The organism is Gordonibacter sp. RACS_AR68 (genome assembly GCF_030418485.1).
Classification (GTDB): domain Bacteria; phylum Actinomycetota; class Coriobacteriia; order Coriobacteriales; family Eggerthellaceae; genus Gordonibacter; species Gordonibacter urolithinfaciens.
Map to the genome: position 1 here is coordinate 115,033 of NZ_JAIPUP010000005.1, position 56,461 is coordinate 171,493.

The following is a 56,461-nucleotide window of genomic DNA, read 5'->3' on the forward strand; positions in this document are numbered from 1 at the left end:
CAGGGGAGATCTATGGAAGGCGAATTCGCTCTCGGCGCGCAAAGGACGCGCGCCTACCTTGCACGCCTCGGGCTCGAGCGGCCCGAACGTCCCACGCGGGAGGCGCTCGACGAACTCGTCTACGCGCACCAGTGCTCCATCCCGTTCGAGACCATCGACATGTACCGCTGCACCGAGCCGCCCGACCTGGAGCCGGCCCGGGTGTTCGACAAGCTGGTCGCGCAACGCCGCGGCGGCTACTGCTTCGAGCTGAACGCCTTGTTCGAGGCGCTGCTGGCAAGCCTGGGCTACCGGGTGCGTCCGTGCCTGTGCCGCGCCGTATGCGGGGCCAAGGTGAAAGATCCCATCAACCACCGCGCCGTGCTCGTGGAGCTGGACGGCAAAGAGGTCCTCGTGGACGTGGGCTTCGGCGGGCCGCTGCCCTCGGCCTCGCTCTCGCTCGCGGACGGACAGGAGCAGATCATCCGCGGCGAGTCGTTCACCGCGCGCCGCATCGACGCGTACTGGTGGGCCGTGGACCGCGTGACCGGGGCGAAGAAGGATCTCTACGGCATCGAGGGGCCCTCTCGCATGCAGACCGAGCTGGAGCTGTGCCTGGCAACCGTGATGGACAGGGACTTCGACGCGCTCAACCTTGCCTGCTCCCGTCCGGGCACGGAGTTCCACGACCACCGCATAGCGAACCTGCGCACGCCGAACGGCTACTTCGCCATCTGGGACGACATGCTCACCGTGCGAAAAGACGGCAAGAAGGAGCGCATCCCCCTGCCCGACGAGGCGGCCTTCGCCGACGCCTGCGAGCAGTACTTCGGCTTCCGACCGCACGGGGCGTGAGAAGGCGCGAAAACGGGATCGCATATTGTCGTAGCAAGTCAGCGAGGCCGGACGCGGTGCCCGAGATTGGCGCGATCCCGGAGGCGAAGCGTACTGCGGTACGCGAGCCTCCGGGATCGCGGCAAGATCGGGCACCACGGCCGGCCGCAGCGTCGGCAGGTTCCGGCGGCCGGGAGGCCGCCGGAACCCCTAAGCGTTGATGTACACGTAGATGATGCGGATGGTGTCGGCCAGGTTGCCGGACATGTTCGCGGTGGTGTAGTTATAGGACAGCACCGCGGACCACTCGTGGGGCGCGCCGTTCAGGTCGACCGTGCCCGAGAACGAGCAGTTCTCCTTCACGAGGGTCGTGCCGTCGGTGTCGTAGGTGGAGTAGGCCGTCTTGTCCTCGGGCAGCACGGCCGCGCCCTCGACTACCGGTATGCCGGCTTCCTGCAGCGTCTTCTCCACCACGTGCTCGTTCTTGACGGCATCGGCGAAGCTGAGCGTGCCGTAGCCGAGCGCGGCGGTGGAGGCGGAATAGCCCGCCTGCACGACCTTGCCCTCCTCGTTGAGGCCCAGGTACACCGTGGGCGTGCCCGTGCGCGTGTCGGCCGGCTCGTCAGTCAAAGCCACCGTCACGTCCTTCTTGATGGGGTTGCCCTCCTCGTTCACGTCCTTCGAGGCGGTTACCTGGGCGCCATGGGCGAGCGCAGCCAGGGCCTCGTCCTGGCCGAGTCCCAGCACGGCGGCGAGGTTCGGCGCCTCGGTCTTCTTCGTGGTCTCGGTGGAGGCGTCCTTCGTCTCCTCCTGCTGGATGGCGGTCACCTCCTGCGCGTCCTGCTGCTGCTGCGTCTGCTGGGCGGCCAGCGTCTGGCTCTCGGTGACGAGGCGCCAGGTGAGGTAGCCCAGAACGCCGATGAGCACCACCAGCAGCACGATAACCACGATGAGCACGCGGCGCATGCGGCGCGACTTGCGCATATGCGGGGGCACGTCCGTCTTGTCCTTCTTGCCGTGGAGGCCCTTCGGCGGCTCGGGCTCCAGGGGCGCCTCGTCGTCGAGCAGCAGCGACGGCGTGTCGCGCGGCTCGAGGCTGTCGAAGGCGTCCGGGTACTCGTCGTCGGTGTCGCCCTTGTAGCTGAAGCCGCCGGCATGCGCCGGGCCGCTCGGAGCACCGTCCACCGGGGCGAACGCCTGAGTGAGGCCGATGGCGTTGTCCCGGCCGTCGGCAGGAGCCTCGGGCGCTGCGGCCGCCGGGTCGGCGCCGACGGGCGCGAACGCCTCCGTCAGGCCAATGCGCTCGTCGCGGTCGTCTGCGGCAGGGCCGCCGGCATCGGGAGTGCGATCGGGATCCGATGGGGCCCCGGATGGTTTGCTTGCAGCGTGTTTTGGCATCGTTCGACCTTCCTGCCTTTGAGGAGAGCGCATCAGCGCATGAAGAAGAAGTAGTATGCGGCGAACCCTACGATGAGCAGCAGCGCCGTAGCCAGCACGGCCTTCTGGGCCTTGGGCATGGGTGCTCCCGAAAGATCTTCGAGCCGCTGCTCGCGACAGGGCTCCTCCGAGGACCGCGGCATCTCGCCCGAGCGGCTGGAAGACGGGTTGCCGGATACGTCCTCTTCCGCGGCGGCCTCGCCGGACGCAGGTTCCTCGGCAACGGGCGCGCAATCGGGCTCCGGCACGGGTACGGGGACCGGGCGCGAAACCGCGCGGGCGCCCGCCTGGATGACGACGTCGTCATCATCGTCGGTGGTAACCGTAATATGGGAAAACGCCTTCTCGTCAGCCACGGTGCATTCCTTTCGCGTCTTGCCGATTATAAGGTACGGCCTATCCGCGCAGGCCCTTGTCCAAATAATATCCATCGGGGGCGAAGCGGCGGCGGTACGTGAGATAGCTCGCCATGACGATGGCGATGGTGTTGGCCGCCGAAAGCATGAGCATGACCACGATCTGGTACTTGGCCGCGGCCAGCGGGTCGGCGCCCGCGAGCAGCTGGCCGGTCATCATGCCGGGGAACGTCACGATGCCCGCCGCCGACATGTTGGCGAGCACCGGCGTCATGCCCGCCCCGATGGCGGCCTTGAGCGAGGGGGCGGCCGCCTCGTGCGGCGTCGCCCCCAGCGCCACGAGCGAGAACATCTCGGAAGCACGGGCGTCCATGTCCGTGAACAGCCTATCGATGGCCACGGCCACGGCCGCCATGGCGTTGCCCATGATCATGCCCACGATGGGCACGAGCTGCCGCGCGTTGTACCACGGCTCGGCGTGCACGACCCCTTCCACCACGATAAGGCCGATGGCAGTGGACGACACGAAGAGCGAGACGAACACGGCGGGCACCAGCCCGGGGATGCGGCTCTTCACGCGCGACGTGGCGATCTGCGTGGCGGCGATCACCATGGCCGCCAGCACGAGCAGCACGAGCCACCACGTTTGGAACTCGAACAGGTACGTGAGCAGGAAGCCCGCGGCGAGGAGCTGCACGAAGCAGCGCACCGACGACACGGCGATGCGGCGCGTCTGCCCGAGCTCCAGCTTCCACGACACGAGGCCGGCCACGAGCATGAGGGCGCTCGCCGAGAAGAGCTCCACGTAGCCGATGTCCACCACGCCGTCGGTCACGGGCGCACCCCCTCCCCGCCCGCCGACGCGAAGGAGAGCGCGCCGTCCGCCAGCGTGAACGTGCCGGACGCGAAGCCGTCGGAGGCGCGGTGGCGGATGCGCAGGCAGGCGGTGCGCGCGTCCACGAGGCTGCGCGTGAGGCGGCCCACCGCGAGCGCGGAGTCGTCGTCGAGCGCCGCGTCCACCTCGTCGAGCAGCAGCACGCGGGGGCGCGTGGCGAACGCGCGCAGGAGCGCCACGCGAGCGGCCTGGCCGCCGGAGAGCTGCGACACGTCGCGGGCCAGGCCCACGTCGGAGAGCTCGGCCGCGTCCAGCAGGCGCGCGAGCCCGTCGTCGGCGGGCGGCTGCGTGCCGGCGTTCACCTTGAGCCTCCACGGGAGCACCAGGTTGTCGCGCACCGTGCCCGCCACGAGCGCGGCTTGCTGCGGCACGAGGCACACCTGGCGGCGCCACTCGGTCGGCTTGAACGCCGAGGAGGGCCGTCCGTCCAGGTAGAGCTCGCCGGAGTCGCGCCCCAGCATGAGCCCGCACGCACGCAGGAGCGTCGACTTCCCCGCACCCGAGGGCCCCACGAGGTCGCAGATCGCGCCCGCCTCGAGCGAGAGCGACGCGTCGCGCAGAAGCGGCACGGCTTCGCCGCCGCGACGGTAGGACAGGGCGATATGCTCGGCACGGAAAAGGCTCATGGAACCATGGTAGCACCGTTTCGCCTCATGAGGCGAAACGGTTGCCGGCTAGGATGCAGACGCGCGCCCGAGCAGGCGCGCCGCAGCGGGGCGGACGGGCGAAGCCTAGCGAAGCCCCGCCTGATGGACCCGCTGCACGGCGGGTGAATCCCCGTTCGCAGCGCGCCAGGGGACGCTGCCGGAACCGCAGGCCGCCCTCGCGCGCCTGAAAGGCCGGGATCTGCCGCCGATTCCGGCCCTTCCTGTCAAAAAAGAGCCGGTTTGGCAATCGACAGCGTAACGCTCAAAAAGGCGACCTGGCCTTTCTCGAGGCGACCTGTCGAAAGGCGCCTCGAAACGCGCTTCTCTATTGCCAAACCGGCTCTTTTTTGACAGGAAGGACGGTTTCGCGTGACAAAAACACCGGCCTATGCGGAGACAGCCATCACCTGCGCGGCGCAGCTCCCTACCCGGGGCGGCGCCCCTGCGCTTTACGGAGCTCCCGCTCGGTGCGATCCCCGTGCAGTGCGGCGTCCCCCGTGCGAAGCTCGAGCGCAGGGCTCCCGCGTAACGCGACGCAGCTCCCAGCCCAGGCGACCCGCTCGCATGGTGTGGCGCCCCCGACAGGCATCGCGCCCGTTGCCAAGCGGGGAGCGCGGCCGCGGCCGGGTGGCCGGGGGGGGGGACGCCCCTCCTCCGGCCTCGGCCGAGGGCCGCCTCCTACTGCAGGCCCTCGATGTGCGGGATGGTGGCGAAGCCGGCTTCCAGTTCCTCGTCGGTGGGCTCGTGGTCGACCATCTCGCCCTTGTTGAAGGCGTCGTAGGCCTTCATGTCGAAGTAGCCGGTGCCGGTGAGGCCGAACAGGATGGTCTTGGCCTCCCCCGTCTCGGCGCAGCGGCGCGCCTCCTCCATGGCCTGGTAGATGGCGTGCGCGCTCTCGGGCGCGGGCAGGATGGTCTCCACGCGCGCGAACTCCACGGCGGCGGCGAACACGTCGGTCTGCCTCACGGCCACGGCCTCCAGGTAGCCGTCGTGCTTCAACTTCGACACGATGGGGCTCATGCCGTGATAGCGCAGGCCGCCGGCGTGGTCGGCGCTGGGCTGGAAGCCGTTGCCGAGCGTGTACATCTTGGCAAGCGGGCACGTCTGGCCCGTGTCGGCGAAGTCGTAGGCGTAGCGCCCGCGCGTGAGCGAGGGGCAGCTCGCGGGCTCCACGGCCACGAAGCGCGTGTCGGGACGCTCGCCGCGCAGCGTGTCGCGCATGAACGGCGCGATGAGGCCGCCCAGGTTCGACCCGCCGCCCGCGCAGCCTATCACCACGTCCGGGTACTCGCCCAGCTCTTGAAAAGCGGCGTAGCTCTCCAACCCGATGACCGACTGGTGCAGCACCACCTGGTTGAGCACGCTGCCCAGCGTGTAGCGCCCCTTGTTCTCGGGGATGTTCAGCGCGCGCTCCACCGCCTCGGAGATGGCCGTGCCGAGCGATCCCGTGGAATCGGGATGCTCGGAGAGCATCTTGCGGCCGATGGCCGTGGTGTCCGACGGCGAGGGCGTGACGTTGGCCTTGAACGTCTCCATGATGTTGCGGCGGAACGGCTTCTGCTCGTAGGAGCACTTCACCATGAACACGTCCAGGTTGAGTCCGAAGTGGTCGGCGGCCTCGGCGAGCGCCGTGCCCCACTGGCCCGCACCCGTCTCGGTGGTGATGCCCGTGAGCTCCTGGGCCTTGGCGTAGTAGGCCTGCGCGATGGCCGAGTTCAGCTTGTGGGAGCCGGACGTGTTGTTGCCCTCGAACTTGTAGTAGATCTTCGCGGGCGTGCCCAGGGCGCGCTCCAGGTTGTACGCGCGGCACAGCGGCGAGGGCCGGTAGATGCGGTACATCTCCCGCACGGGCTCGGGGATGTCGAAGTAGGCCGTGTCGTCGTCGAGCTCCTGCGCCACCAGCTCGTCGCAGAACACGGGCGCGAGGTCCTCGGGGCGCGCCACGGCGCCGTTCGGCAGCCGGATGGGCTCGGGCTTCTCCGGCATGTCGGCCCGCAGGTTGTACCACTGCGCGGGGATCTGGTCTTCTCGCAGGTACAGGCGGTGCGGCGCGTTCTCGGTCATGATGGTTCCTTTCACGTTGCTGCGGCGTCCCCGCCGCGGTTCATCCTCCGTCCGCGCAAACAAAAAGAGCCCCCGGATCTCCGAGGGCTCTTCTGTGTATGCATGCGCGGAACAGAAGCCTATGCGAGACCCGGGATCAATGCCTTCTCTTCCACCACCACGCGCCGACGGGCAACGTGTTAAGCACGCTGTCGGCGAAAGCTGCGGTGTGGGCGGTTGAGGGCATTGCGGCCTTTCTTCGGTCGGGCTTTCCGGGTCGGACGAAGCATAGCACCAACCGGGCGGCCTTGGGAAGGGGGCAATCCCGATCGCGGCAAGCCGCTCGGCGCGCAGGCCCTCTTGCGGCCCTACCGCGAGCGGGCTGGCAGAGCAGGCTCCGCAGGCGCGCCCTCGCGTAAGCGGCCGGCCCGGCAGCGGGGCCCTCCGCCCGCCGCCCCTTCCGCTGCCTTTCGGGGGCCAATTGGTGCGCTCGGCAGATTAATATCGCGTTTCGGGCGGTTTTGTTGCGCTTCCTTACGCTTTATTGTAATAAAGTATACGGATACGCGACGGTCGCCGCAGGATGCGACGTACCGCGCGCGAGCTGAAAGCTCGAAGGAGGGCCCCGCGACGCGCGGGGTTTGAGGGAAGGAGACATACCCCTATGGAAAGCAAGAGTGCGTTCAGCAGGCGTCAGTTCATGGAGCTGCTCGGCGTGTCGGCGGCAGGCTTCGGCCTCGTCAGCATGGCAGGCTGCGGCGGTGGCGACGACGCCAAGAAGGACGAGGGCGCGGACGCCCCCGCCGGCGGCGGCACGGCCGACACCATCACGTACAGCCTGACGGCCGACCCGCGCGCGGTCGACCCGGCGTACTTCGACGACGGCGAGTCCGCCGTGGTGTCCTGCAACATGTACGAGGGCCTGTACCAGTACGGCAAGACCGACGCGAAGGTGTCGCCCTGCCTGGCCAAGGACCTGCCCGAGATCTCCGACGACGGCCTGGTGTACACCATCAAGCTCAACGAGGGCATCAAGTTCCATGACGGCACCGACTTCAACGCCGAGGCCGTGAAGGCCTCCATCGAGCGTCAGCTCGAGCCCAACCGCAACTCCGACATGCCCTACGCGTCGTTCGTGTTCGGCGAGGAAGAGGCGGGCAACGGCGTCGCGAGCGTCGAGGCCGTTGACGACTACACCGTGAAGATCACGATGCGCGCGGCTTCCGCCCCGTTCGTGAAGAACCTCGCCATGGCCCTGGCCTCCCCCATCGTGGCGCCGAGCGCCATCGAGGCGGCCACCGACGGCCAGGCCATCACCAACCCCGTGGGCACCGGCCCCTACAAGTTCGTCGACTGGACGAAGGGCGCTTCGGTCACCCTCGTTGCCAACGAGGACTACTGGGGCGAGGCTCCCAAGACGAAGAACCTCGTGTTCAAGATCATCGCCGAGGGCAACACGCGCCTGACCTCGCTCATCAACGGCGAGTGCGACATCATCTCCAGCGTCGACCCCGCATCGGCCGACCAGATCGTCGACAACGGCTTCGAGCTGTTCTCCGAGGACGGCATGACCATCAACTACATGGCGTTCAACACCGAGACCGGCAAGTGCACGGACCAGGAGGTCCGCAAGGCCGTGGCCCAGGCCATCAACGTCGAGGAGATGGTGAAGTCCATCTACGGCGACTACGCCACCGTGGCGAACTCGGTCATGCCCACCTGGATGGCCCCCTACACCAAGGACGTCAAGCAGACGGCCTACGATCCCGAGGCCGCCAAGAAGACGCTGGCCGACAAGGGCATCACGTCGCTGCAGTGCATCACCTACACCACCGCCCGCCCCTACAACCAGAAGGGCGGCAGCGACCTGGCCAACATGATCCAGGGCTACCTGTCCGCCGTGGGCGTGGAGCTGAGCATCACGCAGTACGACTGGACCACCTACAAGACGAAGGTGCAGACGGACCCGTACGACATCTGCTTCTACGGCTGGACGGGCGATAACGGCGACCCGGACAATTTCATGAACCTGCTCGCCGACACGAACTGGTCCATGAACGTGGCCCACTGGCAGGACGACGAGTACAAGGCGCTCATCGCCGAGGGCCTGAAGACCCCCGATGGCGACGCGCGCGACGCCATCTACCTGCAGTGCGAGGAAATGGTTGCCGAGAAGCAGCCGTGGGTGCTCATCTCCCACTCCAAGAACCTGCTGGGCTACAGCCCCAAGGTCAAGGACTTCTACTACCATCCGACGGGAGTCGTGTTCTTCAAGGGCGTCTCGAAGGAAGCGTAAAGGCTGTTCCCCGGCGCCCGCGAGGGCGCCGGGTTTTCCCTGTGCGGCCCGCACGTCGTATTCTCGTCGCGTGCGGGCCGCACTTGCGCTACACTGTCATCCGGTCGTAAACGATCTGATGATCTGCACGCCAAGGACGGTTTGGCGTGCCCGAAGCCGGGGGCCACGGGTCTTCGGCTTCGTTCCTGTATTCGTTCGGATAACGGAGCAGGACAGGTAAGAAAGGGGCTTTATGCTCAAGTACATCCTCAAGAGAATCCTCATGGTGATTCCCGTTTTGCTGGGTGTTACGATCATCATCTTCCTCATCACGCGCGTGTTGGCCCCGGACCCGGCTCCGGTGGTTCTGGGCGAGCACGCAACACCCGAGGCGATGGCGGCGTGGCGCGCGGACAACGGGTTGGACGATCCCATCTGGATGCAGTACATCAACTTCATCGTGGGCGCCGTGCAGGGCGACCTCGGAACGTCCTACTACACGCACCAGCCGGTCACGGCCGAGATCGCCGCGCGCTTCCCCGCCACGGCCGAGCTCGCCATCTGCGCCATCATCGTGGCATCGCTTTTGGGCGTGGCCCTCGGCGTGCTGGCGGCGGTGAAGAAGAACAAGCTTGCCGACAACGTGAGCATGGTGGTGGCCCTCGTGGGCGTCTCCATGCCAATCTTCTGGTCGGGCATCCTGCTCATCCTGCTGTTCGCCGGCATCCTGCACGTGCTGCCTTCGAGCGGGCGCGTGACGCCCCTGCTCCAACCCACCGGGGGGACGGGCTTCTTCATACTCGACACCATCATGCGGGGCGACTGGAAGGCGCTGGGCGACGTGCTCGTGCACCTCATCCTGCCCACGGTGGCGCTGTCGCTGTACTCCATGGCCATCATCACGCGCATGACGCGCTCGAGCATGCTCGAGACGCTGAACGCGGACTACATCCGCACCGCGCGCGCCAAGGGCCTGAAGAAGGGCACCGTGAACATCAAGCACGCGCTGCGCAACGCCATGCTGCCCATCTCCACGGTCATCGGCCTGCAGTTCGGCAGCCTCCTAGGCGGCGCGCTGCTCACCGAGACGGTGTTCGCCTGGCCGGGCATCGGCAAGTTCGCCGTCGACTGCGTGCTGAAGAGCGACTTCCCCGTCGTCCAGGGCATCGTGCTCTTGGTGGCGGTCATCTTCGTTATCATGAACCTTGTCGTCGATATCGTGTACGCCTACCTTGATCCCCGCATCAAGTACGGCGCGAAGGAAGAGGGGTGATATCGATGGGAAAGAAGCAGAAGCTCGCAACCGAGCCCGCCGCCGAGATCGTCTTGAACGGCGGGCCGGCCAAGGAGAAGCGCGAGAGCATCTGGAAGGACGTGTTCGCCGGCATCGTGTCGAACAAGGCGTCGCTCGTGAGCGGTATCTTCATCCTGCTGCTCATCATCATCGCGCTGGTCACGAAGTTCGTGCCGAGCGTGCTGCCCTACGACCCGTACGCGCAGAACCTGAGCGAGTCCTTGCTCGGGCCCTCGGCGCAGCATTGGTTCGGCACCGACATCCAGGGCCGCGACATCTTCTGCCGCGTGCTCGTCGGAACGCAGATCACGCTGACCGTGGGCCTGGCCGCCGTGGCCATCTCGCTGACGGTGGGCGTGCTCCTGGGCTCCATCGCCGGCTACAAGGGCGGCAAGGCGGATACGATCATCATGCGCATCATGGACATGATGCTGGCCATCCCCTCCATCCTGCTGGCCATCGCCATCATGGCGGCCCTCGGGCCCGGCATCGAGAAGGCGGTCGTGGCCATCGGCCTGGTGTCCATTCCCGAGTACGCGCGCATCGTGCGCTCGGAGATACTCTCCATCAAGGAGAACGACTACGTGGCCGCGGCGCGCGTCGTGGGCGACTCCAACGCCGCCATCATCTTCCGCCACGTGCTGCCGAACGTGCTGCCGTCCATCATCGTGCGCGCGACGCTCGGCATCTCCACCGCCATCCTGGATGCGGCGGCGCTCGGCTTCCTGGGCCTGGGCGTGCAGCCTCCGGCGGCCGAGTGGGGCGACATGCTGGGACGCGGCCGCAACGAGCTGTTCCGCGCGCCGTGGCTCATGATCTTCCCCGGCATGGCCATCACGCTGACCGTGCTGGCGTTCAACCTGCTGGGCGACGGCATCCGCGACGGCCTGGACCCCAAAGCAAGGAAGAGGTGATCGCATGCTGTTATCGGTGAAGAACCTCTCCACGGAGTTTCCCGTCAAGAAGGGCATCGTCAAGGCCGTCGAGGACGTGAGCTTCGACGTGGACGCCGGCGAGATCCTGGCCATCGTGGGCGAGTCGGGCTCCGGCAAGTCCGTGACCAGCCTCTCGGTCATGGGCCTTCTGGCCGAGCCGGGGCACGTGGCCGGCGGCTCGATGGAGTTCGAGGGCAAGGACCTGGTGACGCTGTCCGAACGCGAGTACCGCGAGCTGCGCGGCAACGACATGGCCATGATCTTCCAAGAGCCCATGACGTCGCTCAACCCGGTGTACCGCGTGGGCAAGCAGATCGTGGAGGCCATCCGCACGCACGAGAACGTGTCGAAGAAGGAGGCGCGCGAGCGCGCCATCGACATGCTGCGCAAGGTGGGCATCCCGAGCCCCGAGAAGCGCATCGACGACTACCCGCACCAGATGTCGGGCGGCATGCGCCAGCGCGTCATGATAGCCATGGCGCTGTCGTGCAACCCGAAGCTGCTCATCGCCGACGAGCCCACCACGGCCCTCGACGTGACCATCCAGGCGCAGATCCTGGACCTGCTGCGCCGCCTGCGCGACGATACCGGCATGGCCGTGCTGCTGATCACGCACGACCTGGGCGTGGTGTCCGAGACGGCCGACCGCGTGGTGGTCATGTACTGCGGCCAGGTGGTGGAGGAGGCCGAGGTGCGCACGCTGTTCGACCACCCGATGCATCCCTACACGCTGGGCCTGCTGAAGTCAATCCCCCGCCTGGAGGACGACGACTCGAAGCGCCTGTACATGATCAAGGGCATGGTGCCGAACCCGCTGGAGATGCCCCCGGGCTGCCACTTCTCCGACCGGTGCGACTCCTGCATGGACATCTGCCGCGAGAAGATCCCCGACCTGGTGGACGTGGGCGGCCACAAGGTGCGGTGCTTCCTGTACGAGAACGCCGAGGGCCAGGCCAAGAGCGCGGCCGCCATCGCCGAGGGCGAGGCCGAGGCGCATGCCGACGCCGAGGCGGCGCGCAACGTGGAGACGGCCGAGGCGCTGCTGGCCGGCGAGGAGATCCGCGAGGCAGAGCTAGAGGAACTTGAGAAGAGCGAGGAGGCGGGCCGATGAGCGAGAGCAACGGGAACAAGGCCGCTGCCGCCCAGCCGCAGGCGGGCGCGGACGGCACGTCCGCGCCCCAGCAGGATATCCTGCTGGACGTCCAGCACCTCACGAAGCGCTTCGCCGCCGAGACGAACTTCTTCGGCAAGGCCACTTCGCACGTGCAGGCCGTGGACGACGTGAGCTTCCAGATCCGCCGCGGCGAGGCGTTCGGCCTGGTGGGCGAGTCGGGCTGCGGCAAGACCACCGTGGGCAAGATGCTGGTGAACCTGCTGAAGCCCACGTCCGGCAAGATCATCTTCGACGGGCACGACCTCACGGCCATGAAGCCCGCGGAGCGCAAGGCCTACTGCAAGGACATCCAGCTGATCTTCCAGGACCCCTATGCGTCGCTGAACCCGCGCATGCGCATCGGCGACATCATCGCCGAGCCCATCCTCACCAACAACATCCTGCCGAAGGACCAGGTAGAGGATCGCGTGAACGAGCTGCTGGAGTGCGTGGGCCTGGCGAACTACATGCGCAACCGCTACCCCCACGAGTTCTCGGGCGGCCAGCGCCAACGCGTGGGCATCGCGCGGGCACTCGCCGTGAACCCGAAGCTCATCGTGTGCGACGAGCCGGTGTCGGCGCTCGACGTGTCCATCCAGGCTCAGGTGCTGAACCTGCTGGACGAGCTCAAGGAGCAGTTCGGCCTCACGTACCTGTTCATCGCCCACGGCCTGAACGTGGTGAAGCACGTGTCCGACCGCGTGGGCGTCATGTACCTGGGCAAGATGATGGAGATCGCCCCGAAGAAGTCGCTGTACGCCGACCCGCTGTCGCCGTACACGCAGGCGCTCCTGTCGGCCATCCCGTCGGTCGACCCGGCCACGAAGCGCGACCGCATCATTCTGGAAGGCGACGTGCCCAGCCCCATCGACCCGCCGCCCGGCTGCCGCTTCGCCGGCCGCTGCTTCGCGAAGGTCGAGGGCTGCGACGAGGTCATGCCCCCGCTGGTCGAGGTGAAGCCGAACCACCAGTGCGCCTGCCACCGCTACGACGAGGGCGGCCCGGGAACGGCGGTCATCGACTAGTCAACCGATAGTATGGAGGCCCTGCCGGGCCTCCTTTTTTTGTGCGACAATGAGCGGAAACGCAACGCTGCCACGAGGAAAGCGAGCCACCCATGGAACTCTCACCTAACGACCAGCTGCACGGGTTCACCGTGCTCACGCGCGAGGAGCTGCCCGAGATCGACGGGACGGCATACGTTCTCTCCCACCGGAAGAGCGGCGCGCGACTGCTCTACCTGGCGAACGACGACGCCAACAAGGCGTTCTCCATCGCGTTCAAGACGCCGCCCGCCGACGACACGGGCGTGTTCCACATACTGGAGCACTCCGTGCTGTGCGGCTCGGACAAGTTCCCCGTCAAGGAGCCGTTCGTGGACCTGCTGAAGAGCTCCATGCAGACGTTCCTGAACGCCATGACGTTCCCCGACAAGACCCTGTATCCCGTGGCAAGCACGAACGACCAGGACCTGCTGAACCTCGCGGACGTGTACCTGGACGCGGTGCTGCACCCGGCCATCTACCATAAGCGCGCCATCTTCGAGCAGGAGGGCTGGCACTACGAACTGGCCGCCGACGCGGAGGCCGACGAGGGCGACTCCATCGCGGGCGACCTCGTGGCGGCGACCGAGGCCGAGGACGGCCAGGCGGAGCTCGTGCTCAACGGCGTGGTGTACAACGAGATGAAGGGCGCGCTCTCCGACGCCAACTCCGTGCTCTACGACGAGCTGCAGGCGGCGCTGTTCCCCGACGCGGCCTACCGCTTCGAGTCGGGCGGTACGCCGCGCGCCATCCCCGACCTGACCTATGAGCAGTTCCTGGACGAGCACGCGCGCCACTACCGGCTGGACAACAGCTACCTCACGCTGTACGGCGACGTGGATCTGGATCGCATGCTGGCGTTCTTGGACCGGGAGTACCTCTCCCCCGTGGCCGACGAGGAGGCCGCCCGCGCTGCCGAGCGCACGGCAGCCGGCAGGGCGCCGCTCGAGCCGCACGCCCTGGAGGCCCAGGCGCCCGTGGTGGCCGAGCACGTGGTGCGCGACATGGACACGGCCCCCGAGAACGCCTGCGCGGGCCTGGGCTACGTCATAGGCGACGCTGCCGAGCGCACGCGCCTCGTGGCGGTGGACATCCTGCTGGACGCGCTCATGGGCAGCAACGAGGCGCCCGTGAAGCGCGCGCTGCTGGACGCCGGCCTGGCCGACGACGTGCAGGCATTCGTGGCCGACGGGATGCTGCAGCCGTTCGCCGTCGTGCAGCTGCGCGGGTCGAAGCCCGGGGCCGCCGGACGCTTCCGCGCCGCCTTCGAGGATGCCCTGCGCGCCGTGGCCGAGCAGGGCATCGACCGCACGCTCGTGGAGGCGTCGCTCTCGCGGGCCGAGTTCGTCATGCGCGAGCGCGACTTCGGCATGGCCGACGGCGTGGCGCTGTCCATGACGGCGCTGTCCGGCTGGCTCTACGACGACGAGATGGCCACGACCTACCTGCGCTACGAGGACGACTTCGCCCTGCTGCGCCGCGAGCTGGGCACGGGCTACTTCGAGCGCCTGATGATCGACGTGTTCCTGGAGAGCGGCCACTGGGCGTTGGCCGAGGTGCGGCCGCTCGAAGGCGACGAGGACGCCTACGAGGCCGAGCGACTGCGCGCCGCCGAGGCCGCCATGGGCCCCGAGGACTTCGCGCGCGTGGCCGACGAAGAGGCCGAGCTGCGACGCCTGCAGACCGAGCCCGACGCGCCCGCGGCGCTCGCCACGCTGCCGCGCCTGTCCGTGGCCGACATCGGCCCGGCGCCGGTCGAGCCCGTTTACGGCCTGGCTGAAGGCGCGCCCGCGCCCTGCCTGCGCCACGACATCCCCACGCGCGGCATCGCGTACGCCTACCGCTACTTCGACCTGGGGCGCGCGCGCTTCGAGGACCTGCCCTACGTCGCCGTGCTCGCGCTCGTGCTGGGCAAGCTGGGCACGGCGCGCCACACGGCCGCCGAGATCGACACGCTGGTGAACGGGCGGCTGGGTAACCTGTCGTTCTTCACCGAGATCTACGAGGAAGAGGACGGCGCAGGCGCCTTGGCGCCGAAGCTGGTGGTGGGCGCGAGCGCGCTCTCCGAGAACGTGGAGGCCGCCTGCGAGCTGCCGCTGGAGATCATGCTGGAGACCGACTTCGCCGACGCCGGGAAGATCAAGGACGTGCTGCAGCAGCGGCGCATCGGCATGGAGCAGGGCTTCGCCGCAGCCGGCCATGCGGCCGCCATGGCGCGCGTGGCATCGTACTACCTTCCCGCCGGCATCGTGCGCGAGCAAGTGGGGGGCGTGGACTTCTACCGCTTCCTGAAGGACCTGCTCGCGCACTACGACGAGCGTGCGGACGATCTGGCCGGCCGTCTGGCCGAGCTGGCGGGACGCCTGTTCGTGGACGACGGCTGCACGGTGAGCTTCACCGGCGCCGACGACGACTTCGAGCGGTTCTGGAGGGCCGGGGCCGTCACCGGGCGCATGGGATCCTCCGAGCGTCCGCTGGCCGTGCCCGCGCCCGCCGTGCGCAACGAGGCGTTCATCGTGCCCACCGACGTGTGCTACGCGGCGCAGGGCTTCGACCGCCGCGCCGACGGGGCGCCTTACACGGGCGCTTGGCAGGTGGCGGCGCGCGCGCTGTCCTACGACTTCCTGTGGAACGAGGTGCGCGTGAAGGGCGGCGCCTACGGGGCCGGCTTCGGGGCGGCGCGCACGGGCAACCTGCGCTTCTACTCCTATCGCGACCCGCATCTGGACGAGACGCTGGCGCGCTTCGCCGCCTCGGCAGCCTGGCTCGAGGCGTTCGACCCGAAGCCCGAGGCCATGGAGGGCTACGTGGTGAGCACCGTGGCGGGCTTCGACGCGCCGCTCAAGGCCCGCGCCCTGGCGCGCCGCCAGGACGGCGACTACTTCGGCGGCCGGACGCCCGAGGCGCGCCTCCAGACCCGCGAGGAGATGGTGGCGGCCGACCCGCAGGCCGTACGCGCGCTGGGCGCCCCCCTGGCCGACGCGGTGGCGCACGACGCCGTGTGCACGTTCGGCAGCAAGGACATCATCGAGGCCTCCCGCACCCCCTTCGACGTGGTCGACCTGCTGAACGAGTGATGCCCTGCCCGCTGCGCCGACCGCGGCGGCCGCACCGAGGATGCGCCCCTTGCGGCGCAGCGGCCGCCGCGGATGTGCACGCCATGGTGCGACGGCCGTTTGACCGCGGCAGAGCTGCTCCGTGACAAAAAACGCCCGAGATGCGCTCCAGCGCCCTAACGCGCTGGAGCGCATTCTTTTTTCGATCGCCGCTTCTTCGAACGCCCACTTTTCCCCATTCATTCGTTTTTTCGATCGCCTTTTTTTCATGCATCCTTTTTCATGCGCCCGTTTGGCGAGCGCACGGCTATCCCTATGCTCGAAATTTCAGCGCTCAGGATCGATCGATTTTTTCACTCGCCCGATTGGCGACAGCCTATTTCAGACGCTCGTTGTTTCGGCAGCCCGTCTCATCATCAGGGAACATTCCACAGGTTCGATCATCCGCTCGGCTGGCGGGTTCGGCCCTCCGTGCTCCTCGCGGCTCCCCTTCTTCCAGCGCCCGGGATGATGCCTCGCTGGCGGTGTTTCACGTGAAACATTTGTACGTGTTTGGTGCGACCTTGCGCCTTTCGAGCGAATAAATAAGACATTCATGCTTCCGTTCCAGACTTTAAAAGCTAGAATTAACGATTGGAACGAATCGGCGCATGAGCGGGTTCTTCGCTCTGCCGCCCAAGGGGGCGCGGCGCGCCGTCCGAGGGGGTTTCGGGCACCGCGCCTTGACGTCATGCACCATAAATGGTAGTAATGTAGTATCAATTAGTGGAGGAAGAGACGGAGAGCATCTGCCATGTTGGAACTGAAGAACCTCACGTTTGAAGTACCGCTGTCGGAGGGCGCGAAGGAGACGAAGCGCATCATCGACGACCTCACGCTCACTATCCCCGACGACCGCTTCACGGTCATCACCGGCCCGAACGGCGGCGGCAAGTCCACGCTCGCCAAGCTCATCATGGGCGTGGAGCAGCCCACGGGCGGCCAGATCCTGTTCGACGGCGAGGACATCACGCACCTGTCCATCTCCGAGCGCGCGAAGAAGGGCATCGGCTACGGCTTCCAGCAGCCCGCCCGCTTCAAGGGCATGAAGGTGAAGAAGCTCCTGGACATCGCCGCCGGCAAGAAGCTGCCCATGCTCTCGTGCAACGAGTACCTGGCGCGCGTGGGCCTGTGCTCGGCGAACTACCTCACCCGCGAGGTGGACAAGAACCTCTCCGGCGGCGAGGTGAAGCGCATCGAGATCGCCACCATCCTCGCGCGCGACCCGAAGCTGGCCATCTACGACGAGCCCGAGGCCGGCATCGACCTCTGGAGCTTCGACCGCCTGACCGAGACGTTCCGCGACATCCACGAGGCGCGCGACGGGCGCTCCATCGTGATCATCTCGCACCAGGAGCGCATCATCCAGCTGGCCGACGAGATCGTGCTGCTGAAAAACGGCCAGGTGGCCGAGACGGGAACGCCCGCCGAACTCATGCCGAAGCTGGGCTTCGTGGCAAAGGGCATCCCCGGCTGCTCGTTCACCGAGCCGCCCGAGCTGCACCTGACCGAGATCCCCACCACCTGCTAAAGAAGAGACAGGGTTTCCGTGGCGAGTCGTCAGAGCCGCGAAGCACCGAGGAGCCTGAAGCTAAGCGGCCTTAGGGCCGTGTGCGAAGGCGAGGAGGGGCTGAACGGCTAGGCGGCCGCCACGGGAAGCCGTCAGGAAGAAGGAGGCCATCATGGCTGTTGATTTGTCCCCCATCGACGAGAGCCTGCTCGCCGAGATCGCCAACATTCACGGCATGCCGAAAGGCGCGTTCAACATCCGCAAGGACGGGCAGCTCGTCGAGCGCCATTCGTCGGCGAACATCGAGATCGCCACGAAGACGGACAACCCCGGCATCGACATCCGCATCAAGGCCGGCACGAAGGGCGAGACGGTGTACATCCCCGTCATCGTGACGCAGGCGGGCTTGAAGGACGTCGTGTACAACACGTTCTACATCGAGGACGACTGCGACGTGACCATCATCGCCGGCTGCGGCATCCACAACGAGAGCCACCAGGCCTCCGAGCACGACGGCATCCACACCTTCTACTGCGGCAAGAACAGCCATGTGAAGTACGTGGAGAAGCACTACGGCGAGGGCGCGGGCACCGGCGAGCGCATCCTGAACCCCATGACCAACGTCATCATGGAGGAGAACGCGAGCTGCGAGATGGAGCTCACGCAGCTGCGCGGCGTGTCGTCCACCGTGCGCGACACGAACGCCGAGCTGGGCGCGGGCGCGAAGCTCGTGCTCACCGAGAAGCTGCTCACGCACGACGACCAGGTTGCCACCTCGAACATGAAGGTGGAGCTCAAGGGCGACGACTCCAGCGTGCAGGTGATCTCGCGCTCGGTGGCGCAGGACAACTCCAAGCAGGTGTTCAACCCGCTCGTGATCGGCGAGGCGGCCTGCCGCGGCCACGTGCAGTGCGACGCCATCATCATGGGCAAGGCGAAGGTCACGGCCATCCCCGGCATCGAGGCCGCAAGCGAGGACGCGCTGCTGGTGCACGAGGCCGCCATCGGCAAGATCGCCGGCGACCAGATCATCAAGCTCATGACGCTCGGGCTCACCGAGGAGGAGGCCGAGCAGGAGATCCTGGAGGACTTCCTGAACTAGCCTCCCCGTCGCGCACACGGCGCGCGAAGCGCTTTCCCGAACGATTGGATAGTCTACCGAATGAAAAAGCCCGCATAAGCGGGCTTTTTCATTCGGTTTGGGAAACGGGTTCCTCGACAAGGCTTACGCCGTGGGCCGCACGGCGTTCCTGCCGGCGTTGCTCTCGACGTTGCCCTCCTCGTCATCTTCGGCAGCAGGCGCATTCTCGCCGCCGTCCGATTCGTCACCGCTTGTCTTGGACTCGTCCGTCTTCGCCGAGGAGGCGCCCGTCGTGAGCGGGAGCGACGAGGCGTCGATGTCCGTGCCCAGCCACTTCTTCTCGATGACCGACACGATGCCGCCGTCGGTGAGCGCAGCGAGCGCATCCTTGACGGCCGCCTGCAGCTCGGTGTTCGCCTCGAGCATGCCGACACAGTAACCGCCGGGCTGCTGCATGAGCGCCACGATCTGCGCGTCGTAGCCGCCGCTGTGGGCCGCGTACATGCCGATGACGGCATCGGCCGCCACGTACTGGGCGGAGCCGTCGGCAAGGGCGGCGAACGCGCTCTTCAAGTCGTTCTCGGACACAAGCGCGTCCTGGCCGAACTCGTTGGTGACCTGCCACGAGCTGGTGGAGGACACCTGGGCCGCGATCTTGGGGGACGACGCCTTGGTGGGCACCGTCGCATTCGCCGAGGTGGAGAACAGCGCCACGCCCTTCGGCAGGTACGCCGGCGACCTCCAGAACGGCACCTCGATCTCGGAGCCGATGCCCATGGCCACGTCGACCTTGCCCTCCTTGAGCGCGGCCTCGGGATCGGTCCCCACGTCCACTATCTCCAGCTTCAAGCCCAGCTGGTCGGCCAGCGCCGCGGCCACGTCGACGTCGATGCCGACGATCTTCGACGAGGACGAAGGCGAGCCGGCCAACGGCGGCGACCCCGCGTTCACGCCAACCCGCAACGTGCCGCTCTTGCCGATGGCAGGCGACGACACCGTCGCGCTCTTCTCGGGAGGGGTGTAGCTCTGCTGCGACGAGCATCCTGCCAGCACCATCGCCAGGCAGGCGGCTGCCGCGCAGCATACGAGCGCCTTCATACGCTTCATTTCCGGTGTGCCTCCATCCGCTGTTTCTCTCTCAAAGCGCCCCTTTCGACTGACCTAGTCTTTGCCCCCACACTCGCGCACCGGGGCCCAGCTCCCACCGGTTACCCTCTCGCCCGTCGCGGCCGTATGCCGCGTCATAAGTAAACGGGCGGTGCGACTTACCTCTAGGATGCGCCATGATCGCCTCCCCGACCAGGTCGGTTCGACTTACGTGGATCCTTTCGACCGCATCTGCCATGGACTAGGGATAGACGTCCCGCAACTACAGACTCGAAAGAAGCACCGTTCAGTTTAGCAGATAGGGAAAACGCCCGGAAGCGCGGCGCGCAGAATCGCACGACAAGAATCACCGGAAGCATCCGAAAGGGCCCGCCCCTGCCGCGGAAGGTTCGCGAGAACGGGCAGGCCGGTGTTGGAGTCGCGCAGGGGGACCCTGTGAGCAGGATCGGCGCCGGACGTGCCCGCCTGCGCGAGATCCGCACGAACGACGGGCAAGGTCCGCACGGCGGGTCGGCAAGGCGGGGACGGCGGAGGCGCAAGGCGGGGACGGTGCCCGCGCCAGGTTCGGGCAAGGTCCGGGCGGCTCGGCGACGGCGGGAATACGGTCGGCGGGCAAGGTTGCGGCGCTATGCTCGTAACATGCCCCTCGCAGTCGACAGAACGCGCCTCTACGTCCGCGGTGCCGCCGAGGCCCTGGCGGAGACGTTGTGGCCCACGCGCTGCGCCGTGTGCGACGAGCCCGGCGAGGTGCTGTGCGACGCCTGCCGAAGCGCCCTGCCCTATCTGGATTGGTGGCGTGCCTGCCCGGTGTGCGGGGCGCCGTTCGGGCGGGTGCAGTGCAGCGAGTGCAACCCCGTGGTGCTCGGGCGCGCCGGGCGCGACACGGTGCCCTACGACGGGTGCGCGAGCGCCGTCACGTTCGGCGAGGCGCCTGCGCGGATCGTGCGCACGTACAAGGACCAGGGAGAGCGCCGCCTGGCCGAGCCCCTGGCCCGGCTCATGGCGCGCGCCCGCCCTCCCTCCTGGCGGCCGGAGGCGGTGGCGTTCGTGCCGGCCACGTCCGCCGCCCGCCGCCGGCGCGGCTTCGACCACGCGGAGCTGCTGGCACGCGGCCTGGCACAGCGGCTGGACCTGCCCGTGGCGGCCCCCCTCGCCCGCCCGCGCACCCGCGACCAGCGCGCGCTCTCGCGCCGGGCGCGCCTCGAGAACACCGCCGGCCGCTTCGAGGCCCTGCCCGGCGCCACCGTGCCGGGGCGCCTGCTGCTCGTGGACGACGTCTGCACCACCGGCGCCACCCTGTTCGACGCCACCGATGCCCTGCGCCGCGCCGGGGCCGCCCACGTCTGGTGCCTCACGTTCGCCCGGGTGTGGTAAGCCGCCCCTGAACGCGAAAACGGCGGACCTTCCGATCCGCCGTTCCAATGTTACTATCAGTTTAGCCGCCTGCTACATGGTGCGCTCGCGCTTGGAGCTGGCAGCGTCGGAGAACTCGGCCACATCCACCGAGATGCTGTGCTGGATGGGCTTCCACTTGCACTTCTTCACCAGCGCCACCAGCGCGATGGGGATGTAGGTGAGCATGAAGAACGGGAAGGTGAACATGTAGAGCACCTTCTTGCCCGTGGCGGCGTGGATGGAATCCCACTCCACGAACGTGGTGAGCACGCCGAACATGAACATGAAAACCAGGTAGTTGAACAGGCAGAAGAAGATGGACGAGATGGACGAGGCGATCATGATGCCCGTGGACATCATGCCTGTGGCCGCCAGCGCGATGATGATGCCGTTGAACAGCACCGACACGATAGTGAGCAGCATGCCGGGCGCGATGGTCATGAGCATGTCGTAGCAGGCGAAGCGCGCGCCCTTGGGGTTGGCCACGACGCCCTTCGCAAGGCGGGCGCCATAATGCCAGAACACCTGGTAGAACCCCTTCGCCCAGCGGAAGCGCTGGTTCCACGAGTCGCGGAAGGTCGTGGGCTGCTCGTCGTAGAGGATGGCCGTGGGCGTGTAGCTGATGCGCACGCCCTCCAGGATGCTGTTCGTGGAGAACTCGATGTCCTCGGTGAGCAGGTGCCACTTCCAACCGCCGGCGCGCTCGATGATGTCGGCCGCCACGAAGAAGCCCGTGCCCGACACGACGCAGCTCGTGTTGAGCGTGAGGCGCGCCTGCGACAGGAACTTCGCCTCGCGCAGGAACCATACGGCGTAGCCGGCGGAGATCCAGTTGGAGTCGTAGTTCTTGGAGTTGCGGTAGCTGGTGGAGGCCTTGGCGCCGTGGTCGAACGTGGCGTTCATCTCGCGGAAGTAGTTCACGTCCAGCACGTTGTCGGCATCGAACACGAAGTAGGCCTCGTAGCCGCGGTCGGCGTACTGCTCGCGGATGACCTGGAAGCCGTAGTCGAGCGCGTAGCCCTTCCCCACCTCCTTGTCGTTGTGCCGGGGGAAGACGAAGGCGCCGGCCTCGCGGGCCACGTCGGCCGTGTCGTCAGTGCAGTTGTCGGCGATGACGAACACGTCGATGAGCTCCTGCGGATAGTTCTGCACCTTGATGGAGTGGATGAGGTCGCCGATGACGGCGCTCTCGTTGCGGGCCGAGATGACGGCGGCGAACCGGTGGTTCTTCTTCGCAACGAGCTTCTTGGGCTTGCGCGTGAGCACCACGAACACGTAGTAGAGCTGGTACGTATAGCAGATGCTGAAGGTGAGAAACACGCAGAAGTTGAAGATGTCGACGAACGAAATCTGCGAGAAGAATTGGTCTAGCACTCCGTTTGCTCCTTTTACGGGCCGTCACTGCCTTGCTGACGGCCGTCCTCTGCTCGCTCGCACGCAGGCCCAAGGGCTTCGGCGCCCCCTGCTGCTGCCTGGTGTGGTTGTGGTGCGTGTGCCGTCGTGCGAGTTCGCAAGCTCGGACGATTATAGCCACTTCGCAGCCGCCCGTCCCAACGGGGAGTCCGTTCGTTACCGATTCTTCCGTTTTTTGCGCGGTAAAAGCCAAGGATTCACAAACGTTGTGCATACGAACTCCACAAACGCCCCGGATCTCCCGCTCGTGAACGCGTGCGCGCTGGCGTACAATAGAGGGCGAACTGTGCCGTTTTCCATACCCAGGGAGGCTTTTTCCATGCCCGAGAACCACGACATCAAAGACATCGCGCTGGCCGACGAGGGCCTTGCCCGCATTATGTGGGCCGACCGCGACATGCCCGTGCTCGCCCGCATCCGCGAGCGTTTCGAGCGGGAGCGCCCCCTGGAGGGCGTGCGCATCGGCGCGTGCATGCACGTGACCACCGAGACGGCGAACCTCATGCGGGCGCTCGTCGCGTCCGGCGCGCAGGTGACGCTCTGCGCCAGCAACCCGCTGTCCACCCAGGACGACACGGCCGCCGCGCTCGTGCGCGACTTCGGCATAAGCGTGTTCGCCGTCGCCGGCGAGGACGCCGACACCTACAACCGCCATATCGAGGCCGTCATCGCCACCGACCCGCAGATCATCATGGACGACGGCGCCGACCTCGACACGGCGCTGCACACACGCTTCACTGACAAGCTGGTGCACGTGGTGGGCGGCACCGAGGAGACCACGACAGGCGTCGTGCGCCTCATGTCCATGGCCGCCGAGGGGACGCTCGCCTACCCCGTGTTCAACATCAACGACGCCAACACCAAGCACTGCTTCGACAACCACTACGGCACCGGCCAGTCCACGCTCGACGGCATCATCCGCGCCACGAACCGCCTCATGTGCGGGCGCACCATCGTCATCTCGGGCTACGGCTACTGCGGAAGCGGCCTGGCGCTGCGCGCGAAGGGCATGGGCATGCGCGTGATCGTGTGCGAGGTGGACCCGCTGAAGGCGCTCGAGGCGCACATGGAGGGCTACGAGGTGATGCCCGCGGCCGAGGCGGCGCGCTTCGCCGACGTGTGGGTGACCGTGACGGGCAACTGCAAGGTGGTGGACGCGCCCGCCTTCGAGAACATGAAGGACGGCGCCATCGTCTGCAACTCCGGGCACTTCGACTCCGAGATCAACCTTGTGTGGCTCGAGGAGCACGCGGTGAAGAAGGAGGAGATTAAGCCGCTCGTGGAGGAGTACACGCTGGCCGACGGCCGTACGGTCATCGTGCTGGCGCAGGGGCGCCTCGTGAACCTGTCGTGCGCCGAGGGCCATCCCGCATCCGTGATGGACATGAGCTTCGCGAACCAGGCGCTCGCCGCCGAGTACCTCTACCTCCACGCCGGCGAGCTGGAGAACAAGGTGTACGACGTGCCGGCCGCCATCGACGACGGCGTGGCCCGCGTGAAGCTGGAGACGCTCGGCATCGCCATCGACGAGCTCACCGAAGAGCAGATCAAGTACATGAGCAGCTGGAACTTCGAGACGCTGTAAGGCGCGCCGCGCTGTTCGCCGCGAAGGCCCCCGCTCGCGCGAGCGGGGGCCTTCGGCTACAGGGGAAGATCCTCGAAGGCGCGGTCGAGCGCTTGGAGGCGCGCCGCAGCGCCTTCGAGCGAACCGGCGCGCAAAAGCTCCACCCACTCCGACAGCACGGCGGACACGGGGACGAGGCCGAGGTTCGCGGCGACGCCCTTCAGCGTGTGGCCCGCCTCGAACGCGGCCCGTGCATCGCCCGCCGCCACGGCGGTCGCAAGCCCGGCGCGAGCCGGATCGTCGCGGAACAGGGCCAGGCATTCCAAGTAGAGCTCCTCGTCGTCCATGAAGCGCTCCAACGCCCCGTCGACATCGGCCCCGCACGCACGCAGCTCCCCGATGGACGCGGTCATGGGCGCCTCCCCTCCCCCGCCTCGTCGGCGCCGAGTCCCGCAGCCAGCTCGCTCGTGCCCACCCGCTCGCGGAACCGGTCGAACTCGGCCGCGGGCATCGGCCGAGCGTAGAGGTAGCCTTGGGCGTAGTCGCATGAGCAGCTGGCGAGAAGCTGCGCCTGCTCCTCGGTCTCGACGCCCTCGGCCACGACGGTGAGGTCGAGCTCGCGGGCGAGGCCGACGACGAACCTCACCACGGCGCGCTTGCGGTGCAGGGCGTCGTCCTGCATGAAGCGCATGTCCAGCTTCAGCACGTCGATGGGAAGCTCGGTGAGCATGTTGAGCGACGAGTAGCCCGTGCCGAAGTCGTCCATCTCCACGGTGAACCCGTTGCCCTTCAAGCGGCCGATGCTGCTGCTGATCTGCTCCGGGTCCTCGGTGTAGGCCGTCTCGGTTATCTCGAGGTGCAGCAGCCCGGGGTCCACGCCGTGCTCCCTCGCGATGCCGAGCAGCCTGCTGGGCAGGTCGGACGCGTACAGGTCGGCGCGCGAGACGTTCACCGATATGCTGCACGGCTCCTTCCCCTCCGCCTGCCATTGCTCGAGCTTCTTGCAAGCCTGGTCGAAGACGAAGTGGTCGAGCTCGGCGATGAAGCCGTTGCGCTCGAAAAGAGGGATGAACACGGCCGGGGACAGGAACCCCTCGGTGGGGTGATTCCACCGCACGAGCGCCTCGGCCCCCACCACCTTGCCGGTGCCGATCTCGCATTTCGGCTGCAGGTACATCTCGAACTGCCCGTCGGCGATGGCGTCCCCGAGGCTGGCCGTCATCCGCTGCTCGAAGATCATCTTGTCGCGCAGCGAGTCGTCGTAGTACGCCACGCGCGCGTCGAAGCGCCCCTTGACGGACTCGATGGCGATGCCCGCCCGGTCGCACATGGCGCTGGGCGGGATGCTGCGGTCGGCCACCTGGTACACGCCGTAGCGCATGACGATGCTCATGCGCGGGTCGAACGCCCCGATGCGCGTCGAGAGCCCCTCCAGAAGCCCTTCCAGCCCGTCCCTGCGGCGCACGAGCACGCCGAACTTGTCCGAGCCGAGCCGCCCGCACGCCTCCACGCCCTCGGTCTCGGCCAGCTCGGCCGCCACGTGCCGCAGCAGCGCATCCCCGACGGACACCCCGTGCAGGTCGTTGACCAGCTTGAAACGCTCGATGTCCGCGCAGACGACGTCGTACGCAATTTCCTGTTCGGACGCCAGCAGCTCCTCGCAGGCATGGTAGAAGAACTCCTTGCTGAAGGCGCCAGTGAGCCGGTCGCGCTCGACCAGGTTGATGAAGGCGGCGGATTCCCGGTTCTTGATGATGTTCGTCAGGCGATGCTTGATGATGAGGGGCTTGTAGGGCTTGGAGAGGAAGTCGCTCGCACCGCGCGAGAGGGCCTGGACCTCGGATTCGTCGCCCTCTTGCTGGGTGGTGACGATGACGGGGATGCGCGCGAGGTCCGGGTCGGCCTGCATGGCCTCGAGGACGGCGTAACCGTCCATGACGGGCATGACGATGTCCAAGAGCACGGCCGACACGCCGGCCGGGTCGTCCCGCAGCCGCTCGAGCGCCTCCCGCCCGTCGGCCGCCTCGGCGACGAGGTAGTCGTCGGCGAGGATGCGGGCCAAGAGCCGGCGGTTGACGGCGTTGTCGTCGACAACGAGAACGGTGCGTTTCATCAGTGCCTCCTCAAGGGCGAGTTCAGCGCAGCGGCGAGGCTCTTCGCCTCGAGCGGCTTGTCGACGTGGGCGTCCATGCCGGCATCGAGGGATGCCTGTCGGTCCTCGGCGAACGCGTTCGCCGTCATGGCCACGATGCGGACGGTGCGCGCGTCGGGGTGGCCCCCGGCGCGTATGGCGCGCGTCGCCGCGTAGCCGTCCATCACGGGCATCCGCACGTCCATGAGGACGGCATCGTACGTGCCCGGCTCGGAGCCCTCGAACAGCTCCACCGCCTGCCTGCCGTTCTCGGCGAAGTCGGACGCGGCGCCGGCGGCCGCGAGCATCTTCCCGACGATCTTCCGGTTCACGGGATGGTCGTCGGCCACGAGGAACCGCATCCCGGAGCAGCCGAGCACGGCAGCCGGGGCGTCGGCGCAGGGCTCCTCGCCGGAAGCGCCAGCCGGCCCTTTCGCCCCTTCGTCGGGCTCGCAGCGCTTGAACGACGCGATGACCGTGAACTCGGCGCCACGGCCCCTCTCGCTCTTGACGCCGATCGTGCCGCCCATGGCCTGCACGATGCTCTTCGTGATGGCAAGCCCCAGGCCCGTGCCCTCGATGGCGTTCACCGTCGAGTCGACCTCGCGCTCGAACGCCCCGAAGATGCCGTCCAGGTTCTCGGCGGCGATGCCGATGCCGTTGTCGGCCACGACGAACCTGAAGGAGGCGTACGCCGCGCCCTCCTGCGCGCCCGCACCCCTCACCTCGTCGACGGAGAAGGCGATGCGGCCGCCCTCGGGCGTGTACTTGCACGCGTTGTTCAGCAGGTTGATGAGCACCTGGCGCAGCCGCACGGGATCGCCAACGAGGCGGGGGTGCCGCACGTCCACGCTGACGTCGAGCGTCTGGCCGCGCTCGGCGCACAACGGCCTGACGATGGCCACCGTCTGGTCGGCGAGGGCGCGCAGGTCGAAGTCCTCCGGCACGAGCGAGAGCTTTCCGCTCTCGATCTTCGAGAAGTCCAGGATGTCGTTGATGAGGTCGAGCAGGTGGTGCGACGAATGCGACACCTCCGACAGGCACTCGCGCACCTTCGCGGGATCGTCGGCCTGCTGGGCGGCGAGGTCGGTCATGCAGACGATGGCGTTCATGGGCGTGCGGATGTCGTGGGACACGCTCGAGAGGAAGCGGCTCTTCGCGGAGTTCGCCTGCTCGGCGCTGCGCAGGGCCTCCTGCAGCGTGTCGCGCATCATCTGCAGCTCGGTCAGGCGCTGCTCGCGCTCCTGCCCCGCCCGCTCGATCTCCTGCTGGGCCAGCACCGCGGCCGTCACGTCCTTGCACATGATGCAGGCGCGCCGGGCGCCATCGGCCTCGGAAAAGTAGACGGAGCACTCGACCCACACGTCCCCCTCGCCCCCGCTCACATGGAAACGGAACTGCGGAACGGCGCTCGTCGAGGATTGGAAACGCGCGAACAGCCGCCCCGGTTCGAGGAGCTCCTCGAACCGGGGCACGTCGGCATCATCGAGGTAGGTGCGCGTTTCTTCGTACAGATCGCGGTAGGGCACGAACTTGCCAGCGAGCGGGAACGACTTCCACATGCCCTCGCCATACGGCTCCACGCGGCAGGTCTGATCATCAAGGTCGATGACCACCTGGCAGTCATACTCACGACGGGCGATCTCGGACAGCCGACGGTCCTGGTCGCGGATCGTGCGCTCTTGCTCGCTTTTCACGCGCTCGATGCGGCGGCGCTGCTTCTGCCGGCCGTAGAACGCCAGGGCCGCGAAAGCCACGGCCAGCCCCACCACGAGCACGACCTGCGTGACGCGCAGCAGCGCGGCGACCGAATCGCTCTCCCGGTTGAGCTCGTCGGCGGGAAGCAACGTCATGACGCGCCAGGAGGGGTTCGCGGCGCTCTTCGCCAGGCAGAGGTAGGACGTGCGCCCGTCGTACGAGACGCGGAAGATGTCGCTGCCGCTGGACGCCATGCTCGCGCGCAGCCCGTCGGCCAGCTCCTGCCCGCCGTCGGTTCTGCCGAGGGCCTCGTAGACCGTGGACAAGCCTCCGGGGAGCATGTCGGACAGCGGCCCGTTCACCACCCAGCTGCCGTCGTCGGCGGAGACGACGAATGCGCGGCCGCTTCCCTTCCAGAACGCGAACGTGTCCTCGGCGTAGTAGCGCTGGGGGATGAGCTCGGCGCAGACGGCCCCCGTCACCTGGCCGTCCCGCTCGATGGGGGCCTGGATGAGCGAGCGCATGAAGCCCGAGGAGTCGAAGTAGTCTCCCGACACGCCCGGCTCCCCTTCCAGCGCGGTCACGGGCGCGGGCAGGTCGGTGGCGAGCACGGGGTTCCCGGCGGCGTCGAAGCCGGTGCCGTCCGCGAAGAGGACGTACACCGCGGGGAAGTCCTGGGTGGCGGCGAACATGGGCAGCTCGGCCGCGATCTGCCCGGCGGACAGGCCCGCCGCCGCATCGGCGAACCGCGACAGCGCGGCGCGGTCGGCCGTCAGGCGGTCGTCGACGTTCTGGGCGACCGCCTTCGTGGAGCTGACCAGGTGGTCGTAGCCGATGTCGCGGACGGACGACGTGATGCGGTCGATGAGGAGGCCCGACCCGAAGGACGCTGCCATGAGGGCCGCCAGGAACACGGCGGCGGCGAGGACGTTCCTCGCAGCGGCGCGTCTGCGCAGCTTGCCCGGCAGGCCGGTGTTCCCGGAGTCGGCCATCGCAGGCTATTCCGCCGCCGACGGGGCCTGGGCGTCGTACTGCGCCACCTCGGCCCGCTGCATGTCGTCGTAGCGCAGCGCCACGTCGTGGGCCGAGGATCCCGCCAGGAGCTCGCGGCACAGGTCCCTGATGCTCGCCCACGTGTTGAAGTGCAGGCGGAAGTCCTGGTTGGGAATCTGGTTGCCGCTGCGCACGGTTTCCACCAAGGACGCGTAGGCCTCCCCCGCCGCGTTCGATTCGTCGTCGGCGAGGGGCGTGAGCTGGCCCTTGATGCCGGCGATGCGCTTCAGGTTGTCAGGCGCGCACAGCGCCTCGATGGCCTCCACGGCGTATTCGCGCTTCTCGCTGCTCGGGTTGATGGCCATGCGCCGGTCGGCCCCCACCACGGCCACGGAGCCCTCGTCGAGCACGGGCATGGCGGTGCCCGCCGTGGCGAACTCGGCGTCCGCAAGGCCGGGGCGGCCCACAAGGCCGCACACGAAGGCGCCCTCTTGCGCGAGGAACGGCTCCACATCGTTGTTCGGCGCCGTGGAGAGCGTCCGGTCGACGTCGAGGTAGCCCTTGTCGGCAAGCATCTCCACGAACGCGAAACCCTTCTCCATGTACGTGCTCACCGGCGTCGCGCCGCTGGACAGGTCGGCCAACAGCTGCTCGGCGTCGTCGCTGGCGTACAGGTCGGCAAAGCCCACCGCCATGGCCGGCGCCGTGAGCGCGAAATCGTTGTTGGCCACGTACGGCGTGATGCCGGCGGCCTTCAGAGTCTCGCAGACGTGCAGGAACTGCCCGAGGTCCTCCGGGACGGACAGGCCGTGCGCGTCGAGCATGTCCTTGTTCCAGATGAAGCCGAAGCCGGTGTAGGAGAGCGGGATGGAGAAGACCTTGCCGTCGTAGGTGCTCTGGGCAAGCGCATCAACCGACAGCGTGGAGGCCGCGTCGAGGCCGGAGAGGTCCATCAGGTAGCCGTGACGGTCGAAGTCGATGACGTCCTCGGCGGGCACGATGTAGGCGTCCACGCTGTTCTCGGCGAGGCGGGAGGCGAGGAAGCCCCGGTACGACTCCTGCGTCGTCCCCTTGGCGTAGTAGTCGGCATGGTCCTCCACCACGTGGATGGTCGACCCATCTAAGGACACGATATCGTCCGGCCACATGCCGGGCACGGCGGACAGCGCGAAGAACGACAGCGTGACCGTCTCCTGGTCGTCGTAGGACCTCACAAGGCCGTTGCCGTCGGAGGACTCCTGCGAAGCGCAGGCAAGCAAGCAGGCCGCCGCAGCGAGCGCGAGGGCGAGCGCGGCGGCGCAAAGCGCACGGCGCAGCAGCAGGGCGGAGCGCGCGGGAGCGGTGGTGCTCATGGCAGCCAGCCTTTCTCTTACTGCGGCGCGCGCAAGCCGGACGGCGCCGGACGGACGGCGCGGTTCCCGCCAGGTGGCATTCGGGGCCTCCCGGAAGCCGGTCCGGGCTTCCGCAGCGAAGCGCCTCGTTTCGTTACCCGTATGTTATCGCAGATGGGCGCAGCACGCCAGCCCTCGGCAAAGCGCGGGGGCACGGACCGGCCCCGAAGCGCCTTCCCGCAGGACGCGCAGCGCCGCCGGGAGAAAGACAGTATGATCTGCGCGCCGAGGGAAAGGCGGTTGCCATGAGGATAGCGGGCATGGGGGGGGGTTCCGGAGCTGATGATAGTTTTGATGTACGTGCTGGTCATCGCATTGCTCGCCACCGTCGGGTACCTGGTGGTGAAGAAGGCGGTCAAGAAGGCCATCATCGAGGCCCACGACGAGATCGAGGCGCGCGGCAAGCAGGGGTGACGCCCGGGGCCACGAGTCATCGGGCTGCTAGTCGGCGATCCGCACAGACATCCCTCCTGAGGGGTTACCTCTTCCCTGCCTCCGCGGCCTTCTTGAGCTCGTCGCGGCGGGAGCGGAACTCGAGGACGGGCTTGTCGCCGCGCAGGAGGTTCTCGCCCATCTGAAGCTCGGTCTTCTTCGGGCGCTGGGTGAGCACCACGCGGCGATCTTGGTGCAGGATCACGCCGTTCGCCACGTTGCCGGCCGCGCACACGAGGCCGCGCAGCACCGGCGCCTTCACCATGCGCTGGTAGAGACGCAGGTAGATCTTCGTGTGCCCGTCATCAACGGGCGCGAACGCGGCCATGATGCGCAAGTCGTCCGAGATTCGGTTCTGCCAGAGGTTCGGCACGCGGTACTGCAGGCTGTTCAGCTCCTGCCAATCCTCGATCTCGTCCGCCGCCTGCGGCTCTTGGCCGTGGTCGGGCTCGTTCTTCACGTAGAACGTGAGCGTCTCGTCGTCCCACATCGTGACGGGGCCGTTCACGAGCGTCTTATGGCCGCGCCCGATGGTGTTCGGATGGACGAAAGGCAGGTGGATCACGTCGAGTTGGTTCTCGATGGCCCTCGAGTAATGCACGTCCCACACCTCGGAGCGCTCGGCGTAGGGGAAGCCGCCGCGGAACTCGTCGAACATCGGCAGGTCGTCCGGTGCGTCCTCGGGCTTGCCGTAGAACACCCAGATGAAGCCGAACGCATCCACCGCGAGCCACGGGCGCACGCGGAAGTTCTCGGGCACTTCGACCTCGAGGCCGTTCGCCGGTATGGCCACCACGCGCCCGTCGGCGGCATAGCGCAGGCCGTGGAACGGGCAGTGCACGTGCCCGCCTTCCACGCGCCCCTCCGCGAGATCCGCACCGCGGTGGCAGCACGTGCCGTCGAGGCAGGCCACGTTGCCCTCACCGTCGCGCCAGAACACTAGGCGCCGCCCGAAGCGCACGGCGCCCACGGGGCGGCCGCGCCTCACCTCGGAGGACGACAGGACGGCGTACCACTGGTTCGGGATCATGGGGACCTCGCTTCCTGCGGCGCGCAGCAGGCTGCCGCGGCTGCATCGGGATCGACGTCCCCATTGTCCCGCGCGGTCGCAGACGCAGGCAACCAACAGCTTTCACACCGCCGGTCAACACACCGGCAACGCGGCAGCGTTATCGAAAGCGGTGCGAGCGAGCTTTTACCAATCACCGGGCAATGGGAGCCGGTGCAGGCGACCGCGAGCGAGGTTGTTCTTTGGGGACGGTCACCGGGCAGGACGGTCGCGGGGCCGGGCGATCGCGTACGAGGGCATAAGGCAGAACGGAAAGATGGTATGATCGTCGCCACCGAGGGAAAGGCGGATGACATGAGAATACTGGGCATGGGGGTGCCGGAGCTGCTGATCTTGGTCGTCTACCCACTGATAATCGCACTGTTCGCAGCCATCGGATACCTGGTGGTGAAGAAGGCGGTCAAGAAGGCCATCATCGAGGCCCATGACGAGATCGAGGCGCGCGGCAAGCAGGGGTAGGGTTCACACGGCCTTTGCGATTGCGGCCGCGAGCACAGCCCGATGTGCCCCGACCCGTGCGCCGCCAGTAGACGACGGCCGCGCCGACACGCTGGGCGATGCCGGCAGCCTGCCGATGACGTTCGGCATGCCTTTTTGTCTATTGAGCAAATTTGCTCAATAGGAGGAAATCATGGCAGAGTTCCGTAGACCTGTGGTGTCCACACTCGTCTCGCGCATGAACGAGACCCGACGCTACATCCAAATGCTCTAGGCCCGCGCCAAACCGGAAAGTCCACCGCCATCAGGCAGGCGCTGGAGCAGGTGGATCTCCCACGCCACATTGCGCTTGCCAGCATCGACTCATCGAGCCGTGACTGGCTGCGTGCCCAGTGGGTGCAGGCTCGCAACCTGGTAACACCCGACTCGCCCAGCGCCTTGCTCGTTATCGACGAGGTGCAGCTGGTCGACCAATGGTCTGCCGCAGTCAAAGAGCTGTGGGACGAGGACGCTTGGAGCGGCATCGACCTGCGCGTCATGCTGTCCGGATCGTCTTCCCCGCTGATGCAAAAAGGGTTGACGGAAGGTTTGACCGGGCGTTTCGAAGTCATTCGCAGCACTCACTGGAGCTTCGCCGAGTGCCGGGAGGCGTTCGGATATACGCTCGACGAGTTCCTGCACTTCGGAGGTTATCCCGGAAGCGCCCCGCTCAGGCAGGACCAGCAGCGATGGCTTGCCTACATGAACGACTCGGTCATCGACCCGAGCATCGCGAAAGACGTCATCGCCCTCGACGCGGTACGCAAGCCGGCGCTCATGCGCAAGCTGTTCCAAATCGGCGCGCCCTATTCGGGGCAAGAGCTCTCGTACCGCAAGATACTCGGGCAGATGGACGATGCGGGCAACACCACGACCATCGCCCATTACCTCGACTTGCTGGGAAGCGCAGGGCTTTTGCGTGGCCTGCAAAAGTACGATCCGAAACTCATCAGAGAAAAGGCGAGCTCGCCGCGACTCATGGTGTACGACACGTCCCTCATGACCGCCACATACGGGCCCTATCGCGACTTCCTCCTCACCGACCCCGAACGCAAAGGACACCTGGTCGAGAGCGCTGTGGGTGCCTACCTGCTCGCGCAGGCCAACGAACGCCGCTTCGACGTGCACTGGTGGCGAGAAGGCACGAGCGAAGTCGATTTCGTCATCTCCCAAGCAGGCGAGAGCGTCGCCGTCGAGGTGAAGAGCGGCCGCGTTAAGTCGCTTAAGGGACTCGCGGCGTTCGTCAACCGCTTCCCCGAAGCCCGAACCCTCGTCGTGGGATCGGCGGAATGCCCGCTTGAGCGGTTCCTTTCGGGCGAGGTGCCGCTTTTCGGGTGATATCGACCGGCATCGCCGACCGACAGCCTCCGGACTGCGCCGTCAGTCGGCGATGACCACGCCGAGGCGCTGGGCGATGCCGGCGGCCTGGTAGAGGTCCATGCGGCAGCCCTTGAGCTCGCCCATGGCGTCGGAGAGCACGATATCGGCCAGCTGGCAGGTTGTGAAGTCGATGCCGGCGAGCGAGGTGCGGAAGAAGCTCGTTCCCGTGAAGCGCACGTCGTCGAAGGCGGTGCGCGCAAGTCGCGCCTCGGACAGGTCGGCGTGCGAGAAATCGTCAGCACGCGCGAGCACGTCGGTCAGCCTGGCCTTCGCGAGCGACGCGTAGGACAGCGTGGAGTCGCGCAGCTCGGTGCGGGCGAGCACGGCCTCGGTGAAGTTCGCTCCCGTGAACTTGCACGAGGAGAACGTGCAGCGCGTGAAGTTCGCCTCGGAGAAATCGCTGTTGGAGAAATCGCAGCCGGAGAACGCCACGTCGGCGAACGAGGCGCGGGAGAAGTCGCAGGCCGCGTACCGGCAGCCCTCGACGCGCGATTCGGACAGCTCGAGCAGCGAGAAGTCGGCGCGCACGGCTGCGTCGCCTGCGACGAGCACGTGCGCGACGAGCGGGTCGCCGTCCATCTCGCGCTCGATCCATGCGGCGAGCGCGTCCACCGCCGCCAGCTCGCCGGGCACGGCCGGGTTGGCGGGATGGGGTATCGGGGAGTTCTTCATGGGGCAGCCTCTTTCTGTCCCCATCATTCTACCTGAAAAGAAGAGCGAACCGGGAGCGCAGGAGGACGCCCCGCTACCGCGACGCGATGGCGTCCGACGGGCACACCTCGCGGCAGCGGCCGCAGTGGAGGCACGCCTGCTGCTCGATGAGGGCGCGGCCGTCGGGCCGCGGCGCGATGCAGCCCTGTGGACAAGCCGCGAAGCAGGCGCCGCAGCCGGTGCAGGCGTCCGAGACCGCGAAACCCTCGCGCGCGACGGGGCCGCCGCCCAGTGCGAACGGTGCGCGGAAAAGGGGGCGGCGGCCCAGGTCGAAGAACTCTCCCTGGCCCCGCTCCAGGTAGAACGCCTCCAGCACGTAGCGCGAATCGCCGGGGTAGAGCTCTTCCATGGAGGGGTTGAGCTCGAACACGCGGTCGACGAGCCGGCGCTGCTCGGCCGGATCGTCGGGATGCTCCACCGGACCGCGAAGCCGGCACGTGCGGTAGCCGGGCGACTGTCCTACGATCGCCGCATAGCGCGTGCGCATGACCTGTCCGTAGAACGCCTTGCCGCGCGCGGCCACGAAATAAAGCCGGCCGCCCTCCACCATCATGACGTCGATGACGCGCACGGCGGGCAGGCCGTCCTCGTCGACGGTGGCGAAGGCCACGTCGCGCACCTCGCGTAGGTACCGAAGGCAGAAATCTGCGTCGACCGTCATAGCTTCCCCCTCTCCGCCGCGCTCGCGATCCGCGGCCACAGCTCGGCGATGTCGCCCTGCAGGCCCACGCCCGGCACGCCCTCGGGCAGGTGCGCGTCATCGTAGTTCAAGCGCACGAGCGGGGCTCCCGTCGCGCGGGCCAGCGCCTCGAACGGGAAGCGGACGATGCCCGGCGTGTTCCATCCCACGCCCAGCTCCAGCAGCACGGCGGGCTCGCGCACCATGCCCTCGACGAAGCGGCGGTAGCGCTCCTGCGCGGCGCGCCAAGCCGTGTCTTCCACGAAATGGCCGTCCACGCGCAGGTGCACGGCCATCGGGCCGCCGCACACGGGGCAGGCCGGCACGAGGTCGGACGGCACGAGGCAGTCCTCGGTGCGCGCGAGCATCTGGGCCACGAGCTCGCGGTTCGGGTAGAGCGCATCGTGGCAGCCGCGGGCGCACTGCAAGAGGCCGTAGTCGCCTTGCGTGGCGAACAGGCGCTCGGGCGGGAAGCCCGCCTTCTCGAACTGGGCGTCCACGTTCGTGGTGATGACGAAGCTGTCGCGCTCCCGGGCGAACGCGCGCAGCGCGCGGTACAGCGGCAGCGCCCCCGGCTCGTGGCGGTTGACCCACACGTGGCGCGCCCAGTAGCCCCAGCGCGCCTCCTCGGACGGGAACGGGTAGAAGCCCGCCGCGTACATGTCGGTCATGCCGTACTTCTCGATGAAGGGGGCGAAGTTCCGCACGAAGCGCTCGCCGCCGTAGGAGAGCCCCGCCGCCGCAGACAGGCCGGCGCCGGCGCCGATGAGCACGCGGCGCGCGCCTTGGAGCAGCTCGGCGGCGCGCGCCGCGTCCCCGCCGCTAGCCGAGCAGGTCATGGTAGATCGCCTCGTCCTCGTCGCCGAACACGTTGAACACCACCTTGAGGCCGCTGGGCGCACCGGGCGCCTCCGGGGAGCTGCCTGGGCCGGAAGCGTTCGCCGAACCTGCCGCTCCCGAGCCGCTTGCAGCGCCCCGAGCCGCCCCGCCGTCGGCGCCGCGAGTGCCGCCGACGGCATCCGCGCCCTCCCCGGCATGTCGGTCGAGCCAAGAGCGCACCGTGCCCACGGCTATCTCGGCAGCCTCCCTTTGCGGGAAGCCGAACGTGCCGGTGGACACGCAGCAGAAGGCGACCGTGCGGCACCCGCACGCCGCGGCGGCTTCGAGGCAGCTCTCGTAGCACGAGGCCAGCTCGCGCCGGTGCCGTTCGGTGGGCGCGCCGTCGGCGATGGGGCCCACCGTGTGCAGCACCCAGCGGGCGGGCAGGTTGTACGCGTCCGTGACCTGCACGCGGCCGGTGGGCTCCGCATGCCCGTGCCGCTCCATGAGCGCGGCGCACGCCATGCGCAGCTGCACGCCGGCGAACGCGTGGATGGCGTTGTCGATGCAGTGGTGTCCCGGCAGCCAGCAGCCCAGGAGCGCGCTGTTCGCCGCGTTCACGATGGCGTCCGCCTCGAGCGTGGTTATGTCGCCGCGCCACACGGAAAGCCGCGCGTCGACCGGCGTCGGCGGCAGCTCGGCGACGCGCGCGATGCCCGCCTGCGCAATGAGGCCGCGCAGCAGCCGGTCCTGCACCGCCAGGAACCGCTCGTCCGCCGGGCGCGGCTCGCGCGTGTTGACGAGCGCCCGGAACTCGGCGAACGCCTCGTCGAAGGGCCGGCCCTCGGCAGGTGCCTGCACGAGGCCCCGCTCTTCCCGGAGGTACCGCACCAGGTACGCCACGTCCTCGTCCCGCCCGCGCGCGCCGCCCGCCGCGCACGACACGTTAGCTTGCACCATAAGAGCCCCTTTCGCCTGGCCCGAGTATGCGCCTTTCCGATCCGCTCCGCAATGCCCGCGTTCCTGCCGGCCCGGCAGACGGGACGCTGCCGGGCACTGGCGGGAGGATCGGCTACGCTCCCCTGACCATCAGGCGCGACGCCGCCGCCGCATGGTAGAATCCCCGAAATGGCAAGCCCGGGCGCGCCCCCGAGCCGCCCGGACGAGCCGCCCGGCCGGAGCCGCTGCGAAGCGATCTCCGACGACCGGCGGCATAAGGAGGTCGCCATGCAGCATCCCCTGCTCCTCTCCACCGGCGAGTTCGCCCAGATGTGCAACGTCAGCCGGGAGCTTCTGGTGCACTACGACAAGATCGGCCTGCTCAAGCCCAAGGAGGTGCGGGGCAACGGCTACCGCTACTACTCGCTCAAGCAGCTGTACCTGTTCGACGTCGTGCGCTTCTTCATGGACGCGGGCATGTCCACCAAGGAGATCAAGGAGTACCTGGACAACCGCACGACCCAACTGTTCCTGGACAGCATCCAGACGAGCATCGACCGCATGGGGCAGCAGCGCGACATCCTGGACGCCCGCATCGGCATGATGGAGAAGATGCGCTACCTCACCCAGCGGGCCGTGACGTTCCCCAAAGAGCAGCCGCGGCTGTCGTACTGGGACGAGACGTGGTTCCTCACGACCGAGGTGCGCCGCGAGCGCTCGCAGCAGGCCTACGCACAGGCCGTGAGCGAGCATTCGGACTTCTGCCGCAACAGGGCGGGCGTGGCCACGTTCCCCTTGGGGCGCGTCATCGACATCCCCGATCTGGACGACCCCTCCGAGTTCTACTACACCAAGCTCGTCACCTGGATATCGCCGCCCCGCGACGCCGCGTGCCTCGGGGACCGCGTAGAATGCAAGCCGAAGGGCAACTACGCGGTCGTGCTGCACCAGGGCGGCACGAGCACGGTGGAGCGCTCGTACGAGAAGCTGCTGGCCTACGTGGAGCGCGAGGGCTTCCTGATGCGGGGGCCGCTGTACGAGCTGGACATGAACTCGTACCTGATGTCGGACTCGGCCGACGACTACCTTCTGCACATCTCGGTGCTCGTGGACGTGGAGGACGCCGCCGAAAGGGGCGGTGGGGCGTAGGGGGCGCCGGGTTCCGGGGATGCCGCAGCCGTCCGCGTACGCACGCGACAGGCCGGCCGAGAAGAGGAGCACGCCCGGCTGGCATGAGGAGGGGCCCGCGCGCGGGCCCCTCTCCTTCGTGGAAACCGTTAGGCGCTCAGGCGCTTCGTCTCCTCTATCAGGTCGTACACCACCGAGGGCTCGGACAGCGTGGAGATGTCGCACAGGTCCTCGGTCTCCTGCGCGGCTATCTTGCGCAGGATGCGGCGCATGATCTTGCCGCTGCGGGTCTTCGGCAGCGCGGCCGTGAAGTGGATGTGGTCGGGCGTGGCGATGGGCCCGATGCTCTCGCGCACGTGGCGCACCAGCTGGGAGCGCAAATCATCGTTGATGACCGTGCCCTCCTTCACCGTGACGTAGGCGTAGATGCCCTCGCCCTTCACGGGGTGCGGGCAGCCCACGACCGCCGCCTCGGCCACCTGCAGGTACGACACGAGCGCGCTCTCCACCTCGGCCGTGCCGATGCGGTGGCCCGACACGTTGATGACGTCGTCGATGCGGCCGGTGATCCAGAGGTAGCCGTCCTCGTCGCGGTAGGCGCCGTCACCGGTGAGGTAGCGGCCCGGCTGGGGGAAGTACACGTCCTTGAACGCGGTCTCGTTCTGGAACACGCCCAGCATCATGCCCGGCCAGGATCGCGTGAGCACGAGGCTTCCGGGCTCGTTCGGCGCGGCCTCGCTCCCGTCGGGGCGCACGACGCGCGGGGCCACGCCGAAGAACGGCAGGGCCGCCGACCCCGGCTTCATGTCCACCGCACCCGGCAGCGACGTGATCATGACGCCGCCCGTCTCCGTCTGCCACCACGTGTCGGCGATAGGGCAGCGGCCCCGCCCGACGGCGGAGTAGTACCACAGCCACGCCTTCGACGTGATGGGCTCGCCCACCGACCCCAGAAGGCGCAGGCTGCTGATGTCATGGCCGTTCACCCACCGCTCGCCATCTTTCATCATGGAGCGGATGGCCGTGGGGGCCGTGTAGAGGATGTTCACGCCGAACTTCTCCACGACCTCCCAGAAGCGGTCGGGCTTCGGGTAGCTGGGCACGCCCTCGAACATGAGCGACGTGGCGCCGTTGGCGAGCGGCCCGTACACGAGGTACGAGTGCCCCGTGATCCACCCCGCGTCGGCCGTGCACCAGTAGATGTCCGTCTCCTTCAGGTCGAACACGTACTTCATGGTGAGCGAGGCGTACAGCAGGTAGCCGCCGGTGCCGTGGACGATGCCCTTCGGCTTGGCCGTGCTGCCGCTGGTGTAGAGCACGAACAGCGGCTCGTTCGCCTCCATGCGCGCAGGCTCGCAGGAGGGGGCGGCGCCGGCCAGGAGGTCGTCCCACCACAGGTCGCGCTCGGCGGCCATCTCGGTGCGCTTCTCGATGCGGCGCACGACGATGCAGCTCTTCACCTGGGGACACTGGTCGAGCGCCTTGTCGCAGAGGTCCTTGAGGTGCAGGATCTTGCCCGAACGGTAGCCGTAGTTGGCCGTGACCACCACGCGGGCGCCCGAGTCGAGGATGCGGTCGCGCAGCGCATCGGCGGACAGGCCGCTGAACACGACGCAGTGCACGGCGCCGATGCGGGCGCACGCCAGCATGGCGATGGCCAGCTGGGGGATCATGGGAAGGTAGAGCACCACGCGGTCGCCCTTCTTCACGCCCAGGTCCTTGAGGACGTTGGCGGCCTTGCACACCTCGCGGTGCAGGCGCTGGTAGGTGTACACCTCGACCTCTTCGGAAGGCTCGCCCTGCCAGATGAGGGCCGCCTTGTTGCGGCGCGGGCCCTCCAGGTGCCGGTCGAGGCAGTTGGCGGACGCGTTGAGCTCGGCGCCGCGGAAGTAGCGGACGAAGGGGCGGGCCGACTCGAAGTCGTACTCCTCCACCGCGTCCCATGGACGGTACCAGTCCAGCGTCTCACGGGCCATCTGGCCCCAGAACGCCTCGGGCTCGTCGATCGAGCGGCGGTACAGCTCGTCGTAGTCCTGGCGGCTCTTCACGAGGGCCTTGTAGCTGAACTCGGGGGACGGCTCGATCGTGCTCTCGTCTTTGAGCATCTGCCTGATGAAGGCGGCGCGGGTGTTATGCTCCATGATAGGGTCCCTTCTACTCGTCTTGGGGGGCGGAAAGCGCGGAATCGTCGCGGGCGCGGCCTAGGCGACGTTGTCCTCGCGAGCGAGGTCGACGTACACCACGTTGTGGGCGACGACGGGCTGGTACATGGCCTTCAGGTGCAGGGGGCCGGGACTGCAGGCGCGCAGGTTCCGGCCCAGGTCCGGGCGGGTGTGGACAAGATGCGCGAACGTGTCCTCGAGCAGCACGGTCTCGTGCAGGCCCTGGCACTCGTGCAGGGCGAGGCAGAGCGCGTCCACCGTGCCCTCGTCGCAGCGGGCGCACCAGTCGAAGTCGGCGATGTCCATGAGCACGACGGCGAAGGCGATGAGCTCCTTGTCGCGCAGGCACGGCACGAGGCGCTCGAGGTCGGTGCGGGCGAGCGGGCGGCCGTCCATGAGCTCGTCGAGGCGCAGCAGCGCGTTTCTCCGCAGGTAGGCGGGCGCATCGCTGGCGGCAAGGGTAACGAGCGGAACCGGGTCGGCAAGCCGGGACACGGCCGCGATCTTGGCGGCGCGGCTGGCGTTCGCGTCGAAGATGCGGGCCAGCGGGTCGAGCCTGCGGGAGCCGGACGGGGCCGGACGGCGCGCCTCGGCGTGCGCGGTCTGGACCAACAGGGCGCTCAAAGCGGCGCGGGGACGGTTGGAGACGGTACTCGTTGCGGGCTTCGTCGTATCGGTTGCTTTCTTCTTCGCGTTCATGGCGTGCCTCCTTCGCGGTCAGCTCATGTCTTGTTCCTCTATCTTCGTTGGGGGTCTCGTCGTCGATCGGTCTGGACGGGTTCTGCAGAGGACGGCCGGTGCTCGGGGATCGCAGGGTGCTCCGGCACCGGCCGCCGTGGGCCCATCATGGGGGTTGCAACGATTACAAGGTCAAGGAACCCCGGGCGCGCCGCCCTTCGGCCGGTTCGATTTCGGCCGCGAGCGGATTTTCGAAGGGGGAATCGTTGCCGGCGCAACGCGGCAGGCGCACGCTTGGAACGCGGCTACGCAGGATGCAATGCGGGACGGGGCGCGGCATGGAGGGCAGAGGATAAAGGTACGCGATGACGCGAGGCGCCTCGGCGCACGGCGCCCCCGCCGCCGAGGCTTCCGATAGAGGCAGGCGGCTGTCGTGGGAGGGAGAAAAAATGGGAGGGGGGGGGCAAGTGCTTCCCCTCCCCCTCCCGCCGTAGCCCTGCGGCGGCCCGTCAGCTCCGCCGTGGGCGCAGGATGATTGCTTGGTGCGGGCGGAGCTTCGCGGCGAGGACGTCGGCTCCGTCGTCGGCGCTCACGTCGCCCGCCTCCACGAGGCGCGCGAGACCGCTGCGCGAAACGCCCAGCTTGGCCCGCAGCACCTCGGCCAGGCGCAGGCCCGCAAGGCCTCCGCCGTCGATCTCGACCCGGCAGTCCTCGCGGCCGTCGGGCAGGTCGCCCTCGACGGCGAAGGCGACCTTGCCCCGGCGCGCGCCGTTGCGCCTGAGCAGGCCGACGTCGAGCGCGCACCGCAGCGCCGTCGCAGGATCGTTGCCCGTGAACCGCCCGAGCTCCTCCCGGTCGATGCCTCCCGGGCGCATGCGGCTTATCACGGCGCTGTTCCACACGTTCCCGCACGTGGCGCATCGGTAGACGAGCCACACGTCTAACCGCTTCTTCTGGGCATTCACACGGAACATGCCCGTGGACGTGAACTTCGCGTCAGCACCGCAGGTTCCACAAGGGCGCAGCGCGACCGGCGCGCCGGTCGCCTCCACGCGCCATACAATCGTGTTCATGATGGTTGCCGCCTTCCTTCGCAATTCGAATATGCTCGATTCGGAAGGCAGGCACAGGCGGCACCACGCCGTTATTCAGCTTTTTCATAGGGAAAGCCTCTCTGATCGTCCGGTTCAGCCGGTGGGCCCGTCCGCGATGCGGCCGTGTGCTTGCGCGCCGGCCCAGGGAAGCAGGCACCGTCCGCCGGAAGCGCCGCAGGAGGCGGTGCACCGGACGGGCGATCATAGCTCGCAAGGAACCGACCGCATGCCGCTTGTCGGCCGGGCGGACGGACGGATGTCGCCCATCGCAAGACGGCCGCACGTTGCGCGGCAGCGGATGGGACGGATGTATCGCGTGGTTTACCGGTTGGGAGGAACAGTCATGGAAGAGACCTCGTCGATCGGGTTTGCGGGCCGTGCGGCCCGGCTCGCCATCATACCGGGCGCCCCGCCGCGCGTCAACCGCGAAGAGCGCCCGCCGCACCCGATACGCCGAGCGCGGGGCACTGCGGCGGAGCGACGCGGTACAGGCAAATGGCCCGCGACGGCGGGCGCGCGCCTCGAGGGTCAGGCGCGCCCGCTGCGGCCCGAACGCTCGAGCGCCTCGAGGCTCCGCTCGAGCAGCGCGCGGCCAACGGGGCCGCCGTGGGCACACAGGAACGTTTCCGCGCCGGTGCCGAGCAGGGTGTGCCATGCGTCCCCCACGCGCTCCGGCCGGTCGGCGAACGGCGGGAAGACGGACCTCCCGCGGTGGATGAGCGCGTCGCCCACGAGGGCCGCCTCTCCATCGACCACGAAGCTCGCAGAGCACTCCGTGTGGCCGGGCGTTGCTACCACCTTAAGGCAAGGTCCGAAGGCGCCCTCGTCGAGCGGCAGGGGGCGCACGTCGGGAACCGGCTCGAACGCCTCGCAGACATGCAGGCGGCGCTGCACCGCCATCACGGCCGCGCCGAGCGGCGTGGCACCGGCGGGCAGGACGCAGCGGCCGGCCCGCACCTGGTCGGCCTCGCCCTCCGGGGCGAAGACGGGGCAGCCGAACCGCCGGCTCCAGGCAGCCGCGTTGCCGGCGTGGTCGCCGTGGGCATGCGTGAGCAGGATGGCGTCGAACGCGTTGAAGCCGAGCCTTTCGAGCTGCGCCTCGATCGCCGCGCGCTCGCCGGGCACGGCCGTGTCCACCAGGAAGCGCCGGCCGTCGCCCGCCTCCACCGCATAGCAGGCGCTGCGCACGACGCCGACGCGCACGATGCGGGAGCCCTGGGATGTCTGCCATGCGAGGTTTTTCATGCCATGCAGTATAGCAGCCGCCCCGCACCGCGCAGCCGACGAAGCGCGGGTGGAGGCGGTGCGTACCCGGGTCGTTGCCGTTCTAGCGGCCGGGCGCGCCGACCGCATAGCGTGCCGACAGCCTTGCAGGCGCCACCGAACCTGCGCCGCGCTGAAGAGCGTCCGCGGACATCGGCATCTTCCGGACTACGGCCCGGGCGGCGTTGCCTTCGCGCGGAGTCACGCGCCGGCCAGGTCGGCGAGCGTGACCCCGTCGACATAGCGCTCGATAACGTCGTCGAGTCCGGCCCAGAAGCGCACGGTGGTGCACTCCCCCGCGCGCGGGCAGGCCATGCCCTCCTCCAAGTCGAGGCACGCCACGGGCGCCGTGGTCCCCTCGACGGCTCGCAGCACGTCGCCTGCACGCACGGACGCCGCCTCCCGGGCCAGCGCGTAGCCGCCGCCTTTTCCTCGGACGCTGCGCAGCAGGCCCGCCTGCACGAGCGGCCTCGCCAGCTGCTCGAGGTACTTGAGCGAGATGTCCTCGCGCTCCGACACCTCGCGCAGGGCCACCTTGCCCTCCACGCCCGCCTGCGCCACGCACACCATGAGCCGCAGCGCATAGCGTCCCTTCGTCGACACGAGCATCTTTCGTCCTTTCCCATCCCGCAACCACGTCCAGCCTACCCCAAACGCGTCCTGCGCCCCTGGCCATCCAATCGCTTTTGTAAATTCTAGCAAACAAGTAGGATTAAGTCTTGACAATTTCCCGCTTGCCCTTATCTTAATCCTAGCAAACTTATATGATTAAAGAAAGGCACGGCACATGACGACCACGACGCGCGATACGCTCCTCTCCGTCCGCGGGCTTTCCGCCTCGGCCGACGAAACCCCCATCCTGCACGGCATCGACCTCGACGTGGGCGCAGGCGAGACCCATGTCATCATGGGCCCGAACGGCGCGGGCAAGTCCACGCTCGGTCACGTCGTCATGGGCGACAACGCCTACACGGTGGACGGCGGCACGGTCGAGTTCGACGGCCAGGACATCACCGACCTCTCCCCCGACAAGCGCTCGCGCGCGGGGCTGTTCCTCAGCTTCCAGGCGCCCGTCGAGATCCCCGGCGTGCCGCTGTCCAGCTTCCTGCGCGCCACGATGGCGGGCCGCGAGGGCGCCGGCGACCTCAAGGGCAAGCAGTTCCGCAAGCACGTGCGCGCGCTGGCCGACGAGCTGGACATGGACCCGGCCTACCTCGACCGCGAGTTGGGCGTGGGCTTTTCGGGCGGCGAGAAGAAGAAGCTCGAGATGCTGCAATTGCTGCTGCTCGCTCCCAAGCTGGCCATCCTCGACGAGACGGACTCGGGCCTCGACGTGGACGCGCTCGGCGTGGTGTCCCGCGGCATCGACGCGTACCGCCGCTCGACCGGCGGCGCGCTCGTGGTGATCACCCACAACACGCGCATCCTCGAGCACCTCGACGTCGACCGCGTGCACGTCATGGTGCGCGGCCGCATGGCTGCCGAGGGCGACGCGTCGCTCATCGACGCCATCGACGAGCAGGGCTTCGAGCAATTCGAGCAGATCGAGCGCTAGGAGGCCCGCATGCCAAAAGAATTCCGTACCTACGTCGAAGACGTCGACCGCACGCTGTACGACGTGCATGACGCGACCGACGCCTCCCGCTACCTCGACGCGGGCCTCACGCCCGACATCGTCCGCGAGATCTCGGCCAAGAAGGACGAGCCCACCTGGATGCTCGACTTCCGCCTGAAGGCGCTCGACACCTACCAGCGCATGGAGGCACCCGACTGGGGCCCCGGCCTCGAGGGCCTCGACATGGACCACATCGTGACGTACGTGAAACCGAACGCCGAACAGGCGAGCGACTGGGACAGCCTCCCCGACGACGTGAAGAACACGTTCGACCGCCTGGGCATACCGCAGGCCGAGCGCGCCTACCTGGCCGGCGTCGGCGCGCAGTACGACTCCGAGCTGGTGTACCACAACATGCAGAAAACGGCCGCCGACTTAGGGATCGTCTACTCGGGCATCGAGGAGGCGCTGCGCGAGCCGAAGTGGGAGGCGCTCATCCGCGAGAAGTTCATGACGCTCATCCCGCCTGCCGACCACAAGTTCGCCGCGCTGCACGGCGCGGTGTGGAGCGGCGGCTCGTTCGTCTACGTGCCGAAGGGCGTGCAGCTGGACTTCCCCCTGCAAAGCTACTTCCGCCTGAACGCGAAGGGCGCGGGGCAGTTCGAGCACACGCTCATCATCGTGGAGGACGACGCCAGCCTGCACTTCATCGAAGGCTGCTCGGCACCGAAGTACAACGTCGCGAACCTGCACGCCGGCGCGGTGGAGCTGTTCGTGGGCAAGCGCGCGCATCTGCGGTATTCCACGATCGAGAACTGGTCGAAGAACATGTACAACCTCAACACGAAGCGCGCCGTGGTGGAGGAAGGCGGCGGCGTCGAGTGGATCAGCGGGTCGTTCGGCAGCCACGTGGGCTACCTCTACCCCATGTCCATCCTCGCCGGGCGCAAGGCGACCAGCAGCTTCACCGGCATCACGTTCGCCGGCGCGGGCCAGAACCTCGACACCGGCTGCAAGGTGGTGCTGGCCGCGCCCGACACGTCGGCCACCGTGGAGACGAAGTCCATCTCGAAGGGCGGCGGCACGTCCACGTTCCGCTCGTCCATCGTGGCCACCGAGAACGCGCGGAACTCCGCCGCCAGCGTGTCGTGCCAGTCGCTCATGCTGGACGACCTCAGCCGCTCGGACACCATCCCGGCCATGGACATCCGCTGCAAGCACGTGGACATCGGCCACGAGGCCACCATCGGGCGCATCGGCGACGACAAGGTGTTCTACCTGATGAGCCGCGGCGTGTCCGAGGAGGAGGCGCGCACGATGATCGTGAACGGCTTCGCCGACCCCGTGTCGAAGGAGCTGCCACTTGAGTACGCCGTGGAAATGAACAACCTGATCAAGCTTGAAATGGAAGGGGCCATCGGATAATGGGAACCCTCACGATAGAACACGCGAACGCGATGCCCGCCCCCACGTGGCACCGGCTGAAGATGAACGATGCGGACATAGAGCTGCCCGCCGAGCTGAGCGCCGCCCAAAAGGCGGAAGTGTCATGCGAGGAAGGGCTGCGAGGGGAAGCTGATGCGTTCGACGCCGCTTTGGAGGCCATGGACGCAGGTGCCTTTGAGGGTGCGATCAACATGCGCACGGCCGACCCCCTTCCCGTGGCTACCTCGCCCATCACGTCCGCGGGTAACCCTCCCCCCTCCATGGCCGCAGGCGAGCTCGGGGATGAGACCAACAAGCGCGCGGCCGATCGCGGTGACTCCGCAGTTGAACCCGCAAGCGTCCCGACGTCGGCTGCGCACCAGGTTGATGATCAAGAAGTCCTCCCTGCAGCCATGGAAAGCGGAGCTCTTTCGCAGGTTAACGACCAGGCGAATCCGTCTGCAGCCATAGAGGACGGGGCTCTCTCCCTCTACCAGCAGCAGGCGCTCGAGAACCTTTACCTCGCTCCTTCCGACGTGTTCGCCACGGGCATGGGGGACGAGGCGCGGGAGTACCTCGAGTTCGTGGCGGGCGAGCCCATCGTGTTCGCCACGCGCCCTGGCGAGCGCACCTGCGCCACGGTGCGCGTCGAGGGCGTGGACGGCGCGGCCAACGCGGCCGCCATCGACGTCGTTGCCGCTCCGGGCTCGTCGCTGTCGCTCGCCATCGCGCTCGATTCGCCCGCACCGGGCGCGGGCGTCGTGGGCACGCGGCTGCGTGTGTTCGCGGGTGCCGACGCGCGCGTGGACATCATGAGCACGCAGACGCTCGACGACTCGTGGATCGCCCTCGACGACGCGGGCATCGTGGCCGACGAGCGCGCCCGCGTGCAGGTGCGCCACACCGTGCTGGGCGCGGGCCGCTCCTACACCGGGCTCGACGCCGACCTGCGCGGCGACGACGCGCGCCTCGACATCGACACGCGCTACCTGGCCCGCGGCGACCAGCAGCGCGACTTCAACTACGTCGTCCACCAGCGCGGGCGCCGCACCGTCTGCAACCTCGACGCGAACGGCGTGCTGGCTGGCCGCTCGAGCAAGACGCTGCGCGGCACCATCGAGCTCGTGCACGGTTGCAAGGGCTCCGTCGGCTCCGAGCAGGAGACGGTGCTTTTGGCCGACGAGCGCGTGGTGAACCGCACCGTGCCCGTCATCCTCTGCGACGAGGACGACGTGGCCGGCAACCATGGAGCCACCATCGGCCACATACGCCCCGAGCAGCTGCTCTACCTGGCCAGTCGCGGAATCTCGCCCGACGACGCCGAGCGCCTGTTCATCACCGCCACGTATCAAGGAGCGGCCATCGACGCGCCCGACGAACGCACCCGAACCGCCGTCGCCCGCCTCGCCGCCGCGCGCGGGATCGACATAGAGGAGGCCGTCGCATGATCAACCCGATCGATATCGCCGCGAACCCCTACAAGCAGGACTTCCCCCTGCTGGCGGCCAACCCCGACCTCGCCTTCCTCGACAGCGCGGCCACGGCCCAGCGCCCCGCCGTCGCCCTCGACGCGCAGCGCGACTTCTACGAGACCATGAACGCGAACGCGCTGCGCGGCCTCTACCGCCTGTCGGTGGAGGCCACCGAGGCCATCGAGGAGGCCCGCGCCCACGTCGCGCGGTTCATCGGGGCCGCCGACGCGCGCGAGATCGTGTTCTGCCGCAACGCGAGCGAGGCGCTCAACCTCGTGGCGCTCGCCTTCGCGCCCACCGTGCTCGAGCCGGGCGACGAGGTGTGCATCACCATCATGGAGCACCACTCGAACCTCATCCCTTGGCAACAGGCTTGCCGCGCCGCGGGCGCGCGCCTCGTGTACCTCTTCCCCGACGAGGACGGCGTGATCTCGGAGGCGGAGCTCGACGCGAAGATCGGCCCGCGCACGAAGATCGTCGCCGCCGCGCAGGTGTCGAACGTCCTCGGCATCGAGAACCCTGTTCCGGCCATGGCCCGGCGCGTGCACGCGCACGGGGGCTTCATGGTGGTGGACGGCGCGCAATCGGTGCCGCATATGCCCGTGAACGTGCAGGAGCTCGGCTGCGATTTCTTCGCATTCTCGGCGCACAAGGCGCTCGGGCCCTTCGGCGTGGGCGTGCTGTGGGGCAAGCTCGACCTGCTGGAGGCCATGCCGCCCTTCCTCACGGGCGGCGAGATGATCTCGTCGGTCACGCAGGACGGGGCCGTATGGGCCCCGGTGCCCGAGAAGTTCGAGGCCGGCACGCAGGACGCCGCCGGCATCGTGGGCACCGCCGCCGCGCTCGGCTACCTCGAGGGCATCGGCTGGAACGCGCTGCAGGCGCGCGAGCAGGCGCTCGTGCGCACGGCCATGGAGCGCATGGCGGCGCTGCCGTACCTCGAGATCATCGGCCACCCCGACCCGGCGCAGCACCACGGCGCCATCAGCTTCAACGTGCGCGGCATCCACCCGCACGACGTGGCCAGCATCCTCGACGAGCACGACGTGGCCATCCGCGCGGGGCACCACTGCGCCCAGCCGCTGCTCGCCTGGCTGGGCGTGGAATCGTGCTGCCGCGCGTCGCTCGCGTTCTACAACGACGAGGGCGATATCGACGCGCTCATCGCCGGCTTGGACACCGTTTGGAGGACCTTCAATGGCTAGCATCTACACCGCGGCGCTCATGGAGCACAACGCGCATCCCGACTACAAGTACGAGATGGACGAGCCCACGTGCACGCACGACGGCGTGAACCCCAGCTGCGGCGACGAGCTGACGCTGGCGCTGCGCCTCAACGGCGACGTGATCGAGGAAGCCGCTTTCACCGGCCACGGCTGCGCCGTGAGCCAGGCGGCCGCCGACATGATGGCCGACCTCGTCACCGGCGAGACGGTCGACGAAGCGCGCCGCCTGAGCGGCCTCTACCTCGACATGATCAAGGGCCGCCCGCTCACCGACGAGGAACGCGAAGACCTCGACGAGGCCGCCGAGCTGGCGACCATCTCCCGCATGCCCGCCCGCGTCAAGTGCGCCGAGCTGGCCTGGAGGACGCTGGAGAAGCTGTTGGAGAAGGAAACGGCAGCAGGACGCGAGGCGCGGTGACGCCAAAACTGGGGCCTTCTGCCAGAAAACGGCCGGTTTGGCAATCGAAAAGCAGCTTGAACGACGCGACGCGAGAAGCCAGACCGCGTTTCCCTAGCTCACGTTTTCTGGAAGCGTAGCGGCCTTGGAGGAGGTTTGCCAAACTGCTCGTTTTTTGACACAGGCGCCCGAATTCCGTAGCAAAGCCCGCAGAGCCGGAGCCGCAGACTGTCATCCGCCAAGCCTTAAACGAGTTCGTCCCGCTTAGGTGCGGCAAGGCGCTCCCACGCCTTCCACAGGCCGAAGCCGATCAGGCCGCCGGCGACGTTGAGGATGACGTCGTCCACGTCCACGACGCGGTACAGGTAACCTGCCACGGCGAGCCCCACGACCAACTGCGCGAGCTCGATGGCAACCGAGCAGGCTGCGAGGACGAGCGCCGCCGCAGGCAGCCGGCGCAGGCGGTCGGACAGCAGCGGAAGCATGAGTCCCAGCGGCACGAACATGAGCACGTTGCCGCCCACGATGATGGTCGCGATCGACCACCACCAGCCGGTTTGCGCCGCATCGGCCACCGTGCGCGCGATGCCGGCGAAAGGCACGAGATTGTACGAGATCCCCCAAGTAGGCGCATAGCCCATCCCGCCCTCAACCGGCAGCGGGAACAGCGTCACCGCCGCCACCGCGCCCACATAGGCGGTAAGCGCCAGGTAAAGGCACGTCCGTCTCGCCCCTGTTCGGCGCACAAAGCACACGACCAGAACCGCCACGAGCGCAACGCCTGTCGGCACGACCACGAATCCCCGCTCCAGCATCGCCGCACCCGCCTTTCGCCGCACCCGCTTACGTCAACCTCCATTATACCGACGGCAGCGCCCCTACATCACCTGGTGTCGCCGGAAGGCGCGGGCGGCGAGGGGCGCGCAAACGGCCAGCACGACCGCGTACAGGATCGCGAGCAGTCCCACCAGGTCGATCACAAGCGGCCCTAGGGGATACGACACGAGCGAGTTGTAGAGCACCTGGTCGTTCAACGCGTTGATCGGGAACAGGTAGAGCGCGTGCAGGATCGCGCCGCTGCCGCCCGAGGGGATCATGCCGGGAAGGAAGACAAGCGCGGCGCACACGGCGAAGATGGCCAGCTGGGAGCGCAGCTTCGACGATAGCAGCAGCGTGAGGGCCGCGAGGCCGAGCGTCATGAGGTAGCCGAGCCCGATCGCCGTCCACGCGGCCTCGGCCATCGTGAGGTCGTAGGGGATGCCGAGGGCCAGCACCTGCACGGGCAGATCGCCGCCCTCCGCGCCGAAGAACGCGAGCGCCACGCCCACGATGACGGCCGTCGCCAGCGCATAGTACGCGGTGGCGAACAGAAGCGACGCGACGATCTTCGCCGCCACCAGCTTGGAGCGCCCGTAGCGCGCAGCCAGCAGCACGGCGTCGGTGCGGTCCTGGTACTCGCCGGCGAACACGGGCGTCAGCACCACGCACACCGCCACCATCGCGAACGAGAGGAAGCCGAGGCACGCCAGCACGTCGCCCCATCCGCCGGCGTAGCCGTACGAGAGCGGCTCGCCCACCGCGGCCTGCTTCTCCGTCCAATAGGCGCGCTCGGCGTCCGAGTACGCCCAGGTGCCGCCCATGCCGTCGTCGAGCGCACGCTGCAGCGAATCCGCGACGGCCCCGTAGAAGCCGGCGACGTCCTCGTCGCCCAACTGCGCCGCCACTTGGTACTGCTCCATCGAGCCCGCGATCCACGGCGAGAGCAGGTACGAGTAGTACGTGTCGTAGATGGCGCGGAACTCGTCCTCGTCGTAAGCCTCCTTCATGACGGCGTACGCGGCCTCGGCGCTCAGGCCCTCCACCTGGGCCGGATCGACCTTCGAGAACGCGAGCGCCCGATACGCGGCCACCTCCTCCTGCACGCGCTCGACGGTGAGCACGCCCTCGTGCGCCTCGGCGCGCGCCTTCTGCTGGGCAATGGCGGCGGTGCCGCCCAGAATCTCTCCCGTGCTCGACGACGTCTTCGTCTGCACCACGTTGAGCGCCATGATCACGCAGAGCAGCGCCATGATGCCCGCGCTCACCATCTGCGACGTGCGCCGCGCGAGCAGCTTCTTGAACTCGAACTTCACCAGGTCAAGCATGTCGGCCTCCTTGGGAAACGGATGCAACGGGCTCGACGGGCTCCATCGCCTCGTCTCGGAACACATGGAGGTACACGTCCTCCAGCGTCGGCTCGAGCGGGCGCGCGCACGGCACGGGGGGCTCGTCTGCCACGACGCGCGCCACCGCATGGCCGTCGGCGGCGTAGTGGACGTTGCTCACACAGCTCGTCGCGGCCAGCGCTTCGGCCTGCCGCACGTCAACGTGGCACTCCCACACCTTCCCCGCAACGGTGGCCACCACCTCGGCCGGCGCGCCGCGCATGATGAAAGAGCCCGCGCGCATGACCAGGATCTCGTCGGCAACGTACTCCACGTCCGACACGATGTGCGTGGACAGGACGACGATCTTGTCCTGCGCGAAGCTGGCGATGAGGTTGCGGAAGCGCACGCGCTCCTTCGGATCGAGCCCGGCCGTGGGCTCGTCGAGCACGAGGACGGCTGGGTCGTTCAGCACGGCCTGCGCGATGCCGAGGCGCTGCTTCATGCCGCCGGAGAACGTGCGCACCTTGACGCGGGCCACGTCGGCGAGCCCCACCGTCTCCAGCAGCTCGAGCGAGCGACGGCGCGCCGCGTGGCGGTCGATGCCCTTGAGCGCGGCCAGGTACAGCATGAAGTCGAGCGCCGTGAAATCGGGGTAGTAGCCGAAATCCTGCGGCAGGTAGCCCAGGCAGGCACGGTACCCGTCGCCGAGCGCGCGCACGTCGCGGCCGTCGAAGCGGATCTCGCCGGACGTGGGTCGCAGCACGTCGCACACCATGCGCATGAGGGTGGTCTTGCCCGCGCCGTTCGCGCCCAGAAGGCCGTACACGCCGGGCCCGAGGGTCGCCGACACGCGGTCGACGGCGATCTTCGACCCGAACTGCTTGCTCAGCCGGTCAATCGTCAGTTCCATGGAGGTTGCTCCTTTCTTTCGCTATCGTAGGGTCGAGGAGGACGCGAGCTTGTCGAGCCCGCCCGCGATGCAGCCGAGCCACGCGCGCGCCTCGCGGGCGGCCCACGCGGCCGAGGCCGCCGCCACGAGCGCCCACGCCCACGCCGAGGCCTGGGCGTACGCGTCCGGCACCAGGGAGAACGCCGCATAGGCCGCCGCCATCACCAAGAGCGTCCACGCGAAGCCGAGCGGCAGCGCCTGCGACGGCGGGCAGCGGCGCACGAGCACGAGCGCCCCCGCGCACGAGAGGAAGTACGGGGCGCAGGCATGCACGAGCGAGGCGAAGGGATCGGCCCCCAGCAGAAGCGGGGCCGAGAGCACGATGGCCGTGAGCACCGCCACGTCCGAGCATCCCAGCACGATGAGCCGCGCGAGCGCGACCGCCCGGCTGTCGAAGCGGCAGGCGTACTCGAGCTCGGCCACGCGGTTGGCGGCGCTGGACAGCAGGTCCGGCAGGCCCACGAGCACCGTCGCCGCCGCCAGCACGCCCGAGGCGAGCGAGAGGTCGCGCGGGGCGCTGTCGCCGAGCAGGCAGAGCGCCACCATGGCGGCCACGAGCGCGAGCTGGGCCGCCCACACCTGCGGGCGGATGAAGCGCGCCTGCGCGGCCACGAATCCGGCGAACGACATCGGCTGCGCCGCCCCGCGCGCCGGCAGGGCCGCCTCGGCGCGCACGGCCGCGAGGGTCGCGGCCTTGGCATCCGCGTCCGGCCCGCCGCGCTCGGCGCGGTAGTGCGCCCGCAGCAGCTGCTCGACCTCGCGTTTTCCCATTTCGCCGCTCATGAGCCTTCCCTTCCTTCCAGCCCCCGCTTCAGCTCGGCCAGCGCCCTGTTGAGCCGGCGGTTCACCGCGAACCGCGACACGCCCAGCACGCTGGCAATCTCACCCACCTTGAATCCCTGGTCGAAGCGCAGCTCCACCACCTCCCGCAGGTCGGGATCGAGCGCCTCCACCAGCGCACCCACCTCGCTGCCCGCGCACGCGGCCGCCGGGTCGGCGTCGGGCGAGCGGTCGGGCACGTCCACGTCGAGCGGGGCGGCGGGCGGCCGCTTCGCGCGCGCCGCGTCGATGCAGAGGTTGCGCGCGATGGTGAACAGGTACGCGAGCGGCTTGCCGTCCGACGGCGAGCACCCGCTGCGCACGAAGCGCAGGAATGTCTCCTGCGCCACGTCCGGCGCGTCGTCGTAGGACGGCGCATGCCGTCGGCAGTACGCCAGCACGTCGTCGTAGTGCTCCTCGACCAAGCGATCGAACGCCTCGCCGTCCCGCAACCGATTCTTCAAGCCCCGCTTCACCTCCTCTGCCCTGTATAACGAATCCTACCCGCGATCCGTGCGGGCGCCGGTGAAAAAACCCGGATCGCCCGCCCCCCAACGATCCGGCATCCGGCGGCGGAACCAGACTCCCCCTTGACCCTCACGCGGCGTGAGGCCGTAGCATGGGGCGCGCACCCGACAGAAAGGACACCTCATGAACGTGCAACCCGTTCGCTCCGACGCAGCCTACCGCGCCATGATGGCCGCGCCCGCCGGCAAGCGCGGCGACCTGTACCGCTACGAGCTCATGGCCCCCTTCAAGGAGAAATGGGACTGCTACCGCGTGCCGCTCAAGGCGGCGGAACCCGGCGGCTACGACGTGGTCATGGCCAGCGAGATGCTCGGCATCCTGCCGCCCGCCCAGGTGGACGAAAACCGCGCCGAAGCCGTGCGCCTCCTCGGCGACGACGCCTTCTGGGACGCGTGCCGGCGCTCCGTCGAGCGCTCGCTCTCGCGCTTCTCCGCACGCGGCATCGAGCTTCCGCGGCAGGACTACCGCTTCACCGTGCTGCTGGCGAACCCCGGCCATCCCGTCGTGCGCGCGAGCGAGGGCTACTGCGGCGACGGCGGCATCCCCGGATCCATCCTCGCCTGGCTCGACCCGAACGAGTCGACGATGCGCCGCCTGCCCGCCGCGCTCGCGCACGAGGCGAACCACAACGTGCGCTTCCAGTTCGTGAAGTGGAGAGACGACATCGCGCTCGGGGAGATGCTGGTGAGCGAGGGCCTGGCCGAGAACTTCGCCGTGGAGCTGTTCGGCGAGGAGCTGGCGGGGCCGTGGGTCACGCGCACCACGCCGGAGGCGCTCGCGCAGGTGAAGCCGCTCGTGCGCGCAGGCCTGGAAGCACAGGGCCTCGCCGAGCTGTCCGCCTACCTCTACGGCGACGAGACGGCCGCGCTCATGGGCTACCCCACGCGCGGCGTCCCCTACTGCGCCGGCTACGCCTGCGGATACCACCTGGTAAGGCGCTTCCTCGACGAGACGGGGGCCGACATCGCGGAGGCCACCTTCCTGCCCGCCGCCGACATCCTCGACGCCGCCCGCGGCTTCTGGGAGTGAGTCAAGGGGGCTGCCGGGCCTATTCCCCTCCCGAGGGCTCCACCCTCAGGCCGCGCGTGAGGAACGGAGGGAAGTCGTCGTAGGCCGCCGGCGGAACCGGCCGCGGATCGGCCGCAGCATAGTTCGGCGCAGGCGCGGCCGCGACGCCCGCGAACCGCACGGGCACGCCCGGCGAAGTGTAGAAGCTCTGCCCCTTCTGGATATGAAAGTGCAGGTGCGGATGCGAGCTGCAGCCCGAGCTTCCGCAGAATCCGACACGCTGCCCGCGTTGCACGTGCCGGCCCGCCTCCACCAGCACGCCGCCCGGCCTCAGATGGCACAGGCACGAGAACTCGTCGTTCCCGTGGTCGATGAGAACGTAGTTGCCGCGAATGTCACCGCCGCCGAAGTGCACCGTCTCATCAAGCATGATCTGCGCATTCGGGCACGACGTCCCCACTTCCGCCACGACGCCGTCGGCGGGCGCAAGCACCGGCAAGCCGTAGCAGTAGTACGAGGCAGGATCGGCCGGATCGGCGTCGGGCGGGCAGTTGCGCCCCTCGTCGTCGAGCACCACGAAGTCGTAGGCGTAGCGCTGGGTGAGCACGCCCCATGAATGCGACGTCTCCTTGTCCACGCCGCCGTTGACCACCGTCCAAGCACCCTCGAACGGCAGGGCGTACTCCTCCTGCGAGGCCCCCTTGCGCTTGTCGGGCTCCTTGCCGTTGTAGCGAACGGCCATCGCCATGAGCCCTCCGACCTGCTTCGCCGACTGTAAAAAGAGCGCGGCTTTCTTGCCCACGGCGACCCCTTCCCGTCAGCGCTGCAGCGGGCGGTAGACGGCGCAGTTGTTCGGCGTCTCGTACATCTCCACCTGGGACACGGGAAGCCCCTGCTCCGCCAGGCAGTCGCAGAAGTAGCGCGCCAGGTTCTCCGCCGTGGTGCGGAAGGGCACGATGAACAGGCTGAACCCCTCGGCCTCGAGCGCCGCCAGCGTCGCCGGGGCGAGCGAGCCCTCCTCCACGAGGAAGGTGTGGTCCAGCGCGTCGGCCAGCTCGCGCACCGCGCGCTTGAACACGCCGAAGTCGAGCACCATGCCCTTCATCGTGCCCTCGGTTTGCAGGTCGTCCACCGCCAGATGCACCACCGCGCGCCAACGGTGGCCGTGCAGATTCTCGCACTTGCCGTAGTAGTCGGTGAGAAAATGGGCCGAATCGAAGCTGGCCTCGGTCTTCAGTCCGTACATGCATGCTCCTTCGCCTTCGCCGCGTCGTTTGCCGCATCATAGCACGGAAGTCCGGCGCTCTTCATCGGGGCAAGGCGACCGTTCCAGATGGCGTCAGCTTCAGCCACGTCGCCGCATTTCGCAATGCAACGTTTCGCGTCTCTCGACTTCATCCACGTCGGACCACGAATCTGGCTGCCGGCTCGCGGCCTTGGCGGCGAGAACCCGCTGGCTCAATACGAGCTCCTCCCGGATAGACGACGATACGAGGATGGCCAACGCGGCGCTCGCAAAGGTACCGACAAAGTAGCACTCGGCAAACTCCTTGGCATCGAGCATCTTGAAGCGCGCGATGCCCTTGGCCGCCGGCACGAAGGCGCTTGCGCCGTACTGCTCGCAGGGCGCAAGCGCGGAGATGACGGTTCGCTCCGTTGCCATCGATCATTAGCAGCAGTATTCGTTGCTATCATTGTCTAGCAACGAATACTGCTGCCAGAGCGCAGAGCTTCCACCATGAGAGGCCCGGGATTTTCGAGCCCCGGGCCTCTAAGCTCCGTTAGCGACCTAGGCCCGCGCCGCTACTCGGCGTAGTCGTGGATCACGGCCTCGA

At 68.1% G+C, this 56,461-nt stretch carries 51 protein-coding genes (1 of these 51 cut by a window edge); 21 read left to right on the plus strand and 30 right to left on the minus strand.

Translation table 11 applies throughout. The features are described from left to right. The first annotated feature begins 12 nt into the window (after positions 1–12). Complete coding sequence (locus tag K9U15_RS11510) at positions 13–834, plus strand: arylamine N-acetyltransferase (RefSeq protein WP_096228283.1); 822 nt, start codon at positions 13–15, stop codon at positions 832–834. A gap of 189 nt (positions 835–1,023) precedes the next feature. Here the strand turns inward: K9U15_RS11510 and K9U15_RS11515 are convergent, their stop codons facing one another. From K9U15_RS11515 to K9U15_RS11535, 5 genes are all read right to left on the minus strand, one after another. Next, positions 1,024–2,211, minus strand: a complete 1,188-nt coding sequence (locus K9U15_RS11515) for a histone-lysine N-methyltransferase (RefSeq protein ID WP_123674186.1) — start codon at positions 2,209–2,211, stop codon at positions 1,024–1,026. Positions 2,212–2,243: 32 nt separating this feature from the next. Beyond that, complete coding sequence (locus tag K9U15_RS11520; protein WP_096228281.1) at positions 2,244–2,606, minus strand: SURF2 Surfeit locus protein 2; 363 nt, start codon at positions 2,604–2,606, stop codon at positions 2,244–2,246. Between the two features lie 40 nt (positions 2,607–2,646). Continuing rightward, entirely contained in the window at positions 2,647–3,441 is a 795-nt protein-coding gene (gene fetB / locus K9U15_RS11525) for an iron export ABC transporter permease subunit FetB (RefSeq protein ID WP_278805382.1), read from the minus strand. Next, on the minus strand, positions 3,438–4,127 hold the full coding sequence (locus K9U15_RS11530) for an ATP-binding cassette domain-containing protein (protein WP_301156149.1): 690 nt from the start codon (positions 4,125–4,127) through the stop codon (positions 3,438–3,440). The genes fetB and K9U15_RS11530 overlap by 4 nt, the downstream gene beginning before the upstream one ends. A 699-nt stretch (positions 4,128–4,826) precedes the next feature. Beyond that, on the minus strand, positions 4,827–6,212 hold the full coding sequence (locus tag K9U15_RS11535) for a TrpB-like pyridoxal phosphate-dependent enzyme (protein WP_301156150.1): 1,386 nt from the start codon (positions 6,210–6,212) through the stop codon (positions 4,827–4,829). Positions 6,213–6,855: 643 nt separating this feature from the next. Here K9U15_RS11535 and K9U15_RS11540 point away from each other — a divergent pair. From K9U15_RS11540 to K9U15_RS11575, 8 genes are all read left to right on the plus strand, one after another. Next, positions 6,856–8,487, plus strand: a complete 1,632-nt coding sequence (locus tag K9U15_RS11540) for an ABC transporter substrate-binding protein (protein WP_096228277.1) — start codon at positions 6,856–6,858, stop codon at positions 8,485–8,487. 232 nt (positions 8,488–8,719) lie between these two features. Beyond that, the gene (locus K9U15_RS11545) at positions 8,720–9,739 is read left to right on the plus strand and encodes an ABC transporter permease (protein ID WP_096228276.1); all 1,020 of its coding nucleotides are present in this window, start codon (positions 8,720–8,722) and stop codon (positions 9,737–9,739) included. A 5-nt stretch (positions 9,740–9,744) separates the two neighbouring features. Next, positions 9,745–10,674 (plus strand): nickel transporter permease, encoded by a 930-nt coding sequence (gene nikC / locus K9U15_RS11550; protein WP_167380506.1) that lies wholly within the window; start codon positions 9,745–9,747, stop codon positions 10,672–10,674. A gap of 4 nt (positions 10,675–10,678) precedes the next feature. Continuing rightward, a complete protein-coding gene (locus K9U15_RS11555) occupies positions 10,679–11,806 on the plus strand; it encodes an ABC transporter ATP-binding protein (RefSeq protein ID WP_096228274.1) in 1,128 nt (375 codons plus the stop codon). Next, positions 11,803–12,873 (plus strand): ABC transporter ATP-binding protein, encoded by a 1,071-nt coding sequence (locus K9U15_RS11560; protein WP_096228273.1) that lies wholly within the window; start codon positions 11,803–11,805, stop codon positions 12,871–12,873. The genes K9U15_RS11555 and K9U15_RS11560 overlap by 4 nt, the downstream gene beginning before the upstream one ends. A gap of 92 nt (positions 12,874–12,965) precedes the next feature. Then, on the plus strand, positions 12,966–15,968 hold the full coding sequence (locus K9U15_RS11565) for an insulinase family protein (protein WP_301156151.1): 3,003 nt from the start codon (positions 12,966–12,968) through the stop codon (positions 15,966–15,968). A gap of 772 nt (positions 15,969–16,740) precedes the next feature. After that, positions 16,741–17,517: an ABC transporter ATP-binding protein gene (locus K9U15_RS11570; protein ID WP_096228271.1), complete on the plus strand. Its 777-nt coding sequence runs from the start codon at positions 16,741–16,743 to the stop codon at positions 17,515–17,517. A gap of 151 nt (positions 17,518–17,668) precedes the next feature. Beyond that, positions 17,669–18,598: a SufD family Fe-S cluster assembly protein gene (locus tag K9U15_RS11575; RefSeq protein WP_096228270.1), complete on the plus strand. Its 930-nt coding sequence runs from the start codon at positions 17,669–17,671 to the stop codon at positions 18,596–18,598. 123 nt (positions 18,599–18,721) lie between these two features. Here the strand turns inward: K9U15_RS11575 and K9U15_RS11580 are convergent, their stop codons facing one another. After that, a complete protein-coding gene (locus K9U15_RS11580) occupies positions 18,722–19,684 on the minus strand; it encodes an ABC transporter substrate-binding protein (RefSeq protein ID WP_096228269.1) in 963 nt (320 codons plus the stop codon). A 639-nt stretch (positions 19,685–20,323) separates the two neighbouring features. Between K9U15_RS11580 and K9U15_RS11585 the strand changes: the two genes are divergently transcribed. Continuing rightward, on the plus strand, positions 20,324–21,058 hold the full coding sequence (locus K9U15_RS11585) for a ComF family protein (RefSeq protein ID WP_123674182.1): 735 nt from the start codon (positions 20,324–20,326) through the stop codon (positions 21,056–21,058). 72 nt (positions 21,059–21,130) lie between these two features. Here the strand turns inward: K9U15_RS11585 and K9U15_RS11590 are convergent, their stop codons facing one another. Then, positions 21,131–22,453 (minus strand): glycosyltransferase family 2 protein, encoded by a 1,323-nt coding sequence (locus K9U15_RS11590; protein WP_301156153.1) that lies wholly within the window; start codon positions 22,451–22,453, stop codon positions 21,131–21,133. 358 nt (positions 22,454–22,811) lie between these two features. Here K9U15_RS11590 and ahcY point away from each other — a divergent pair, with 358 nt between their 5' ends. Continuing rightward, the gene (ahcY, locus tag K9U15_RS11595; protein WP_301156154.1) at positions 22,812–24,077 is read left to right on the plus strand and encodes an adenosylhomocysteinase; all 1,266 of its coding nucleotides are present in this window, start codon (positions 22,812–22,814) and stop codon (positions 24,075–24,077) included. A gap of 56 nt (positions 24,078–24,133) precedes the next feature. Here ahcY and K9U15_RS11600 read toward each other — a convergent pair whose 3' ends face one another. From K9U15_RS11600 to K9U15_RS11615, 4 genes are read right to left on the minus strand one after another with little or no spacing between them, the layout of a single operon-like run. Then, a complete protein-coding gene (locus K9U15_RS11600; RefSeq protein WP_123649923.1) occupies positions 24,134–24,469 on the minus strand; it encodes an Hpt domain-containing protein in 336 nt (111 codons plus the stop codon). After that, on the minus strand, positions 24,466–26,169 hold the full coding sequence (locus K9U15_RS11605; protein WP_301156155.1) for a bifunctional diguanylate cyclase/phosphodiesterase: 1,704 nt from the start codon (positions 26,167–26,169) through the stop codon (positions 24,466–24,468). The genes K9U15_RS11600 and K9U15_RS11605 overlap by 4 nt, the downstream gene beginning before the upstream one ends. Further along, entirely contained in the window at positions 26,169–28,877 is a 2,709-nt protein-coding gene (locus K9U15_RS11610; protein ID WP_301156157.1) for a hybrid sensor histidine kinase/response regulator, read from the minus strand. Before K9U15_RS11610 ends, K9U15_RS11605 begins: the two co-directional genes overlap by 1 nt. Positions 28,878–28,883: 6 nt before the next feature. Continuing rightward, the gene (locus tag K9U15_RS11615) at positions 28,884–30,230 is read right to left on the minus strand and encodes an ABC transporter substrate-binding protein (protein ID WP_096228262.1); all 1,347 of its coding nucleotides are present in this window, start codon (positions 30,228–30,230) and stop codon (positions 28,884–28,886) included. Positions 30,231–30,551: 321 nt separating this feature from the next. Between K9U15_RS11615 and K9U15_RS11620 the strand changes: the two genes are divergently transcribed. Further along, positions 30,552–30,683, plus strand: a complete 132-nt coding sequence (locus tag K9U15_RS11620) for a hypothetical protein (RefSeq protein WP_269456917.1) — start codon at positions 30,552–30,554, stop codon at positions 30,681–30,683. A gap of 64 nt (positions 30,684–30,747) precedes the next feature. Here K9U15_RS11620 and K9U15_RS11625 read toward each other — a convergent pair whose 3' ends face one another. Next, positions 30,748–31,731, minus strand: coding sequence for an aromatic ring-hydroxylating dioxygenase subunit alpha (locus K9U15_RS11625; RefSeq protein ID WP_301156158.1), 984 nt, complete (start codon positions 31,729–31,731; stop codon positions 30,748–30,750). A gap of 333 nt (positions 31,732–32,064) precedes the next feature. On the opposite strand from K9U15_RS11625, the gene K9U15_RS11630 reads away from it, so the two are divergent. Together K9U15_RS11630 and K9U15_RS11635 are read left to right on the plus strand one after the other, a co-directional pair. Further along, on the plus strand, positions 32,065–32,229 hold the full coding sequence (locus K9U15_RS11630; protein ID WP_301156160.1) for a hypothetical protein: 165 nt from the start codon (positions 32,065–32,067) through the stop codon (positions 32,227–32,229). A 303-nt stretch (positions 32,230–32,532) separates the two neighbouring features. After that, positions 32,533–33,585: an ATP-binding protein gene (locus tag K9U15_RS11635; protein WP_231897399.1), complete on the plus strand. Its 1,053-nt coding sequence runs from the start codon at positions 32,533–32,535 to the stop codon at positions 33,583–33,585. A 42-nt stretch (positions 33,586–33,627) separates the two neighbouring features. Here K9U15_RS11635 and K9U15_RS11640 read toward each other — a convergent pair whose 3' ends face one another. From K9U15_RS11640 to K9U15_RS11655, 4 genes are all read right to left on the minus strand, one after another. Next, positions 33,628–34,299 (minus strand): pentapeptide repeat-containing protein, encoded by a 672-nt coding sequence (locus K9U15_RS11640; protein ID WP_096228259.1) that lies wholly within the window; start codon positions 34,297–34,299, stop codon positions 33,628–33,630. A gap of 73 nt (positions 34,300–34,372) precedes the next feature. Continuing rightward, entirely contained in the window at positions 34,373–34,999 is a 627-nt protein-coding gene (locus tag K9U15_RS11645; protein WP_096228258.1) for a 4Fe-4S dicluster domain-containing protein, read from the minus strand. Next, positions 34,996–35,856 carry a Sir2 silent information regulator family NAD-dependent deacetylase gene (locus K9U15_RS11650; protein ID WP_096228257.1) on the minus strand — a complete coding sequence of 287 codons (861 nt, stop codon included), beginning with the start codon at positions 35,854–35,856 and terminating at the stop codon, positions 34,996–34,998. Before K9U15_RS11650 ends, K9U15_RS11645 begins: the two co-directional genes overlap by 4 nt. Next, the gene (locus tag K9U15_RS11655) at positions 35,840–36,796 is read right to left on the minus strand and encodes a protein-ADP-ribose hydrolase (protein ID WP_301156161.1); all 957 of its coding nucleotides are present in this window, start codon (positions 36,794–36,796) and stop codon (positions 35,840–35,842) included. The genes K9U15_RS11650 and K9U15_RS11655 overlap by 17 nt, the downstream gene beginning before the upstream one ends. Before the next feature lie 267 nt (positions 36,797–37,063). On the opposite strand from K9U15_RS11655, the gene K9U15_RS11660 reads away from it, so the two are divergent. Then, complete coding sequence (locus K9U15_RS11660) at positions 37,064–37,924, plus strand: MerR family transcriptional regulator (protein WP_096228255.1); 861 nt, start codon at positions 37,064–37,066, stop codon at positions 37,922–37,924. A 128-nt stretch (positions 37,925–38,052) separates the two neighbouring features. On the opposite strand, the gene acs is transcribed toward K9U15_RS11660, so the two are convergent. The 5 genes from acs to K9U15_RS11685 form a co-directional block, all read right to left on the minus strand. After that, on the minus strand, positions 38,053–40,044 hold the full coding sequence (gene acs / locus K9U15_RS11665) for an acetate--CoA ligase (RefSeq protein ID WP_301156162.1): 1,992 nt from the start codon (positions 40,042–40,044) through the stop codon (positions 38,053–38,055). Between the two features lie 60 nt (positions 40,045–40,104). Next, a complete protein-coding gene (locus tag K9U15_RS11670) occupies positions 40,105–40,764 on the minus strand; it encodes a hypothetical protein (protein WP_096228253.1) in 660 nt (219 codons plus the stop codon). 488 nt (positions 40,765–41,252) lie between these two features. Next, on the minus strand, positions 41,253–41,816 hold the full coding sequence (locus K9U15_RS11675) for a DUF1062 domain-containing protein (protein WP_096228252.1): 564 nt from the start codon (positions 41,814–41,816) through the stop codon (positions 41,253–41,255). Between the two features lie 549 nt (positions 41,817–42,365). Beyond that, a complete protein-coding gene (locus K9U15_RS11680) occupies positions 42,366–43,082 on the minus strand; it encodes an MBL fold metallo-hydrolase (protein WP_161959754.1) in 717 nt (238 codons plus the stop codon). Between the two features lie 219 nt (positions 43,083–43,301). Next, positions 43,302–43,709, minus strand: coding sequence for an Rrf2 family transcriptional regulator (locus K9U15_RS11685; RefSeq protein WP_087190489.1), 408 nt, complete (start codon positions 43,707–43,709; stop codon positions 43,302–43,304). Between the two features lie 178 nt (positions 43,710–43,887). Between K9U15_RS11685 and sufC the strand changes: the two genes are divergently transcribed. From sufC to sufU, 5 genes are read left to right on the plus strand one after another with little or no spacing between them, the layout of a single operon-like run. Beyond that, positions 43,888–44,655, plus strand: a complete 768-nt coding sequence (sufC, locus tag K9U15_RS11690; protein ID WP_096228250.1) for a Fe-S cluster assembly ATPase SufC — start codon at positions 43,888–43,890, stop codon at positions 44,653–44,655. Positions 44,656–44,664: 9 nt separating this feature from the next. Continuing rightward, complete coding sequence (gene sufB / locus K9U15_RS11695; protein ID WP_096228249.1) at positions 44,665–46,080, plus strand: Fe-S cluster assembly protein SufB; 1,416 nt, start codon at positions 44,665–44,667, stop codon at positions 46,078–46,080. Further along, the gene (locus K9U15_RS11700) at positions 46,080–47,528 is read left to right on the plus strand and encodes a SufD family Fe-S cluster assembly protein (protein ID WP_096228248.1); all 1,449 of its coding nucleotides are present in this window, start codon (positions 46,080–46,082) and stop codon (positions 47,526–47,528) included. The genes sufB and K9U15_RS11700 overlap by 1 nt, the downstream gene beginning before the upstream one ends. Next, a complete protein-coding gene (locus K9U15_RS11705; RefSeq protein ID WP_154270657.1) occupies positions 47,525–48,757 on the plus strand; it encodes an aminotransferase class V-fold PLP-dependent enzyme in 1,233 nt (410 codons plus the stop codon). Before K9U15_RS11700 ends, K9U15_RS11705 begins: the two co-directional genes overlap by 4 nt. After that, positions 48,750–49,196, plus strand: coding sequence for a Fe-S cluster assembly sulfur transfer protein SufU (gene sufU, locus K9U15_RS11710; RefSeq protein ID WP_096228246.1), 447 nt, complete (start codon positions 48,750–48,752; stop codon positions 49,194–49,196). Before K9U15_RS11705 ends, sufU begins: the two co-directional genes overlap by 8 nt. A 224-nt stretch (positions 49,197–49,420) precedes the next feature. Here the strand turns inward: sufU and K9U15_RS11715 are convergent, their stop codons facing one another. The 5 genes from K9U15_RS11715 to K9U15_RS11735 all read right to left on the minus strand — a co-directional run bounded on the left by K9U15_RS11715 (position 49,421) and on the right by K9U15_RS11735 (position 53,554). Then, positions 49,421–49,990, minus strand: coding sequence for a VanZ family protein (locus tag K9U15_RS11715; protein WP_154270656.1), 570 nt, complete (start codon positions 49,988–49,990; stop codon positions 49,421–49,423). 63 nt (positions 49,991–50,053) lie between these two features. Next, the gene (locus tag K9U15_RS11720; RefSeq protein WP_301156164.1) at positions 50,054–51,319 is read right to left on the minus strand and encodes an ABC transporter permease subunit; all 1,266 of its coding nucleotides are present in this window, start codon (positions 51,317–51,319) and stop codon (positions 50,054–50,056) included. Next, on the minus strand, positions 51,312–52,232 hold the full coding sequence (locus K9U15_RS11725) for an ABC transporter ATP-binding protein (RefSeq protein ID WP_301156165.1): 921 nt from the start codon (positions 52,230–52,232) through the stop codon (positions 51,312–51,314). The genes K9U15_RS11720 and K9U15_RS11725 overlap by 8 nt, the downstream gene beginning before the upstream one ends. 21 nt (positions 52,233–52,253) lie before the next feature. Continuing rightward, positions 52,254–53,054 (minus strand): hypothetical protein, encoded by an 801-nt coding sequence (locus K9U15_RS11730; RefSeq protein ID WP_301156167.1) that lies wholly within the window; start codon positions 53,052–53,054, stop codon positions 52,254–52,256. After that, the gene (locus tag K9U15_RS11735) at positions 53,051–53,554 is read right to left on the minus strand and encodes an RNA polymerase sigma factor (RefSeq protein WP_096228241.1); all 504 of its coding nucleotides are present in this window, start codon (positions 53,552–53,554) and stop codon (positions 53,051–53,053) included. The genes K9U15_RS11730 and K9U15_RS11735 overlap by 4 nt, the downstream gene beginning before the upstream one ends. A 187-nt stretch (positions 53,555–53,741) precedes the next feature. Here K9U15_RS11735 and K9U15_RS11740 point away from each other — a divergent pair, with 187 nt between their 5' ends. Beyond that, a complete protein-coding gene (locus tag K9U15_RS11740; RefSeq protein ID WP_096228240.1) occupies positions 53,742–54,647 on the plus strand; it encodes a DUF2268 domain-containing protein in 906 nt (301 codons plus the stop codon). A 19-nt stretch (positions 54,648–54,666) separates the two neighbouring features. On the opposite strand, the gene K9U15_RS11745 is transcribed toward K9U15_RS11740, so the two are convergent. The 4 genes from K9U15_RS11745 to K9U15_RS11760 all read right to left on the minus strand — a co-directional run. Beyond that, entirely contained in the window at positions 54,667–55,428 is a 762-nt protein-coding gene (locus K9U15_RS11745; RefSeq protein WP_096228239.1) for a M23 family metallopeptidase, read from the minus strand. Positions 55,429–55,443: 15 nt separating this feature from the next. After that, complete coding sequence (locus tag K9U15_RS11750; RefSeq protein ID WP_301156169.1) at positions 55,444–55,872, minus strand: 6-carboxytetrahydropterin synthase; 429 nt, start codon at positions 55,870–55,872, stop codon at positions 55,444–55,446. Positions 55,873–55,971: 99 nt separating this feature from the next. Next, positions 55,972–56,289: a hypothetical protein gene (locus K9U15_RS11755; protein WP_194073893.1), complete on the minus strand. Its 318-nt coding sequence runs from the start codon at positions 56,287–56,289 to the stop codon at positions 55,972–55,974. A 140-nt stretch (positions 56,290–56,429) separates the two neighbouring features. Beyond that, on the minus strand, positions 56,430–56,461 hold the 3' end of the coding sequence (locus K9U15_RS11760; protein ID WP_096228237.1) for a VOC family protein. Its footprint extends 343 nt past the window's final position; the window shows 32 of its 375 coding nt (coding positions 344–375); the start codon falls outside the window, past its right edge; it ends in the stop codon at positions 56,430–56,432.

Bases quoted from the DNA above. Each gene is read 5' to 3' on its own strand.
- K9U15_RS11510 (WP_096228283.1), top strand. From the start codon at position 13: ATGGAAGGCGAATTCGCTCTCGGCGCGCAAAGGACGCGCGCCTACCTT.
- K9U15_RS11515 (WP_123674186.1), bottom strand. From the start codon at position 2,211: ATGCCAAAACACGCTGCAAGCAAACCATCCGGGGCCCCATCGGATCCC.
- K9U15_RS11530 (WP_301156149.1), bottom strand. From the start codon at position 4,127: ATGAGCCTTTTCCGTGCCGAGCATATCGCCCTGTCCTACCGTCGCGGC.
- K9U15_RS11535 (WP_301156150.1), bottom strand. From the start codon at position 6,212: ATGACCGAGAACGCGCCGCACCGCCTGTACCTGCGAGAAGACCAGATC.
- K9U15_RS11540 (WP_096228277.1), top strand. From the start codon at position 6,856: ATGGAAAGCAAGAGTGCGTTCAGCAGGCGTCAGTTCATGGAGCTGCTC.
- K9U15_RS11545 (WP_096228276.1), top strand. From the start codon at position 8,720: ATGCTCAAGTACATCCTCAAGAGAATCCTCATGGTGATTCCCGTTTTG.
- nikC (WP_167380506.1), top strand. From the start codon at position 9,745: ATGGGAAAGAAGCAGAAGCTCGCAACCGAGCCCGCCGCCGAGATCGTC.
- K9U15_RS11555 (WP_096228274.1), top strand. From the start codon at position 10,679: ATGCTGTTATCGGTGAAGAACCTCTCCACGGAGTTTCCCGTCAAGAAG.
- K9U15_RS11560 (WP_096228273.1), top strand. From the start codon at position 11,803: ATGAGCGAGAGCAACGGGAACAAGGCCGCTGCCGCCCAGCCGCAGGCG.
- K9U15_RS11565 (WP_301156151.1), top strand. From the start codon at position 12,966: ATGGAACTCTCACCTAACGACCAGCTGCACGGGTTCACCGTGCTCACG.
- K9U15_RS11570 (WP_096228271.1), top strand. From the start codon at position 16,741: ATGTTGGAACTGAAGAACCTCACGTTTGAAGTACCGCTGTCGGAGGGC.
- K9U15_RS11575 (WP_096228270.1), top strand. From the start codon at position 17,669: ATGGCTGTTGATTTGTCCCCCATCGACGAGAGCCTGCTCGCCGAGATC.
- K9U15_RS11580 (WP_096228269.1), bottom strand. From the start codon at position 19,684: ATGAAGCGTATGAAGGCGCTCGTATGCTGCGCGGCAGCCGCCTGCCTG.
- K9U15_RS11585 (WP_123674182.1), top strand. From the start codon at position 20,324: ATGCCCCTCGCAGTCGACAGAACGCGCCTCTACGTCCGCGGTGCCGCC.
- ahcY (WP_301156154.1), top strand. From the start codon at position 22,812: ATGCCCGAGAACCACGACATCAAAGACATCGCGCTGGCCGACGAGGGC.
- K9U15_RS11600 (WP_123649923.1), bottom strand. From the start codon at position 24,469: ATGACCGCGTCCATCGGGGAGCTGCGTGCGTGCGGGGCCGATGTCGAC.
- K9U15_RS11605 (WP_301156155.1), bottom strand. From the start codon at position 26,169: ATGAAACGCACCGTTCTCGTTGTCGACGACAACGCCGTCAACCGCCGG.
- K9U15_RS11610 (WP_301156157.1), bottom strand. From the start codon at position 28,877: ATGGCCGACTCCGGGAACACCGGCCTGCCGGGCAAGCTGCGCAGACGC.
- K9U15_RS11615 (WP_096228262.1), bottom strand. From the start codon at position 30,230: ATGAGCACCACCGCTCCCGCGCGCTCCGCCCTGCTGCTGCGCCGTGCG.
- K9U15_RS11620 (WP_269456917.1), top strand. From the start codon at position 30,552: ATGATAGTTTTGATGTACGTGCTGGTCATCGCATTGCTCGCCACCGTC.
- K9U15_RS11625 (WP_301156158.1), bottom strand. From the start codon at position 31,731: ATGATCCCGAACCAGTGGTACGCCGTCCTGTCGTCCTCCGAGGTGAGG.
- K9U15_RS11630 (WP_301156160.1), top strand. From the start codon at position 32,065: ATGAGAATACTGGGCATGGGGGTGCCGGAGCTGCTGATCTTGGTCGTC.
- K9U15_RS11640 (WP_096228259.1), bottom strand. From the start codon at position 34,299: ATGAAGAACTCCCCGATACCCCATCCCGCCAACCCGGCCGTGCCCGGC.
- K9U15_RS11645 (WP_096228258.1), bottom strand. From the start codon at position 34,999: ATGACGGTCGACGCAGATTTCTGCCTTCGGTACCTACGCGAGGTGCGC.
- K9U15_RS11650 (WP_096228257.1), bottom strand. From the start codon at position 35,856: ATGACCTGCTCGGCTAGCGGCGGGGACGCGGCGCGCGCCGCCGAGCTG.
- K9U15_RS11655 (WP_301156161.1), bottom strand. From the start codon at position 36,796: ATGGTGCAAGCTAACGTGTCGTGCGCGGCGGGCGGCGCGCGCGGGCGG.
- K9U15_RS11660 (WP_096228255.1), top strand. From the start codon at position 37,064: ATGCAGCATCCCCTGCTCCTCTCCACCGGCGAGTTCGCCCAGATGTGC.
- acs (WP_301156162.1), bottom strand. From the start codon at position 40,044: ATGGAGCATAACACCCGCGCCGCCTTCATCAGGCAGATGCTCAAAGAC.
- K9U15_RS11670 (WP_096228253.1), bottom strand. From the start codon at position 40,764: ATGAACGCGAAGAAGAAAGCAACCGATACGACGAAGCCCGCAACGAGT.
- K9U15_RS11675 (WP_096228252.1), bottom strand. From the start codon at position 41,816: ATGAACACGATTGTATGGCGCGTGGAGGCGACCGGCGCGCCGGTCGCG.
- K9U15_RS11680 (WP_161959754.1), bottom strand. From the start codon at position 43,082: ATGAAAAACCTCGCATGGCAGACATCCCAGGGCTCCCGCATCGTGCGC.
- K9U15_RS11685 (WP_087190489.1), bottom strand. From the start codon at position 43,709: ATGCTCGTGTCGACGAAGGGACGCTATGCGCTGCGGCTCATGGTGTGC.
- sufC (WP_096228250.1), top strand. From the start codon at position 43,888: ATGACGACCACGACGCGCGATACGCTCCTCTCCGTCCGCGGGCTTTCC.
- sufB (WP_096228249.1), top strand. From the start codon at position 44,665: ATGCCAAAAGAATTCCGTACCTACGTCGAAGACGTCGACCGCACGCTG.
- K9U15_RS11700 (WP_096228248.1), top strand. From the start codon at position 46,080: ATGGGAACCCTCACGATAGAACACGCGAACGCGATGCCCGCCCCCACG.
- K9U15_RS11705 (WP_154270657.1), top strand. From the start codon at position 47,525: ATGATCAACCCGATCGATATCGCCGCGAACCCCTACAAGCAGGACTTC.
- sufU (WP_096228246.1), top strand. From the start codon at position 48,750: ATGGCTAGCATCTACACCGCGGCGCTCATGGAGCACAACGCGCATCCC.
- K9U15_RS11715 (WP_154270656.1), bottom strand. From the start codon at position 49,990: ATGCTGGAGCGGGGATTCGTGGTCGTGCCGACAGGCGTTGCGCTCGTG.
- K9U15_RS11720 (WP_301156164.1), bottom strand. From the start codon at position 51,319: ATGCTTGACCTGGTGAAGTTCGAGTTCAAGAAGCTGCTCGCGCGGCGC.
- K9U15_RS11725 (WP_301156165.1), bottom strand. From the start codon at position 52,232: ATGGAACTGACGATTGACCGGCTGAGCAAGCAGTTCGGGTCGAAGATC.
- K9U15_RS11730 (WP_301156167.1), bottom strand. From the start codon at position 53,054: ATGAGCGGCGAAATGGGAAAACGCGAGGTCGAGCAGCTGCTGCGGGCG.
- K9U15_RS11740 (WP_096228240.1), top strand. From the start codon at position 53,742: ATGAACGTGCAACCCGTTCGCTCCGACGCAGCCTACCGCGCCATGATG.
- K9U15_RS11750 (WP_301156169.1), bottom strand. From the start codon at position 55,872: ATGTACGGACTGAAGACCGAGGCCAGCTTCGATTCGGCCCATTTTCTC.
- K9U15_RS11755 (WP_194073893.1), bottom strand. From the start codon at position 56,289: ATGGCAACGGAGCGAACCGTCATCTCCGCGCTTGCGCCCTGCGAGCAG.